This window comes from Bacteroidota bacterium (genome assembly GCA_016706255.1).
Taxonomy (GTDB): domain Bacteria; phylum Bacteroidota; class Bacteroidia; order Chitinophagales; family BACL12; genus UBA7236.
In genome coordinates, this window is the sequence record JADJJZ010000001.1 from 288358 (window position 1) to 346028 (window position 57671).

Below are 57671 nucleotides of genomic sequence, written 5' to 3' on the forward strand. Positions count from 1 at the left end.
AGAAGAAGTTGCACCGGACTTAATTTATGATGTTGACAAAAGAATTAGTGCTTTTAAGTATTTTGTATTGGCAAAAACATTGTCCCCAACTAATGCTTCATATTCAATAGAGCGCATTCAATTTGATACCCTTTACACTGATGACGGAATTCAACTAAATATCATTTGGGATACAATTAATCTTGTTTACAACTATACTGATTATGCATTTTTAGACACGCCTGAATTAAAAGTGTTCAATTCAACAAATGCCGGATATAGTGATTGGATGAAAGATGATACAATATTTGCCGGCATACCGCATAAATATGTTTATGATTGGTATCAATTTGATGAAGGAACAAGATGTTTGTCAAATCCGGAATTAATAAATATGCCTGAACAATTATATGGTGAAGGTTTAGGGGTTATGCATTATCTGGATTCAACCGACAATAGCAATTATTATAAATTAGATATGCAATATTTTAAATTAGGCCTGAATGAATGGGGAAATCCTTATGATTTTAGTGTGCTTGACAATAGCATATTCGGGGCCAAAACTTCTAATGAATTTAAAATATATCCTAACCCTACAAATAACTATATCAAATTACCTGAATATCTGGTTGATTTAAATAACTGTCAATTTTATATTTATAATCTGGAGGGTAAAACAATTAAAAGTGGCGAAAGTGATTACCTAATTGATGTAAGTAGCTTAACAAATGGCGTTTATTTTATACAGGTAATTACAACAAATGGAACATGGAATTCTACTTTTGTGAAGCAAAATTATTGAGCAACATTATTGATTTGATATAAAAGCCATTCTTCATTTTCATATACTATTTTCAAATTATTATTACTGTTGACAGTGCCTGTATCTAAATAAGTTGGGTAATTAGGATACGAATTTAAAAGCAGGTAGTTAACCTTGTTTTCCTTTATATTTTGCCACAACTTATTTCTGTTTATTACGTCAGGATAAACAATTGATTTTCTACCTGTAACTAAGCAAACTGCCCTAGGCTTGGACGCCATTATGACAACATTTTCACCGGTAGATTCTTTTATAAATTGCAATACACTATTACTTTCCTTACCGGTTAAACCATATTCATCTCCCTTAAAACTTTTATTTGTATAAAATGATACGAAGGATGAAAGAGCTAACAAAATATAAAAACCGGTAATAGCATTTTTAAGCCTTTCCGATTTAAAGATTGAAAACCCATAAACAATATAATACAAGTATAAAGGCAATAACGGAAGAAAAAACCTTAACCCCTGGTAGGAGGGCCAAAGTAATATTATAATCAAATTTCCTAAAAATAAAAATTCGGTGATGCCAATTTTTTTAAAAGTTTTTTTCAGGAAACCGATTAAAAAAAATGCCATTCCAATATAAAATGCAAGTGAATTTGTAAATATATTATGATAAGAGCCTATGAAAAAATCGCTAAATGAATTAAAGTACAATTGCACCGCATAACCAATCATTGATAGTACCTCATCAAAAGTTAATTCAGCATAAATATTTAAAACAATTCCAAAGTAGGATTCTCCCTGAACAAACAACTTCGACTGTATCCATGTGAACAATAAAAACAACGGTATCGTTATTAAAATGCGCAACCACTTTTGTGATCTTGTGAAAGCAGCAGTAAATAAAACTGCAGGTAACAAAACTATACCAATAGTTCTTATTGCATAAGTGAAATAAATCAAAAAGGCCAATATTACAAAGTGCACCCATTTGGTTGATTTCATGGCTTTCTCATACATAACTAATGCAGCCAGAGTGAACGTTGCACCCGGTATATCGGATAATATACTATCTCTTAATTGCCAGATAAATGGTGCGAATCCAAGCAATGCTATTATCCCAACAACATACCTCCCATCCACCTTATCTTTCAACCAAACATAAACAAGCCACAAAAAAATCAGGAAGAATAATAAGATGTAAATTTTATAGGCTAAAAAATTTAATCCGAAAAATGGTTGAACGATTGCTAATAACAACGGAAACCCCGGCGGATAACTTTGTGGGGCATAAGTTGGTGCCAAGTCGTTGTAAATGAAGCCTGTTTCTGCGTAAGGTTTACCGGTCGCAATATTTTCTGCATGCATTAAATACATGGCAAAGTCATCACCCCAGGCATGGGAGCTGTTCATGGTGATTAAACTAAAAATTGCAACTACAAAAAGCAGCAACAAAACCACACGGTTGAGATTCATGCTTGTTGATTAGAATTCAAACAAAAATAACAAAGAATCTCAAAAAAAATGGACAGAAGGGGTATTAATAACCCCTTCTATCCATACATATAATTATTCTGTTACAATTAACGGGGTAGTAACAATACCACTATTACCTTTTATATTGATTAAATAATAGCCCGGTAATAACCCCAAATTTGAAAATTTTAAAGTTTGAACCGATGTGCCATTTACATCAATTTCAGTTACAAAAATTATTTTTCCACCAATATCAGTGATAGTTAAATTATAGGTGTCGGGAATAGCAGACTGCAATGACAAAGTAAAGGCCCCTCTTGTAGGATTAGGAAAACAACTTAACTGACAGGCAGTGATTTCAATTTGTTCAACACCAACGGTATAGCCCGGTTTTAGCAAATAGGTAATATTAGTTGCATTAAAATAATCAGAAGGTGTTGTGCTAATGCCCATTAATAACAATTTATCAGACATTGGAACATATGCCATGGCAGGGAATAAATACTGAGTAGCAGGTAATACGAAATTATCTTCCGGAATGTAAACCATTTCTGTATTTATATTAATTGCAATTAATGCCAATGCTGTCGGGTCTGTTGAAGCTTTAGTTCCAACAATATAAATAAAATTACCGTCATCATTTATCGATAACATATTATAGATTCCACCACTTATGGGTTCCATTTCCGGATAGGCAAAACTGAATTTTTTTTCAAACAATTTTGTTTCCGGGTCGAAATACAATATTGCACATTCTAATGAGGGTTCAGATTTGTATGCCAATAAAGCATATTTACCATTTACCAATTTAGCATCTTCAATGGCAATATTATTTCCATAAACGGTCCAACCGGGTTCAGCAGGAATTAATTCAGAATTCATCACGGTAAAAGAATTAGTTATAGGATCAAAATACTCTGTTGTGGTAATTAAACCACCACCATAAGCAGGCCATCCTCCGGCAACAACAGCACCTCCATCATTTGTAGGTAAAATTAAAGCCTGCGCACGCGGAACATTTAAATTACCGGCTGTAACATAAACATTACCGGTGATATCATATAACTCAGTAGCTGCGGCAGCATAGTCATTGTACCAACCGCCTATAATTAAAACCCGACCATCGTTCAATTGCGCCGCAGCGGGTTGCATACGCGAATAATTCATGGTGCCTGCAGTAGTAAAAAGGTCAGTTTGAGGATTAAATATTTCATTTTCAGCATAAGCAGGAATACCCCAATCATAACCACCACCAACTAATAAATACCTTCCATCATTAAGCTTTGCAATTGCAGAAGCATCACGAGGTGTACTCATTCCAACTTCAGCAAAGGTGTTAGTTTCAGGATCATATAAATCAGTGTAATAACCCGAAACAAATCCATATTCTCTACCACCAAAAATTGCAATGCGACCATCATCCAATGTTGCAGTTAGCGGAACAATTCTGGTTCTGTTCATCAACGGCCCTGTTTCAACTAAGGCTCCACCTGTTTGTCCATAAATTTGTGGTATCAAACAAAATAACATCACAAAAAAAACACCTTTGCGTGTAATTCCTAATTCATTAAAATCTGTTTTCATAATAAAGAATTTATATTTCAAAAATAGCATACACTATTATCCGGGAATGGGACCGTTATCACTATTAAAAGAGATATAAATCAGGGTAGTAATTAGGTACTTACAACATGTATTTAATTACAATAAAAGGCATTCTAAAAAGTAAAGCAGTTATTTCCCTTTCACACGGTTTAACCCGGCTTTAGCAAGCCCATCAAGGGATGTTTGGTATTCTTTGTTGTCCATGTCGAGACAAATCTGATAATATTTTGCAGCGTTTTTATAATCCTTTTCAGTTTCATAAATAGTGCCTAAATAAAATGCAGAACCTGCAGCGTAGTAATAAGGTAAATCTGTTCCGAATTTTATGGTTGCGAGATAAAATCCTTTTGCTTTATCAGGCAAACCGGCCATGTCATAAATTCTCCCGGCACGATAAGTGAATTCTGCTTTATCCTTATCACTGGAAAAACTATCTGCGCTTTTGCCTTCGAGTTGTTTTAACGCATCTTTATAATATCCCCCATCAAATAGTAAACGCGATTTTAATAAGGTAACGTTCGGTATGGTTTTATTTTCGGCTTCATACAAGGCTTGTTTATCATCATCAATTAAATCATCGCCGCGTGATTTAACGTAATACATGTATTCCCAATATTTATCCTTATTTCCATTAATCAAAGCCATCCAGGCCATTTTCTGATAAGCTTCTTTAATATAATTTTTACCCTTATAACTATTGATAAATTTTTCGAAATGTGCACTTGCGCCGGTATCAAGTTTTCTTGCTTTCGCCAAACCGGTCATAAATTCAAGATATTGATAATTCATGTATTCTACTCCCGTTGGCCTGCCGTTTAACACTTCCAGTGCCAGGTCATTTCTGCCTGTGCGCATTGCCACACTTGCTTTGCAAAATACGTTGATGAGATTAGTTTTGGTGTCGAGGTCTTTTACAATATTCCAAGCAGTAGTTGCATCTCTCCCCAGATAAAGTGCTATAAATGCATAGTAGAGATATACTTCCTGCTTAAAAATAAATGTATTGGTTTTACTATATTCAATAATCGATTTTAATTCTTTTAATCCCTGGTCAATTGAACCATCCATGCCCAACATATTTACGCCCCATTTATATTGGTCGGGAATGGCGCCAACAATTGCATGCAACATGCCCAAACTCTTTTTATTGGCAATAAAATCAGGGAATTTTTTACTGTTTTCTTCCAATAATAAATATGCCTTACGCACATCTGTAAATGCAGATAAATATTCTTCAAACTTCAATTTGGAAAACGCCCATTGAATTAATACTTCGGCCTGACAATAGAGGTAATAAGGCGAGTTAACATCACCGTTATCCAATTTATCTAAACGTATAGCCTTGTTGGGTTCCAGCTTATCGAATTCCGCTTCGTTTTCGTTGATATAGGTGGTTAAAAAATCAATGTAATTTTCAACGTAATACGGAATGAGGTTTTTCGGATTTTCCTTTTTTTCTAATTCAAGTAATTGTTTGCCTTTCGCAAAACGAAGTTCCTGAATATTGGTATAGGCATCGATACAGCGCTGATTAAAATCATACTGTTGCGCTTTACCGGTAAATGGTAACAAAAATGCCATGAAGAATATAAAAAAATATTGCTTCATGGCATTTGAAAATTATGTTTAAAATTAAATTATGAATCCATTGCAGTTTCATCCACGAGGATGCGGCCGCAGTGTTCGCAAATAATAATTTTTTTAGCTTGTTTTATTTCCGCCTGACGCTGAGGTGGAACTACTGCGTAACAACCGCCACATGAGTTACGTGAAACGGCAACTACAGCTAAACCGTTGCGGTATGATGAACGGATACGATAATAAGCACCCATTAAACGTTCTTCAATTTCCTTTTCAGCTTTTTCTGCTTTTTTAGCAAAATCAGCTTCTTCTTTTTCCGTTTCTTCGATGATGCGTTCTAATTCTTCTTTTTTCTTTTTCAGGTCTTTTTTCTTGTTTTCAAAAACCTCTTTTGCATCTTCAATTGCTTTTGCTTTTGCATCTTTCAAAAAGCCGGCTTCTTTGATTTTTTTCTCACACAATTCGATATCCAGTTTATTCAACTCGATTTCTTTTGTTAAAGCATCAAATTCACGACTGTTTTTAACTGCATTTTGCTGCGTCTCATATTTTTTAATCTGAGTTTTAGCATTTGCAATAGTGGTTTTACGGCCTGAAATGTCGCTTTCAATCTCTTTCAACTCCGATTCGAGTTTGTGCATCCGCGTTTCAAGACCAACAATTTCATCTTCTAAATCGCTCACCTCCATAGGAAGTTCGCCCTTTAAAATGGTAATGTCGTCGATTTTGGAATGTATCTTCTGCAATTTCCAAAGCGCCTGTAAGCTTTCTTTTATTGATAATTCCTTCACTGCTGCCATAATTTATAGGTAGTTAATAGGATTAGTGTTAATTTTTGACAAATGAACCGCAAAGGTAGCAAATTTTTTCATCAATAAGTCGGAAATCAATTCAATTGTGTATTGCTCGCTCTCATAATGCCCGATATCTGCAATCACTAAACGGCTGTCGGCGTCAAAAAACTCGTGGTACTTGAAATCAGCCGAAACATACACATCAGCACCTGCTGCAATGGCATCTTTAAGCAAAAACGCCCCGGAACCGCCACACAGTGCGACTTTCCGAACCGGCTTACCCGATAACTTGGTATGTCGAACTGCCCCGCATTGCATAGTTTGCTTCAGTTTTTGCAGGAATTCCATCTCCTCCATAGGTGTTTCATAAACCCCAACCAAACCCGCTCCTACATCCTGAAATTTATTGTCTAAACTGTATATGTCGTAAGCTACCTCTTCATAAGGATGTACCTTTATTAAGGCGGCCAGTAGTTTAGACTGAAGGTAACTTGGGAATATTACCTCTATTCGCTCCTCATTTTCAAAATGGTCCTCCCCTATGGTGCCCACGTAGGGATTTGTAGTAGCATCACCCCTAAAAGTGCCTGTTCCTTCAACGCTGAAGCTGCAATGGTCATAATGACCAATATGTCCGCCACCGGCTTCAAACAGCGCAAAACGCACGTCACCGGCATTGGCAACAGGTGCAAAAGTGACCAGTTTTTTTAAAATGCCTTGTTTGGGAGATAGCACCCTGGTAGAAATAAGGCCTAGTTTTTCCGCAATTTTAGCATTTACACCATGACGAACATTGTCAAGGTTGGTATGGATGGCATAAATCGCGATATCATGTTTAATGGCTTTAATAATGGTCCTTTCGATGTAATTATTGCCATTCAGTCGTTTTAACCCGCCAAAAATGATGGGATGATGGGCAATTACCAGATTACAATTTAATGTTATCGCCTCATCTATAACCGACTCCAGCGAATCGAGACAAATCAGCGCACCAGTAACTTCAGTTTTGCGATTTCCGGTAAGCAGTCCGGCGTTGTCGTAACCTTCCTGTAATGACAGCGGGGCGATTGTTTCGAGATAACTTACTATATCCTGAATGGTCATACCTGCGAAATTAGGAAAATATGTTTCAGTAAGCCAAAAATCAGTTACTGGAAAATCTTATTTATGGCAATTGATTCCACCTTGTTCCGCTGTGATTTGTGCGTTGGTGTTTATTTGAGGACTAACGTATGGAATGCCGAGATTTAATCCGCGCAGAATTAATAACACGCCAATAACCACACTAAAAGCAGGGAGATATTTTCTGATTGCCAATTTTTTCTTCCAGCTTAAATAATTACCAAAAGCAGAAAATAAATAGAGCATAGGAAAAGTGCCAAGGCCAAATAACAACATATAAATACCACCGGTTACAATTGCACCTCCGGCTACTGCTCCTGCTAATGCAAGATAAACTAACCCACAAGGTAATAGTCCATTAAAGAATCCTAAAATTGCAACTGATTTAAATCCTGTTTGTGTTAATGCTTTTCCAATTTTATTTTTTACAAAATTGTTGTATCGCATTAACCAGGTAAATTTTGGCTGTGCAGATGACCATTGTTGAAAAAAAATAATGATTAAAACAATTAATCCGGAAACAATTGAAACAATTTGCTGCCATCCGGCAAATGCAAAACTCATTCCAATTGCTCCGAAAATTAATCCTAATAAAATATAGGCAAAAATGCGGGAAGCATTATATACCAGTCCATTCAAAAACGGATTTCCTTTATTTTGAAAATTAAATGATAACGCTAATGGTCCGCACATGCCAGCGCAGTGTAAACTACCGAATAAGCCGGTAACAAAAGCCGTTATCAATAATCCATTCACAAAAACAACTCTTTTTCTGTGTAATAATTTGTATTGTTATACACCCATTTTATTTTAACTGTATAAGCGCCTGTTGCAAACTGACTTTTGCTAAATGATTGCATGCCACTTGCATCTAATTTCAACGCTTGTCTGATATCATTTTCAGAATTGGATGCTTTATAAAAATACACCTCACCTGATGCAGCTCCTGCAAATTGTGCAGGAAATTGTAGAACCACTGCAGACTGCTGAGCACTTACTTCAATTGAATCGTTGTATTGTGCAGCATTGTTGGAGGCATCAATCTGATCCTGGAATTTTAATTCTTCAGCATAATAATCAGGTGTTACCAAATCGTAATCCTGCTGAAAACTTTTTACAACCATAAATATCATAACCCCAACAAATGCGAGATATACAAATAATATTTTTTTACCCCAGTTCATAGTTTTATTTTTTTGGTGATGGTCCTAAAAATGATGCTTTTACCGTGCGTATTCTTTTTTCATCATTATACACACCGATTTCAAGGTCGGTTTGCATACTTTTTATCTGGTCGCGTTTCATTACAATAAAGAAAGTACCTTCTGCAAGTGTTTCCTTTTGAACTGCAATTTCTTTCCCTATCATCTCCACACTGGCTTCTGCATTTTCCACTTTTAAATGTATCGGAAAACCTTCATGTGTTTTATTGGCAATTTTAATATTATACAGATTTGTAATATACACACTATCGCGTTTTTGATATAATTGTCCTGAAGCACGTGTAATTGTGGCTGTTACATCTTTTCTTGTTGCCAGCATAATAGTTAATACGGCAACCAAAATAAATAACACCAGCGAATATGCTTTCATTCTTGATGTAAATTTTAATTTTTCGCCGGTAACAATATTATTTTCGGAAGTATATCTAACCAATCCTCTTGGTTTTTCAATTTTATCCATAATACTATCACATGCATCAATACATGCTGTACAGTTTACACATTCCAACTGGGTTCCATTTCTGATATCAATACCGGTAGGGCAAACGCGTACACATAAACCACAGTCAATACAGTCGCCTAATTGTTGCGGTGCTTCATCATGTTTATGATGTCCGCGCGGTTCACCGCGTTTGTAATCGTATGCAACAATTACTGAAAACTTATCTAATAATACACCTTGTAATCGTCCGTAAGGGCATGCAAATGCACAAACTTGTTCACGTAAAAACGCAAATACGCCGTAAAACGCAACAGTAAATACCAGCATTATGGCAAAACCGCCAATATGTTCTTTTAATGAACCTGTTGCAATTTCGAACACCTGATCTACACCAATAATATAGGCGAGGAAAGTATTGCCGACTAAAAATGAAAACAGAAAGAAAATTATCTGTTTACTCGCTTTTTTTATAATTTTTTCGGTAGTCCAGGGCGATTTGGCTAATTTACGTTGTTGTTCTGCTGTTCCTTCAATCCAATATTCGATTTTTCGAAACACCATTTCCATAAATACCGTTTGCGGACAAACCCATCCGCAAAATAACCTTCCGTAAAGTACCGTAAAGAAAATAATAAACACCAGGAAGGTTAACATGCCCAGTGCAAATAAAAAGAAATCCTGTGGCCAGAATATTTGACCGAATAAAATAAATTTTCGGTCCGGAATATTGAACAGGAATAAAGGTTCACCATGAACCTGAATAAAAGGTAGTGTAAAAAATGCAATCAGATAGATATAACTGACAATAGAACGCCAATTATAAAATCTTCCTGAGGGTTTTGACGCGAATACCCATTTTCTATGTCCTTCCTCATCAGCAGTATAGATGATGTCGCGAAAGGATTTTTGCTCTTCCATAAATTTATTTTTGCCCGCAGCATATTTCAACGATTAAAATATACTGTCTCTGAATTTTTCTGCCTGAATTACAATTGCATTGCTGAAATTGTATATTAACTAAGCAGTTATCCCTGTTTAGGGACAACTGCTTAGCTGAGTTTATTTTATTACAGCCACTTTTAGTGTATCTGTTGCCAGTGTATCTAATGGTGTTGCTGTGGTATCTGTTGGAGCTGCACCACCTTCTACATAAAGGTCGCCCTGTTTTTCTTTAGGATTAGGCGGATTAGTTCCGTGTAATGATTTAATATAATTTGTTACTTCAAAAATTTGTTTTGCTGTTAATACGCCGTCCCATGCAGCCATTGCTTTTCCGGGAACACCATATTTTACAGTTTTAAACAAATCGTTTATTTTACCGCCATGAATCCAAAAATCATCTGTTAAATTAGGACCTGCATCTCCACCGCCATCTGTTCTGTGACAGGTTGCGCAGTAATTATTAAATGTTGATTTTCCATTTGACAATACTGCAACATCGGTTGATAAAACCACAGTGTTTTCATCATAACTGGCAGATGCACTTGACAGGTAAGCAGCTAATTCAATTTCAGCTTTTTTTACTGATGCGTCGTATTCCTCAATTTGATTCATACCACCACCAATATTATAATACCATAAATACACAATGGCAAAACCGATAGTGAAAAAGAAAATATATTGTAACCATGGTGGCATACTATTATCTAATTCATGTATTCCATCATAATCATGATCTTCAATTAATAATTCTTCTTCGCGTTCAATAGGCACTTTGTAGTTCCATTTATCCCACAATTTTGCAATCCATGTTTCATGTTTAACACCTGTTGCAACTTGTTCTGCTTTACTTAATTGCATGAGCATTAATGCCAGATAAGCAATTACACAAATTTCAATGGCAATTAAAATATATAATGGCAGAAAATCACTTTTCCAAAACGAACTGGCAGCAGATTCAGTAGCGGCAGCAGGTGTTCCCTGAGCCATTAAGTTACCTGTTGCTAATAATGTTATGGCAAGAATAACCAGCGATTTTAAATTACCGCTGTTCTTTTTCATGTCATTTATTTTTTTCTGACCGCCCCAAATTACTACTTCAGCTAATGCATATATTACATAAAATAATATAGCTGCCACTGCAATAAGAATCCAAAACGTGGTATCACTTAAATACCAGTTGCGGGGTGCCTGGGTTGTTGCCTGTGCCCAGATAGGTGAAGCCGAAAACAGCATTAATCCTGTAAGCAGCAATCCGGCATTGAGTTTTTTATTTTTCATCTCAATGGTTATTTAATTATTTAAATTATTAGGGTTACTATTATCCAAAGGAATATTTCTGATTTCATCAATAGATGATTTATCCATTTTCTGAACCCAATAAAATAATCCGATAAAAAAGACAAAGAATATGAACAGTGAGATAATTGGATAAATACTCACTCCATCAATGTCCGACAAATAATGCATGAAGTTCATAGTCTTTATTTTTTAACTTGATTTTGCAAATTGGTTTCTGTATTAATATCTACACCTAAACGCTGCAAGTAGGCTATCAGGGCGATAATTTCGGCAGTACTTGATGATTCAATTTCTTTTTCAGTTTGCAGATTCGCTGCAATTTGATCAGCTTGTTTCATCAAATCCTGATTGGCAATTTTATCATATCCTTCCGGATATGGAACACCCAATTTTTGCATTACTCTGATTTTAGCAGCAGTAGTACTGGTATCCAGCTCATTTTTATGTAACCATGGATATGGAGGCATAACACTTCCTGTGGAAACTTCACCAGGATTGAGCATATGCATATAATGCCATGAATCATTTTTCTTTAATGTTCCCACACCTTCACGTGCTAAATCCGGTCCGGTACGTTTTGAACCCCATTGGAATGGATGGTCATAAACAAATTCACCGGCTTTACTATATTCACCGTATCGTTTTACTTCACTTCTAAACGGACGTACCATTTGTGAGTGACACACATAACAACCTTCGCGCACATAAATATCACGACCTTGTAATTCGAGTGGTGTATATGGTTTAACACTGGCAATAGTTGGAATATTTGATTTAATTAAGAAAGTTGGTACCAATTCAATTACACCGCCGATAATTACCATCACTAAAGCAAGAATCATAAATTGAACAGGTCTTCTTTCGAGTGGACGATGCCAGAATTCACCTTTAGGTTTATTATAGGTTTTAGCCATTGCAGGAACTTCAACATCTTCATTTGCAAGGAATGAACCTTGTTTAGCAGTTTTAATTAAGTTCCATGCCATTACAAACACACCAATTAAATATAATGTACCACCTATTGAACGCAGTGCATACATACCTTTTAATTGTGTACTTGTTTCAAGGAAAGTATAAGATAAATTTCCTTCCGGAGTAAAATCTTTCCACATTAATGCCTGCGTAAATCCACTCCAATACATTGGCACAGCATAAACTAATATACCTAATGTACCAATCCAGAAATGGAAATTCGCTGCTGATTTTGAATAGATATTTGTTCTCCACATTTTTGGAATTAACCAATATAAAATACCAAATGTGAGGAAACCATTCCATCCTAATGCACCAATATGCACGTGAGCAACAATCCAGTCGGTAAAGTGACCAATTGCGTTTACGTTTTTGAGTGATAACATTGGGCCTTCAAAAGTTGACATACCGTAAGCTGTTACGGCAACAACCATGAATTTTAATACAACATCTTCACGTACTTTATCCCATGCACCACGCAAGGTTAACAAACCATTCACCATACCACCCCATGAAGGTGCAATCAACATAATTGAAAATACGGTTCCTAAAGTTTGTGCCCAATGTGGCAATGCAGTATATAATAAGTGGTGAGGTCCTGCCCAGATGTATAAAAATATTAATGTCCAAAAGTGTACGATAGATAATTTATAAGAATATACCGGACGGTTGGCAGCTTTAGGAAGAAAATAATACATCAATCCTAAATAAGGTGTGGTTAAGAAAAATGCCACCGCATTGTGTCCATACCACCACTGCACTAATGCATCCTGCACACCCGCATAAATCGGATAACTTTTTGTAAGTGAAATTGGAATTTCAAGTGAGTTAACAATATGCAACATAGCAACCGTTACCAGGGTAGCAATGTAGAACCAGATACCCACATAAATGTGGCGTTCTCTTCTTTTAATGATGGTACCCATCATGTTAATACCAAAGATTACCCAAACCAATGTAATTAATATGTCGATTGGCCATTCCAATTCAGCATACTCTTTACCGGTTGTGATACCCATTGATAATGAAAGTGCAGCAAGCACAATAATTAACTGCCAGGCCCAGAAATGCAGTTTACTTAAAAAATCGCTCAACATACGTGTTTTACACAAACGCTGCAGCGAATAATAAACGCCCATAAAAATACCATTACCCACAAATGCAAAAATCACGGCATTCGTGTGAATTGGTCTGTCCCGGCTAAATGTGAGTTGAGGAATTCCCATGTTGAGTTTTGGAAACACTAATTCAAGTGCAATCCACAAACCCACTGTCATTCCAATAATACCCCAAAAAACAGTGGCTACCGCGAACTGTTTTACAATTTTGTTGTCATAACTGACTTTTACGTAATCCATACGTTACTTTTTGGTTTTAGTAGATGTTGTTGCTTGAGATTTTACCTGTTGATCGTCGAATAACATTCTTACACCGGGTGTGTAATCATCTTCATACTGGCCTTTTTTTACTGACCAAATGAAGGCAACCAAAAATCCTCCGGCTACCAAAATGCTTGCTCCAATTAACAGAATTATTACGCTCATAATCAGGTGCTAAGTTGACTCAGTAACTATTGGATACAGATGACATACTTCACACCAAATGGTGATTTATGTCACCTTATTGTGCTTGTTGTGCCGCATCGAAAAAACATCTTATTGAAAACCGGGGTGGAGAAACCTAATGCAGGATTGCATTTTAGGATTAAAAACATAAAAAAATTCAAACTCCATGTTAGGGGTTCCTAGAATTTATTAATTACACAATTGTCACAAATTACTTTTTAAGCAACCTTTTTGCAGCAAGGGTAGTCATGCCTGTTGTAAAGCTTACAATTGTTATCGTGCTCAGTGGCATTAAAATAGCAGCAATTACCGGCGCCAGCATACCCTGCAAAGCAAAATATAAACCAACCAGATTGTAGATAATCGATAAAATGAAACTTCCTGTAATCACCCATTTACCTGCTTTCGCAAAAGCAAAAAGTTTAGGCAGTTTGGTGAGTTGATTTACATCCATAACCACATCGCTGGCAGGTGTAAAATTGCTGTTTTGGCTTACAGCTATTCCAACATCACTTTGTTGCAGTGCACCGGCATCGTTTAAGCCATCACCTAACATCATTACATGTAAATTTTGTGCCTGCAATTTTTTAATAAATGCCAATTTATCGTGTGGTGTTTGTTCAAAATATAAGTTGTTTGCGCCAAAATAATTTTCAAGATATTTTTTATCGCTATCATTATCACCACTTAGTAAATAAATTTGATAATGCTTTTTAGCATGCGCCAGCATATCATCAAAACCACTTCTGTAACGGTTTGCAAAATTGTAATTCCCTTTTATATTTCCATCAATCGAAATATATACATTACCATGCTGTGTAATTTCTGTATCCGGCAAATTGGTAAATGACCTTGATCCAATTAATATTTTATGTCCATTTACCAATGCTGAAACACCTTTACCTGCAACCTCAGTAAATTCATCTACCGTTGTTTGTGTATTTTTTCCTAAAACATTTGCAATTGCGCGACTGTAGGGGTGATTTGATTGCGCCGCAACCGCTGCTACCATTAGCTTTTCGTCCTTCGACAAAGGTAACCCAACATAACTTGCACCTGTTGTATTCGACTGTGTTAATGTTCCTGTTTTGTCGAATACGATGGCATCTATTTTATTAAATGCAGCAATTACATTTGCGTTTTTTAAATAAATGCCAAAATTGCCAAAATATCGAATTGCATTTCCATTTGTAAATGTTGCAGATAACAATAATGCGCACGGACAAGCAACTATCATTGGCGTAATAAATGCATCTGCCGCACGTTGTGTATCGCCCTGAATTAACCAGTATAATGATGCTATAGAAGAAATAATTAATACAATTAAAGCGAAATAACGCCCCAGTGTTTGCACAAAATCTTTTTTCTCATCTTCTTTATGATTCGTATTAATATTATTCCATAATTGTGTGAGATAACTTTGTGCAACAGGTTTAATTACGCGCAATTGAATTGCTGAACCAACCTGTTTTCCTCCTGCATAAATGAGTTCGCCAATTTTTTTATCCACCGGATCAGCTTCACCGGTTACGAAACTGTAATCGATATTTCCCTTTCCCATCACCAAAAGCGCATCGGCAGGAATTAATTCGTGATTACGTACTACAATAGTATCGCCTTCCTTTATTTCAGATAATGGAATTTGCTGCTCTTCACCTTTATCAAGTAAGGCAACCGATAACGGGAAATAAGATTTATAATCCCTGTCGAAGGATATTGTTTTATAGGTTAAATCCTGAAAATATCTTCCAACCAGCATGAAGAATACAATACCGGTCATTGAGTCAAAATATCCGGCACTATGTTCAACAAAAACCGCATATAAACTTCGTGTAAATGTGAAAATGATGGCCAATGCAATAGGTACATCGATATTCAGGAAATTATTTTTTAAACTTTTCCATGATGAAGTATAAAATTCACCTGCGCAATAAAAAAATACCGGTAAGGCAAGAATTAAAGATAAATAACGGAATAAAATCCGCAGCGCAACATCTTCCACTTCACCACCTGCAAGATATTCAGGAAATGCCATCATCATGATATTTCCAAATGCAAATCCGGCAATTCCGATTTTAATTAATCGAGATTTTTGTAATTTTTTTTCAGGTTGTTTTTCAATATCCTGCAAACTTAATAAAGGCTCATACCCAATAGAATCAAGCATTGCAGCCGTTTCACCCAACGAAATTGCCGATTCATCGAATACCAGTGTAATTTCTTTTTTCGGAAAATCGACACGTGATTGTAAGATTGCTTTATTCATTTGATGCATGTGTTCCAGCAGCCAAATACAGGAACTACAATGCATAGTAGGTAAATAAAATGTAACATGGGTTTGATTGCCATCTGCAAACCGAATAAATTTTTCTCTAACACTTTGTTTATCTAAAACGGCATATTTATTTAATGCAACTTTATTTTTTTGTGTTAAACCCGGATGCTCCTGCATGTCGTAATAAGAGCATAAATCGTTATCTCTTAATATTTCATACACTGTTTTACATCCAAAACAACAAAAGTATTTTTCTTCAATATGAAATTCATGGTCGCTGCAAGGTTCACCACAGTGGTAGCATGTAGTTTGGGCAGAAGTAGTGGTTGTATCAACCACCGGTGCGAATTTTGGCATAACTTGAAAATAACTCCAAAGCTATGCCGCTTGACACCTCATATAAAATGACTTAGGTCACCGTTTCCGGTTTTATTAATGAATCACATTTATGCGCTGATAATACAAGTTTGAATCGGAAGTACCGGTAATTACATAACCACCAGCAGGTAAATCTGAAAGTGATAAGCTGCCATTATTAGCAGTTACTTTTTCCGAGTAAACGGCTTTCCCGAACATGTCATATATATTAATGGTGTACGCTTCTTGTTGTTCACCAAAATTATATTGCACCAAACCGGTAGACACTGTTGGATATATATTGAATGCAGCAGGATTTAATTCAGCAATTCCGGTGATGTCGTTATCGTTAATCTGCACAACGATATCAGGTATTACATAATTATCATAAATCGTATCATCTGTAGTTACAGCGCATGTTATAACACCAATATGCGGACCTTCATGAAAAATGTCATCATAAATGATAAGCATTACTGTTTTTGCTATGATGGCACTATCACCTTTAAATTTCAAATTTAAATCTGCATTATGACCTTTCCCTAAATCAAGGTCATCATCAGGGTCAAGATTAATGGTAACCGTTGAGGTTGGTATACTTTCGAGCACTAAAGAAAAATACATGGTATCACTTTCTGTGCCTGCTAAAGCAGCGGTATCGGTAAAAGTAATTCCCGGTTCCAAATCATTATCGTGAATTAATATATCAAACGAAGGAATGGTAAATACACTATAATCATCATCGGCGGTGGTGATGGTAAAACTTACATTACCAAAATGTTCACCTTCAAATAATACATCATCGTAAGCTCTTACGTTAAGCACATGATTGGTGAGGGCTGATGAATTTGGCGGAAACGCAAGTGTAACGGGCTCTCCGGGGATTCCTGTTATACGCAATTGTGCATCAGGTGTAAGTGTAATAAATACACTATCCGTCGGCACAGAATTTAATGCAATAATCACAGGCACTTCACCCAAATCTTCATTTAACTCAAGCGGAAAAGGTTCTGTATAATTAAGACCCGGAGCACTGTCATTATCAGCAATCGGATAAATTACATCTTCAATAAATAGTGCAGCATAATCAGGATCATCGCTGCTAATAGTAAAATGAATTGTACCACTGTGTAAACCCTCATAAATTCCATCATCAAATGCACGAATTGCTGCACCATCAAATGATAATGCACCTGCATTTGGCGGAAAAACAATTTCCACTGCTTCACCCGGAACACCGGTTATGCGCAATTGATCATCAGGATCGATAGTTATAATAACTGTATCGGTGGGTATAGAATTTAATGCAAGCAACAAATCAACTCCGGGCACGCCTTCAGTTAAAAAAGTATCTATTGGAAAATTGGTGTTAATTCCGGGAGGTAAATCGTTGTCTAAAATGAGATATGACATTTCAGGAATTGATAAAACACCGTAATCTATATCATCAGAAATAATCACAAAATTTAATACGCCGTAGTGGTCACCTTCCACTTCAACATCATCTACCGGTTTAACTTTAAACTCCTTGGCAATTAATGCAGCAGGATAAGGTGTAAACATGAGTGTATCCGCTATTCCGGGGCCGCCACCAACATTTACTTCTTCATTAGGATAACAAATTACATAAACAGTATCGGTGGGAACAGAAGCCAGTGCAATATCAACAGGTGTAAATATTGCAGGATAATCTTCATCAAGTGTATCTATAACTGTTGTAACTACAAAAGCCGGAATTGTATCATCCAAAACTGCATAAGCATAACGAACAGGGGGCTGCGGAGTAGTTGGTTTCGAAAAAACAACAAACGGAAGCAGCAGGAGGAGTAAAAAGAAAATGAGGAGAAGCCAATCTACCCGTAGTTTTGGCCATGATTTCGTAAATTTCATATTTGGGAATAAAAGTACTTGTGTTTGCATCTTAAAACAACCGGTTTTGTACAAAGTTGGGCTTTTTTCATGTGAAACACCCTATCTGTTTAGTAAAGCAAAAAAATAAGGAATGATTCTTGTTGAAGTTTAGGTCTGATTGAAGGTTTTAATTTCTAATTTTGCAACAATAATTTCCAATTTCGGCATATGAAACAACTAATTTACGGATTGCTGGTGCTATTAATGATTTCCGGTTCTGAGGCTATTATGGCTCAAACTCAACCCATTGAAACAACTGAGCAGGATAATAGTGTAAAGGAAGATGACAACGGTAATTCAACTGCTAAACAAAAAGATTGGAAAGATCGTATTGTGGTAGGCGGAAATTTAGGGGCTCAATTTGGAAGCTCTACTTACATTGAAGTATCACCAATTGTTGGTTATAAGGTTACCGATAAATTTACGGCAGGTATTGGATTTTCTTACCAGTATTTCAGTGAAAACTACAACGACCCATATTTTGTGGACTATAAAGCATCGGTTTATGGACCCAGAGTGTTTTTACAGCACGACATTTTATTCGGATTTTTTGCACATGCCGAATATGAATATTCCTGGTATAAATTTAAATATGAAGATTTTTATGCAACTGAAATTACCGGAGAGGTTCCTGCATTATTTATCGGAGGTGGTTATAATTACTACATTACCGACAATGCAAAATTGCAAATAATGGCTTTGTATGATTTGCTGAATGGCCCCAATTCACTGTATTACAGCCCTTGGGTATTCAGAATTGGTTTCAGCACAGGATTTTAACCCTGTGCCTTACCTATCAAAAATTTCGTTTTATTAAATATCGAGATTTGCGTATTTCGCGTTTGCCTCAATAAACTCGCGGCGAGGCGGAACATCTTCACCCATCAACATTGAGAAAATATGGTCTGCTTCTGCAGCGCTGTCGATTGTAACCTGACGCAGCGTTCTTGTTGCAGGATTCATAGTAGTTTCCCAAAGCTGTTCAGCATTCATCTCTCCCAAACCTTTGTATCGTTGAACGTGTACTGAACTTTCGTTTCCACCTTTTGCAAATTCTGCTGTTGCGGCTTTACGATCATCTTCGTTCCAGCAATATTGTTGGTCTTTGCCTTTTTTAACGAGATATAGTGGCGGAGTTGCAATGTAGATGAAACCTTGTTGCACCAACTCATAACATTTTCTGAAGAAGAAAGTCAGAATAAGCGTTGTAATGTGGCTACCATCCACGTCGGCATCGGTCATGATGATAATTTTGTGATAACGGAGTTTTGCCGTATCTACAGTTTTATCTTCAGCCGGCATTACGCCTAAAGCGGTAAATATGTTTTTAATCTCTTCGTTGTCGAAAATTTTATAATCCAGTGCTTTTTCAACGTTCAGAATTTTACCTCTTAAAGGTAATATTGCCTGAAACGTTCTGTTACGGCCTTGTTTGGCAGTTCCACCGGCGCTATCCCCTTCCACAAGATACAACTCACATTTTTCAGCAGCTTTTTCGGTGCAGTCGGCCAGTTTACCCGGCAATCCGCCACCACCAAATGCGCTTTTACGTTGCACCATTTCGCGAGCCTTACGGGCTGCAATACGCGCCTGAGCAGCAAGAATTACCTTTCCGATAATTAAACGTGCCTGTTTAGGATTTTCTTCGAGGTAGTTATTTAAAACTTCACCGGAAATAGTATCCACAATACCCATCACCTCATTGTTACCCAATTTGGTTTTGGTTTGACCTTCGAACTGCGGTTCAGGAACTTTAACTGAAATAAGTGCCGTTAAACCTTCACGGAAGTCATCGCCTGAAATTTCCACTTTTGCCTTTTCAAACATGCCTTCGCGGTCGCCATACGATTTAAACGTTCTGGTTAAAGCTCTTCTGAAACCTGCAACGTGTGTTCCACCTTCAATCGTATTGATATTGTTTACATACGAGTGAATATTTTCGTTATAGGAATCGTTGTATTGTAAAGCGATTTCAACCTGCACATTATCGCGGGCACCTTCGGCGTAAATTGGTTCCGGAATAATTGAAGCACGGGTGCCGTCAAGATATTTCACGAATTCAATCAATCCGCCTTCACTGTGAAATGATTCGCCGGGGTGATTACCATTTTCATCAACCACACGTTCGTCAACGATATTGAGGGTTATACCGCGATTTAAGAATGCGAGTTCTCTCAACCTTGCAGCCAGTGTTTCGTATTTATATTCAGAAACGGTAAAAATGGTATCATCCGGTTTAAAGGTTACATAAGTACCGGTAATATTCGATTCCCCAATTTCTTTAACCGGGTATAATGGTTTACCCTCGCTGAATTCCTGTTTGTAAATTTTACCATTACGGTGCACTTCAGCTTCAAGGTGGGTAGACAATGCGTTAACGCAGGAAACACCCACGCCGTGCAAACCGCCGGAAACCTTATAAGTATCTTTATCGAATTTACCACCTGCGTGTAATACGGTCATTACCACTTCGAGTGCCGATCTGTTTTCTTTTTTATGTAATTCGGTAGGAATACCGCGACCATCATCTTTAACGCGTATGCTGTTACCCGGAAGAATGGCCACATCGATATTTCGGCAATATCCTGCCAATGCCTCATCAATAGAGTTATCAACTACTTCATATACCAGGTGATGTAAACCTTTAAAGCCGGTATCACCGATATACATCGCCGGGCGTTTTCTAACTGCTTCAAGACCTTCTAAAACCTGAATATTTTCAGCCGTGTAGGTCGACTGTTTTTTAATAACTTCTTGTTCTTTTTCCATAATTTTCTACCTCATTCAGAGCGTAATCCGGACCTTTGTTTTTGAGACCGGTTTTTTATTTATTTTTCGATGCACAAAATTACATCTTTATACGCTGAAAACATAAGATTTTCAGGTATTTCAGACAATTTTTATACACTCAATTTCAACATTATTTTAACAACTAAAGTTCGCTGTTAAAAATGCACTTAAAATGTTAAAAAATAAAAGGGTTTGCGAGATGTTGCTATTTCGCAACAAAGCACATAAACATATTAGTCCGGAGCAATCCGAACGCAGGAAAAATTCAGGAAGAAAAACGGATTAATGGTGACCCGTATTGCCGCCGCGTTTACTTTTTATGAATTCTATCACAAATAAACCACTAACAGCCAGAACGTAGCAGGTTAATACAATACCAATAATGAATGCTGAAGTCATGTTTTTCAGTTTTGCACAAAGGTAAAAAACGTAAAGTATTTTTTCGTACTCCCGGCACAATACTGCATAAAATGTGCATAATTAACGTTGGGGTTAAAATGGTATCATTTTTGACAACTATCTTCGTCACAAAAAAAATTGTCATACATATGAAAAAACTTTTGCTTATAGTAGCTCTTGCATGCGGGTTTTCGGCCCAGGCACAAAAATCGGCGGATCCTGTTGCGCCATTTTTCCCAATCGACGAAACCTCTAAACTGGTTACTTATACCGATGTAATTCAGGTTCCCGGTGTTGCTACCGACTCACTTTATAACGTAGCAATGGCCTGGATGAAAATATTTTATGTAAGTCCGAGTCAGGCTATTAAAAGTCAGAACAAAGAAGAAGGCATTATTGAGATAAAACACCAGTTTCAAATCACCAAAACTGAAAAAGGTCAGGAATTAAAGGCCGGCCAGATTAACTACTATCTAACCTTACAATTTCGCGATGGCCGCTTTAAATACACTATCACAAAAGTAAATCTGCAAGGCCCTTCTTACTTCGGTATTGAAACCTGGATAAACGATGAAAAATATGCTGAAGATGAAACTGTAATTAATTACTTAATTCAGATAGATGAATTTATGCAAAAGCTCATTACCTCGCTTGAAACCGAAGTAAAACCGGCAGCTCCGAAAAAAGAAGAAGACTGGTAAATAACATCTAAACCAAAGTATTTAAAGCCTCCGCAAATTGTGGGGGCTTTTTTATTGATTTTGAGTTTACAAGTCAACAAAGTAAAAAAACAATAAATAAATGATGACAAAAGTCACCATTCGTTTTGAGCATTATCATGGTTAACTTATTGAAATAAACTGACTTTTGAAGCAGAAAATTTAATAAAATGCTTGAGGAAGACCTTCATAGCGGAACAGGACATTATACCACGCCTATGAGTAATAATAAAACCAATGTTAAAAATATGAGAAAAGCAGAAATGCCTTCCCCTCTAATTCATAACATTTTAGTTCCCACCGACTTTTCGGAAAATGCCACTAAAGCCTTACAGTTGGCGGTTGGTATCGCGGAAAAAAATAATGCAGCAGTGCTTATTGTTCATGCCTGCCACATACCATTTACCGATGAGCACATGGCGCCGAATATGATTCAGGAATTAATGGATGCAACAAAATTGCGTGCTGAATTACAAATGGCTGATTATATCAAAGCCAATAAACAGAAATTTAATCAGGTCCCTGTTAATGCTCAGGTAGTAATTGGATTTGCTGCAGAAACAATTCTTGAAGTTGCGCATCACGCAAAAGTAGATATCATCATAATTGGCACCCAGGGTGTAAATGGTATTGAAGATCGTTTGTTTGGTACTGTTACCTGGAATATTATTAAACGTTCAGATATACCTGTAATTGCAATTCCGGAAACAAAATCCGATTTACAATTTAAAAATATTATGATTCCTTTTGAAGGCACAGTTTATGACACCGATATTATTAATTACCTGTTAAAATTTGCAGAAAAATATAATGCGGTTGTTCACGGTGTACATTTTATTCAGGATGCCTCTACTTACAACAAAGGCGTAATTGATAAATTGCAAAATAAATTCAGAAAGGAAATTGATTCAGAAAAATTACAACTCCATTTTCCTGCTGAAAAAAACATTACCGAAGGTATTAAAAAATTTGCAGCCCGCAATCAGGTGGACCTCATTAGTATGGTTACACATAACCATGGTTTATTTTCTACCGTATTTCATATGAGCGTTACCAGAAACATTGCATTGTATGCACAAATTCCATTATTAGCATACAATATGGACCGGGTTCAATTTGATACTGACAACCATTAACTTTTTATATTAAGATAAAAGGTTAATTTTAAGTGAATTATTTCAGGCTAAATAACGTAAAATGAGTATGCAAAACCGAATTCCGACGCCCGACTGCGAGCATTGTAAGAGCAGGGGGAAAAGTCTTTTCCATTTTTGTCATATCGATGAAACAGATTTTATCAACCAAAATAAAACCTGCGCACTCTATAAGAAAGGACAAACAATTTTTCACGAAAATGCTTATGCCTATGGACTCTATTGTCTGAACGCCGGCAAAGTGAAATTATATAAACAGGCACCGGATGGTAAAGAACAAATATTAAAAATAGTAACACCGGGTGATTTTATTGGTTATGGTGCAATGTTATCCTCAAATACTTATGCCGTTAGTGCAGAGGTAATTGAAGATGCTGTTATTTGTTTCGTTCCAAAGGAAACAGTTTTAAAGGTATTTAGAGAAAATAACCGTTTTAGTGAGGGCATGGTGCAGTTACTTACCACTACCATTGACCAAACAGTAGAAAAAATGGCTGATATTGCCTATAAACCGGTTCGTGGCCGTATTGCAGAGGCATTATTGTTGTTGAGCGAATCTTATAAAGACGAAAAAAATCCTGACGGCATTGTTAGTATTACACGAGAAGACCTCGCTTCTTATGTTGGTACGGTAAAAGAAACTGCTATTCGTGTTTTAAAAGATTTGAAAGATGAAGGTTTGATTTCTACAAACAATCACGCTATCACAATTTTAGACGCAAAAGGTTTAACCCGCGTTTGCGAATTATACGATTAGAATTTAACCATCCTAAATAAAAGCCCGACTTGTGTAAACAAGCCGGGCTTTATTATTTTATGAATCGGTTTTTAAAACCAACCTCTTTCATGATGTAAAAACGGCCAAGGAATGGAAATCAGGATGATAATTAAGGCAATGAGCATGTAAGTAAACTGTTTTTTTCCAGCTTCTGTGTCATTTAATGCCTTTTTTGCCTTAGCATACCCAATGTGAATTAAAACCAGCGCTACCAGCATACCTATAGCATGGTCGATGGCAATACTTCTAAACATTGAAATACCCATCTGGTCTTTTAGTTTACCAACTTTGAAATTAGTTTGGGATGCGATAAAAAAGAAATACAAAACTAAACCTCCCAATAGCTGAATGTCAGCTGCAATCATGGTAAACATCCCCATTTTTTTGGTTCCGCCCTCATAGGCTTTTTTGCCTTTTGCAGTTTGATTGCCGTAGTAGATGGCTAAAATCAATAAAATAAGGATTACATAACGCCACCCCGAGTGGGCAGCAATGAGCGCCTTCGATAGGCCCTCCGGCAAGTGAATAGTTGCCTCGTTTGATCCGAACAATAGTACGGACGTGTGTACAAAATCAATCATGTGTGTGCATTTTTGAAATTACGAAAAATTGTTAAAACAGCGAGGAGTAAAACAAAAAACCGGGAAAGTAGTCAGCCTTCCCGGTGTAAAAATATTAATTTCTAAGCAATTGCTTATAGGTCTGGATATTATCCATGAATTTCTGCTGCTGGGCAGGTGTTAAGGCTGCGAGTATATCGTCCTTAAAGTCCTGCTTGCTTTCGCGTAATCCATCTTTGTTTCCACCCTGTTTCATTTCTTTTTTTTCCGTAAAAAACTCACGGATGGCAGCTTCTACCTTCGTAACCTGGTCGGGAGCCAGATTGAGGTCAGCCGTTAACTTGTCGATAAATGCCTTCGCGCGACCGGCACCACCACCGTGGCCACCTTGTCCTTTATTGCCGCTAAATAGTTTTGAAAATAAGCTCATAACAGTTTGTTGTTTGTTCAATAAAGGTAAAGTTATAAAATTAAAATCTGCTTCTCACGGTTACATATACATTTCTACCCGGAGCGCTGATGCCTGAAGCAAACACACGGTAGTTCAAATCCAGAATGTTTTCGCAACCTGCTTGTATTTCGAACATATCGTTTACTTTATAACCGGCTTTCAGGTTTAAGGTATACCAAGAAGGCATACCGTCAACTGTCGCATATTGTTCATTATCTTCTCCCCCAACTATATTGTAATCTTCAATATGCTTCCAACCATTATATAAAGCATTCACTTCAGCATGAATTTTATCTTTTTTGAAGTTGAAAGATGTTTTACCATACATAGGCGGAACATGGTCTAATGGATAAGGTGTTGTATCTGTTTCAACTCTTCCGTAAGTGTAAGTGATATAGGATGATAAAGAGAACAGTTCATTTATTTTGACATCAATTCCTGCATTAAAACCATATAAGTAAGCTGATTCAGTATTCATTACCGTTAATACCTGACTCAGTTCGCCATCGTATAGAATAGAATCTTCACCATCAAAAGTAGAAGGCTGGGTTGAGAAATAATTATTTGCAATGGTATAAAAACCGGTTAATTCCAATTCAATTCTGTCGGCAAAAACTTTTACCAGATTCAAATCGATGTTGTAAGTATATTCCGGTTTAATATCAGGATTAGGAACAACAATTGCGCCGGCACCACTTTCAAATACTTTGGTTAAGTCATCAACGTTTGGTGTTCTGAAACCTGTTGAACCGCTTAATGCAATTTTAGTGCTTGAATTAGGCAGATAAATAAGCCCTATACTTCCTGTTAATGCACCATTGTTTTGTTCAATTTCATCAAATGGAAATGGGAAAAATGTTTTGTCTTCAAATTTTGCTGTAAGCATAGAATAATTATAGCGCAATCCATCGTTTAACACCCATTTTCCATTACTCATTTTAATGTTATGTGAAATATATGCAGCAAAATTGTTCATTTTAGAACCACCGTCAGGATATCTTGTGCTTAGTGGCGTGAATGTTCCATCTTCAATATTTTCAGTTTCTGCAACAGATTGCACATCATTTAAATAAGATTCCAAACCGTAACGAATATCACTGTGTTTAATCGTTTTGCTGAAATCGAAGTTAAATCCGATAACGTTTACATTTTCTGTGCGGTGATTGAGGGAAGTTTTTCCGTAGCGACGGTCGTGACGGCTTTCTTCAATTGCCTGGAAACTGGCAGTTAAATGTGCCATGTCAAACAATTTATTGGCACCGGCATATTTAAATTCATACGCAGCTAATAACCTGTTTTGCGGACCATAATACCACTGTGCATATTTCAAACTGTCGTCGTTTAACGGATCTGTCAGTCTGTCGTAACGCGGAATATCCGTTGATGTTGAATATTGTAAATTAATTAAATGCGAAATTTTTGCACTTTGCTGATATAATATTTTTTCCATCACATCATATTGTGTGTAACCGGAATTAATTTGTTTGCTGTCGTCATCATTGCGAATTAAAGTATCAATACCATTATTCGTTTCAACATAATATGGACGGAAACCAAATTTACCATAATCGCCATTAGCAACTGTTCCTGCTTTTAAATCACCGAAATTTGAATAGCTGAAAGCTGTAAATGAAGCAATTTTTGCGGAAGCAACATTAAAACTTAAATTACCCGAAGGTGAGCTTGCAGCTGTTGCATAACGTAAAAATGCAGAACCGCTGAAAGGCTTTTCACCATCGCTTAATAAATTAGGTGTGATGGTATGAAAATGAATTACACCACCTAATGCATCGCTACCATAAACGGTTGATGAAGGACCGTAAGCAATCTCCAGTTTTTCAATTAAACTTGGATCAAGCGTGATTACATTTTGAAGGTGACCGGCTCGATAAATGGCATTGTTCATACGAACGCCATCTATAACCAATAAAACACGGCTAGCTTCAAAGCCGCGAATAATCGGGCTACCACCACCCTGTTGACTTTTTTGCACCAATACTTTTCCTGATTGTTGCATTAAATCGGCAGTGGTGCCACTATTGGCAAATTGAATAGATTGAAGTTTAATAACGTCAATTTTTTGAGCGACGTCTTTTCGTTTATCGGGGAAACGACTTCCGGAAATTACAACCTCTTCCAGGTCATAATTTGTTTCAGTTTGTGCAAATAATGCACAGGAGTATAAAACACAAATTATTGTGAATATTTTTTTCATAATTAAATTTTTGAATGAATAATAAAATCTTAATCAAAATCTAATTATGCTTCAGGTGGTGGCTGGATGATTTTTTTTGAGGGGGAGAAATAATTATTTGTTTCAAAAGCAACAATTGAAGGCGCTTTTGAGAAAGTTATTGTGAGATTATTATTATCATGCAAACGAAAATCTTTAAGAATTAATTTAACAGATATATTATTAGCAGCATTTTTTTGTGGTTCGTTTTCTGCTTTTAATGCTGCGATATAATTGGCATCTAAATTTTCTTCTTTTTTATCCCAATAGGCCTTAATCAAATAATTTTGTTCTGTTTTTGTAATCTCCACGATATCAAATAACATGTCGTTATAAATAATTTCATGTTTTTCGATAAAAATAAGGTTTGGGTCATTAACTGCAATTATAAGATCTACTAATTCTTCGGCTTCAAAACCATCTTGTTCAATTTTTTCGTATACCAATTCAGCGTGTTGTTTGCTTAAAGCAGTAAAAAGCAAATAGCTGCCCGTTATATTAAACAGGAAGGCAATTAGCACAATTATTGAGATAGATTGTTTCAAAGTTCAAAACCAAAGGTACGAAATTACCTGCTATGGACTGATATTGTTAATTTTAACTTTTCAAAACCCCAAAAATGAAATCATGAAAAAAGTAATTATTTGCTTAGGCCTTTGGTTTGCGGCCTTTCAAACGCAGGCCCAGATAATTGGCGGAAATGGCGAAGGCTTTTCTTACAATTTTTTAAATTCTGACCTTGAACAATTAAAACTACTGGCAACTGTGCAGCCATTTGCCATTCGCTGGCCGGGTGGCGGAGATGCCAAAGTGGCTTTCCCCAATATCAATACCCCCGGGTTGGGCATGAATGCCGATTCCATTAAAAATCTCTATGATGCGTTTCGCGATGGTCAGGGACTGATTAAAGTGGAGGCCATGGAAAAAGACCTCAAAAAAGTGCCTGTCGACAATAACGCTTCCGAAAGTGAATTAATGTCGATTATTAGAACTGCTCATGCAATTCCCGGATTTCAGGTGAGTTATTCGCTGAATGTTTTGCAGGGAAATGTGGAAACCAATTTAACAGCAATTACAACCTTAATTGATTCAGGTGTAAATATTATTGCCGTGGTGGCGGGTAACGAAACTTTTGCGAGTTATAATTATGATTGGGAGCGTTATAAAAATGATTTTGAACCTATTTTAAAAGCGATACAACAAAAATATCCTGACATACCGCGGTTATTATGTGTTGGTCAGGCGATACATCGCAAAACACATATTCAGTGGAATGCTAAATTGTTTGATTATATTAAAAGTACCGGTGATTTTATTTCGGGGGTAGATGTACATTATTATCTATTTGATGAATTAAAAGATGCTAACGCAGCGCATCCCGGAGCAGTGGATATAAAGCGGGGTGAAGCGAATGCTAAATTAGATGCCGCTTTTGCGTTGTATATGCACGACTATCGCACAAAAGATGAGCTCACTGTTTTGGCTGCTTACTTGAAAGCGAATTTACCGGGCAAAATTTATCACTGCACCGAATTTGGAGATAAGGATGCTGAAAATTGGTCGAACACACTTGCGAATGGTGCGCATATATTTTCTACATTTTGTAACAACCGAAATAATTTTGACATTTTATTAATGCATAATTTATTAGGTAATTGGTTTTGGGGTGCGCGCCGACCAATACAAAAATGGGATGGTTTAAATATGGAAGATGGCAAAGCGAATCGTGTTCCTTGGTTTGCATTACAACTTGCAAATGAATTACCAACTGATGCAAAACCTTTGACAAAAGATATTCAATTAAAAGAACCGGGTGTATATTATTTTTATTTCGATTGTGTTGGTGATGCAGCAGAAAAATTTAATTCAAAAATATTTGACGGTAAAAATGTCACCTGCGAAATTCATTATGTAACCGGTGATTTTCCTTACAGCAGTTCCGGTGCAACCGGATTTTGGACCAAAACTTCCGAAAAGTTTTATGAAATAGATGGGATTGATATCGCTACCCAAAAAGGCTTTTTGGAAATTCCTGCGAATGCTTTTGGCTATGTGAGGATTAATGTACCAATGTACTAATGTACCGATGTACCAATGGAACAGCCGATTTTGAATAAGTATTCCATTCGGAGCTATCGTTGGGGCTAATTAAAATTAATGTGCTAATGTGCTGATATGCTAATTAACAGCCGATTTTGAGTAAAAATTTAATTCGGAGCTATCGTTGGTGCTAATTAAAATTGGCACGGACCGGATTTGCTAATGGATCAATAAATTAAACAGCTGATTTTGAGTGAGAATTTCATTCAACCGAAAAATCTCATTAGCTTATTTGCTAATTACACAGTTTCTACCATACCCCACATTTTAGGCTTTGGTTAAAATTTTGGAAATTATTGCGCTGCAATTGGAAATTCGCCGCTTAAAATGTAACTTTATTATATGAAAACCACACTTTCAAACATGAGCCAAAGTGCTAAACAAATTTTATTTCAGATAATAATAATTTGTTTTTCATTTTTTTCTTCCAACAAAATAATGGCGCAGGCCGACACCAAGGACCCTTCATTTGGAGTAATGGGTGTTGTGAAATATGATTTCGATGATGTTATTAGCATAAAAAAAATGTTAATTCAGCCTGATAATAAAATAATTGTAGCCGGTATAAAAGGTGAATTTCCTGAAATTGATTTTATTCTTGCACGTTTTCTTCAAAATGGTTCTATCGATAGTTCATTTGGTGAGGATGGAATAGTTTTGACCAGCTTTACTAATATTGATATATTGACTGATATTGCGTTATTTCCTGACGGAAGTATCATTGCATTAGGTTATATTGAAACAGACCCGACTATAGATGCTGCAATAGCAATGTATGACGAAAATGGTCAGTTAAAAAATAGTTTTGATAGTGACGGACTGCAGACATTGGACTTACTTTACAATGATAAACCAAGGGCTTTAATAATAAATGACGATAATACAGTAACAGTTATAGGTAACTCAGGATTGATTGGAGAGACTGTTTTTTTATATAAAATTAATGCTGATGGAACACCGGTTACAACTTTTGGAACTGATGGATTAGCTTTAACAGAAGACCTCGGATGGGACCCATTTATTATGGATGCTGCGTTGCAAGAGGATGGAAAAATTGTTTTAACAGGTGAAACTGATTTATCCGGTGCATTATTGGTTTTAAGATTTACAACTGCAGGCGTTCTGGACAACACGTTTAACGGTGATGGCATATTTACGTTACCCGGATTGGATGGAATTATTGGCAGATCAGTTTCAATAAGAGATGATGGGAAAATAGTTATTGTTGGTAATGAAGAAACATTATTATCAATCAGATTATTATCAGATGGAACGCCTGACAATACCTTTAGTGATGATGGGATTCAGATAATTGAAACAAGCCTTGATGATTTGCGTTTTACCGAGCATATTATTTTACCTGACAATAGTTTTGTTACTGTCGGAACAGCATATAGTAAATTTCAGCTCGTAGCTATAAATGAAAATGGCACTCCAAATACCAATTTCGATGATGATGGAATTTTGGATGAAACCAGTGAACCCCTATTAACTGAAGCTTATACGATACAACTTCAGGCGGATGGGAAAATTTTGGTCGGCGGTAATTTTGATTCGAGTTTATGTTTAATAAGATATGCTGCATGTTCAGCATATTTTGAATTAACACCTGATGCTGAACCGCATATTTGGACAGCCTTGAATTACAGTTTTGGAGCGCCTGATTTAACTTATTTATGGGATTGGAATGATGGGACATTTTCTGACGCCGCATACCCTTCACACACGTATGCAACAGAAGGATTTTATACCATTTGTTTAACAATTACTGATGCCAATGGATGTACAAGCACTTATTGCGATTCAAGTGTGTATTTATATAAAATGGATGAAGCGGCAACCATGATTACCGTAAATGTAAAATCACCGGTTATTGATGGTATACCAAACGTTATTGAAAATAGTGTAGCTGTTGTTCCCAATCCGTTTAATGATCATTTATCGCTAACCTGGAATAATCCAACATCGGAGGGATTAAATCTATATTTATATGATATGCAAGGCAGGATAATATTAACGCAAACAGTTTATGCGGCATTAAATAATATTCCTGTCAATAATTTATCTACCGGTATTTACTTTCTAAAAATTTCAGGAAAAGGGTTTGAACAAAATATAACGCTAGTTCATCAGGAGGATTAATGTGCTAATGTGCTAATGTGCTGATATGCTAATTAACAGCCGAATTTGAGTATAAATTTAATTCGGAGCTATCGTTGGGGCTAATCAATATTAGCCCGGACGGGAGTTGCTGATGGATCTATTTATTAACAGCCGAATTAATGTACCAATGTGTTAATGTACCGATGTACCAATGGAACAGCCGATTTTGAGAAAGTATTTCATTCGGAGTTATAGTTAGGATTAATCAATATTAAATCAGACGAATTTTCCTAATAAATGTAATAATTAAACAGCCGAAACCGCAAAGTTCACTGAGAAACAGCCCGCGGAGATGCGCGGAGGAATTTTTAGTTGAGATTTTAATGTTAGGTTTTAATGTGCATTTTATGCAAGAAAGTTGAGTTGGAGTAAAATTACTTTGTGTTACTCTGCGTGTATTTTCTCTGTGACCTCAGCAGTTAAAATAGCGAATTCGCTGATTAACTCAAAAATTCCAATCCATCGAAAAACCCCATCAGCTAATTTGCTAATCAACCAATTAGCTAATTAAAGCAGTGACCCCGGGCGGATTCGAACCGCCATCAAAAGAACCGGAATCTTCCATTCTATCCATTGAACTACGGAGCCAAGATTTTCAATTAATCACAAAAGTAATTAAATAATATCGGCTTTAAAATAAGGTCTGTCCTTTAAAAGGCTTACAGTAGTGGCCCCAACAGGAATCCCTACCTAATTTCATTACATTACATTAGTGAGGCAAGCCCGCCTGCCTTGCTGCGCAAGCAGTCGGGCAGGGAACTGTTATCTAGAGTTTAGGAAATCGTTTTAAAGTAGTCCCGAGCAGAATCCCTCCCTAATTTCATTTCATTACATTAGTGAGGCAAGCCCGCCTGCCTTGCTGTCCAAGCAGTCGGGCAGGGAACTGTTATCTAGAGTTTAGGAAATCGTTTTAAAGTAGTCCCGAGCAGAATCGAACTGCTATCTAGAGTTTAGGAAACTCCTATTCTATCCGTTGAACTACGGGACCAAAAAATTCAACTCAAAATTAAATCAAATTTTTCACCTTAAAAATCGTAGTAAGTGCTAAATAAATCGGTTTTGAGGGCGAGCATGAACATGGTTGTTGGAATTACATCACGTTCGTTTTTATAATTGCGGATAAATATTTGTCCTTCGATATTCAAATTAATAGATGGATTTAATAAATATCCTGCCCTTAAATCGGTGCTTTTTATGGTTGTTTTTAAGCCTTGTCCGATGTAATTTCCATAAGAATCTGGGAAGCCGGGAATTAAAAAATCGGATGTAAAAATATCACCCCCATTGTGTTCTGAATTATTGGCATCGAGGCCTTTTACGGCGGATTGTATTTTTGCTTCCAGATAAAATCTTTCGAAAAAACGATAATTCGCAATAAAAATAAATTCTCTGAAATTAGCACCTAATGGATGTGCAAGTGGCTGATTATAATGCGCATAATTTTGTACCGGTTCTTTACTTGCATAAGTATAAGGATTGGCCTGATTCATTTCAGCCTGAATCATTAAATGTTTTACTTTAAATGGTTCAAACAATTTAAAGCCGGCCTGAATACCAAATTTATTCCGGTAATAGCCATCACCCGCTCGCGCCGCGGCAACGTCTAAGTCGTCCATTATAAACTGACCATAAATAATCAATTTATCTAAAGGCGTAAATTTAATATTAGCACCAATTACAGCATTATCCGGTGAGCCTAATCCGAATTCAATTGGTCGGAAAAATATAATCGGATTAATATAATTTACATCAAACCCACGATAACGTGTTGTATCGTTTGCAGGCCAGATAATACCTTCGAACAAACCTACCTGTACCCACGGAAAAACATCCCAACTTAAATAATGAAAGGAGCCGAATTTACGTGTAACACCAACTACTGAATCAACAGTGCCATTATAGGCATCATCAAATTCAGTATATAAATTCATGTATTTAATTTTCCAAACGGAAGTTGTTATTTTGAAAAAAGGATAATACAATGCATTATCACTTAATAACATACTGCGATATCCATCTCCTAAAAAATTTTTATCATGACCTAATTGAAAATTAAAATGTTTTGAAGCGTTGTAAGAAACATAACCGGTTGAATTTGCAAAGTCGTAAGCACTGCCTTTAAAATTACGCACCTTTCCCTGACCCGGAACAACATTATATTCTTTAATAAATGCCGAAACATAATCAGGATAATCGCCTTGATTTTCGCGCAGCGTAATATTAAAACTCACATTTCTTTTTTCACCGATATCGCCACTTAATGAAATACCACGCGTATTTGTCCAAACACCTTCTCCCCCATTTTCAATATTTAATCCGCCGGCAAAATTCACCAAAGGGTCAATGCGCAAATGAAATTCGGTTTGCTGAACGCCGACAATTGTATCATAAGCAGTCCAGTTCCAGAGTTTGCTGAAAAAACCATCGCCGCTAACTTTTTGTAAATGAAATACACTATCATAGGTAACAATGGAATCCATATCACTAATCCTGTAAGGACGGATAGAAGTGTGAAAGCCGCTTCCCTGCTCATTTAAAGCCGGTTCGTACCAATTATAAATGTTTCTGTTGAGGGGTAAATAATTTTGTTGTGCCGATACTGCAAGCGAGAGGCAACAAAGTAGTGTGAGTAGTTTAAACCGCATTTTCATTTCCTTTAAGCATACTCCAAACTGTGAGAAACACGATTTTAACATCCAGCCAGAAGCTCCAGTTTTCAAGATACCAAAGGTCGTACTGAACCCGTTTTTCCATCATAACAGGATCGGTAGTATCACCTCTGTATCCATTTGCCTGAGCCGCACCTGTAATACCCGGTTTCACAAAATGGCGCACCATAAAGTTATTCACGATTTTTGAATATTCTTCAGTATGTTTCAACATATGTGGACGAGGACCTACCACACTCATATCACCAAGTAAAACATTGATGAATTGTGGCAGCTCATCTAAATTAGATTTGCGTAAAAAAGCACCCACTCTGGTAATCCTTGCATCTCCCACCGTTGCCTGTTTGGTATCGGCTTCGGCATTTACTTTCATGGAGCGGAATTTATAACACCAAAACTCTTCATTACCTTCTCCACTACGTTTTTGAATAAAAAATACAGGGCCCGGAGATGATAATTTTACTAAAAGTCCAATCAGCGGGAATAACCACCATCCGATTAAAATGAAAAACAACATGGAAAAAAAGATATCAAAAACGCGCTTTTGTAAACGGTTGTAGATATTATCCAGTGGTTCGGGGCGGATACTTAATATTGGCGTATTGCCGTAATATTCGATGTTAACTTTTTTAAATTGTTTGCTGATATAATTCGAAAATTCAGGGACAATGCGGAAACGAATTAATTTATCGTTACTGAATTCCATCAAATCATCAACATAGTTGGTCATATCTGAGGGCTGCAGCGCAAAATAAATTTCATCAATATTATTTTCTGTGCAATAGGCTTTTACTTCATGTAAGCTGCCCGTAACCTCTGCCATTGATGTTTCAGGATCGTCGAAGTAACCCATAAAACGATAACCAAATTCGTTGTGTTCCTGTATTTCTTTCACAAACTGGAGTGAAGCATTGGTGGTACCAACCACAATAATGCGACGGTAATTTCCTCCTCTTGCACGATAACGTTTAAGGTAGGTTTCAAAACCAATTCTCCAGGCTAAATCAAGCACCGTGAAGAAACTATAAGTAAATGCCAGTTGAGAACGTGAAAACTGGTATCCTTTGATCAAAAAGAGGTAGGTAAATGTTAGCAGAGCCTGAAAGGCCAACACTTTTACAAAACGGAAAACAAGGTGTTCGTAGCCGGTGCGGCGTTCGCGTTCGGTTTTGTAGTAGTTGAACACGCTGGTAACCAAAAACCATATCAGGTTGACAGCTATCAGCAACATGGCAAACTTCCTGTCGCTGGTAACCTTTGAGATACGGTCAAAACTGATGAGCATCGCCAGCAAAAACGATATGTTCAGCAGAAGAATATCTACCAAAAAGTAAACGAGTTCGAGAAACTGGGAATATCTTCTTACCATTGTTCTACAGGATCAACCGATTATCAGACGTTAACTATTGTTAATAGGTTGCGCTACAATCGACAAAAAAATGAGGTTTTTATTACAAAACCTGCGCAAAATTAGCCAATAAGATGTTAAGAAGATAACTGATATTAACAAAAATGATATATTCTTAAACCAGCGTTTCCGAAAACTTAATAAGTGAGGGTAACAATATATCTGCCGCTGGTTTAGGCTTATCGCCAATTAACACGGTAATCATGCCCAGATTTTTCCCGAATTCCATATCGCTGCCGGAGTCGCCGACAATGATGGACTTGGAAAAATCGATTTCGGGGAACAGGTTTTTCGCGTCGAAAGCCATACCGGGCTTAGGTTTGCGGTGGGTGGAGCCTTCGTCGGTGATGTCAGGGCAATAAAAAATGGCGTCAATGCGTCCGCCGGCTTGTTCAACCTCATCCATTAGTTGCATGTGGATTTCATGTAAATCGGTTTCCGACATCAAACCTCTGCCCACGCCGCGCTGATTGGTTACAATTACAATTCTTCCGAATTTTTGCGCACAAATGGCAAGTGCTTCTTTTACACCGGGTAAAAATTCAAATTGTTCCCAGTTTCGCACGTAGTCGTGGTCGATTTTACGGTTTAATACCCCATCTCTGTCGAGAAACAAAGTCCAGGTATGATCAACAGGTAATTGGATAGCTGCCATGCGTAATTATTTGCCGATAAAATCGTGTTGAGCGCGCGAAAAATCTTCGGGAATTCCAATGTCGATAAAATATCCTTCTGAAATTAATCCGTAAATTTTTCTGTTGACAATTTCTTTTTCCAGAATTTCTTTTTCGAAAGAAAATACTTCCGGTAAAGCAGGATGAAAAATCTGTTTATTTAAACAATATACTCCACCGTTAATGAGGCCTTCGTCCAGATATTTTTTTTCAAGAAATCCGGTTATTCTGCCCTCTGCGCCTAACTCAACTGTGCCATAACGGTCAAATTTTTCCATACGTTTTAATGCTACGGTTAATAAGGCATTATTCGATTGATGAAAAGCAGATAATTCCACTAAATCCACATCAAAAAATGTATCGCCATTAATTACAAATGCATTATCGGATTTTACATATTTACATGCATGTAAAATACCACCACCGGTTCCAAGTGGATTTTCTTCGATGGCGTAAGTAATTTTTAAGTTGTGATAAGTATCGCCGAAATGTGCAATAATTGTTTCGCGTAAATACCCGACAGCGAGCACTACGTGTTCCACTTTATGTGCAATTAAATAATCGAGAATGTATTGCAGAAAAGGTTTTCCGGCAACGGGCGCCATTGGTTTAGGTACTTCTGAAACAACTTTTTGCAAACGTGTTCCAAAACCACCTGCTAATACAATTGCTTCACGTATCATGGACGCTCAAATAATTCTGCTTCCACTAATTCGCAGATAATATGTCCGAGCATAATATGACTTTCCTGAATACGAGGTGTATCGTTTGATGGCACGTTAATGAGATAATCGCAATTATCTTTCATTTTTCCACCTGAAGCACCGGTCATTGCAACAATTACCATTCCGCGTTCGCGGGCAACATCAAATGCTTTCAATATATTTTCAGAATTTCCTGATGTAGAAATACCGATAATAAAATCACCTTTGCGGCCTTTTGCTTTTAATACGCGAGAAAAAATCTGGTCGTAACCATAATCGTTTCCAACTGCAGTTACGTACGATGAATTTACGTGTAATGCTTCTGCATCCAGTGGCGGACGATCGAAATAAAAACGACCTGAAAATTCAGCAGCTAAATGTTGTGCATCAGCAGCACTTCCGCCGTTTCCACAGAATAATACTTTTTTATCCTGACGAAAAGCTTCTGCAATTTTAGCTGCAATTTCTTCGCATTTAGCAATCATTTCAGGGTTATTTAAAATTTCATTTTTTACCCTGATACTTTCGGCAATTACGCCTTTAATTTGTTCTATTTTGCTTCCCATGATGTTAGTCCGTAGTTTGAAAATTCAATATTATGTACTTCACCACCAAATGTGTTGAGTACTTCAATTACTTTATATCTTGTATTACCCGGGCAGTAGAAGGTCATAAAACCTCCTCCACCTGCACCTGAAATTTTACCACCTGTTGCGCCTGCTTTCATGGCACTGGAATAAATATTATCAATAATATCGTTGGTAACGCCGCTGGCAGTTGCTTTTTTGTTTTTCCAGCCATAATCCAGAATATCACCAATACGACTCAGTTCGCCTTTTAAAATGGCTTCTTTCATCATATAGGCCTGTTCCTTTAAATTATGCATCGCCTCAATCGATTTATCCGATTTTTTGGTAACGTTGTCCGATTGTGCTTCAATAATGGTAGAAGATAAACGGCTGGTGCCGGTGTAATACATTACGATGTTAAACGATAATTCCTGTAAATATTCAGGGCGAATGCGCAATGGGTTTACAATAACTTTATCTTCTTTATAAAACTCCATAAAATTCCAACCGCCGAAGGTTGCAGCGTATTGGTCCTGCTTACCACCGGCCATTGCCAGGTCTTTGCGTTCAATGTCGTAAGCCAGGTGGGCGATATCATATTCACCCAATGGCAAACCCAGCCATTCGGTAAAAGCACCAACAATAGCTACAACTAAGGTTGATGAAGAACCCAAACCTGAGCCCGGAGGCGCATCAACGTAGGTGTTGAGTTCAAAAGATAAGGGTGCATTATGATTAAAATCTTTTACGATACGGTTGTAAACACCTTTTAAGAGGTCGAGTTTGCCGTCGATAGCCAGTTTACTTTCAGAATCGAGTTCGATACACTCATTGCGGTCGCGGGCGTTTAAAATAATTTTGTTATCGCGACGCGGCATAATGGTAGCATAGGCGTATTTGTTGATGGTAGCATTCAGGATGCAGCCACCGTAAATATCGCTGTACGGCCCCACATCTGTTCCGCCGCCTGCCAGGCCAATTCGCAAAGGTGCTTTACTTCTTATTATCATTAGTTAGTTAGGTTAAAGGGTTAACGCACACAAATCGGCTGCAAAGTTCCGTAAAAACTATGAAAAATCCATGATTTAGGGATTTTTAGATATGTGAACTTTTGGGTAGATAGCAGAAAGTGCCATTAGGTTGCTTTCAGGTTAACCTAAAACAAATGAACAAAAAGGCACCTATTTTATTAAAATGAACTTTATAAATCATATATGTAAACAAATGTAATTGCGTTGAATTACTGCTGCTACAAATACATTTTTGTCTATTTTTAAAAGATTTTTCGAAATGGTTATAAAAATTTATTTTGTTTGTATACTATCTGCTCTGTTGTTCCAAACCGGAATTGCACAGATAAATATTGATTCACTCACTAAAATAATCAGCACCTCAAATGATACTTTGGAGCTGATGAAAACTTATAGCGATTATGGTTACCAAATGTATCGATCAGATGCTGATACGGCGATTTATTTTGCAAACAAGGCTTTAACAATTGCTTTAAATAAAAATAACGATAAAGAAATAGGCTCCAATTACAATTTGCTGGGTTTAGCTTATCAAACAAAAGGGTTATATAATTTATCGCTGAGTTATTTTGATAATGCTGCAACGATACAAAAAAACGATAAACTTAATCTGGCAAAAACATTACATAATAAGGCTCTGGTTTATCGTTCGATGAACAACAATAATGAGGCATTAAAAAATGATTTGGCTGCAATGAAAATTGCTGAACAACAATCTGATTCCGTTATAATTGGTGTTGTATATCAAACCTTGTGTAATATTTACCGTGATTTGGGCGATTATGCATTGGCTGAAACTTATATACTAAAATCGATACGTATTTTTGAAACACCCCTAAAAACCGGACTCGACAACCGTTTATCGATGCTTGCCAATGCCTATTCCAATTACGGCAATATGTTACAGGCTGCAGGGCGACTGGATGAAGCGATAATTCAGCAGCGCAAGGCGATTAATATTCACAATACTTCCGGCGATCTTTTTAATCAGGGAATCGCGTATGAAAATTTAGGTAATATTTATTTACAGCTTGATCAATTTGATGATGCATTGGCTCAGTATGAAAAGGCAAAAGAAATTATGCAGCAGCTCAATTCAGCCACTGATGTGGGTTATGAATTGATGAATATAGCGGATGTGTATCTGGCAAGAGGTAATTATGCGACGGCAATTACCAATTTAGATTCTGCATTACAAATTTTTACGGCTAATAAAGCTGATTCTTATCGCAGGGATGTATATAGTAAAAAATACAAAATTTATGATGCACAGAACAATCCTGCAGCAGCACTTAAATTTTATAAATTATTTAATAACCTGAACGACAGTTTAAATTCCGAATCAAAAAAGAGTGAACTTTTGCGCTTGAAGGAAGAATTTGAGTCCACACAAAAAGAAAAGGAAATAGCCTTCTTAAAAACTGACAATGCATTAAAAGAAAAGGAGAAACAATTACAAATTGTATTCAGAAATATTGCCATTGCCATTATTTTATTTATTCTGCTGATAGGATTTTTATTAATTAACCGCTATCGTATAAAGCAACAGTTAAAACAACTGGAATTACGCAACAAAATTGCCAGCGATTTACATGATGATATTGGTTCTACGCTAAGCAGCATTAGTATGTATTGTGAAATTATTAAAACCCAATTACATGAAAAAAGTCCTGAATCTACGCTCCTTTTAGAAAAAATGCGGACCAATTCGGTTGAAATGATTGAAAACATGAGTGATATTGTGTGGGCGCTTAAACCCGCAAATGATGTATTCAATAAAATTGAAAACCGTATGTATAATTATGCAACCGAAGTAACCACCTTGCATAATATAAAATTAGTAATGAACCGGAATGCGGCCTTAGAAAATGTTAAAATACCCATGGAACAGAGAAGAGATTTATATTTAATTTTTAAGGAGGTGTTAAACAATAGCATTAAATATTCAAAATGTTCCACCATAATCATCAACTTTGGTATAGCACCTAAAATATTAAAAATGGAAATTATTGATGATGGTATTGGGTTCGACGCAGCTGCGCAGTTACAACTAAATGATAATACTACCAATTTAGGTGGCAACGGATTAAAAAATATTATGCTGCGTGCCAAACGAAATGCCGCGACGTTAAACTTTATTCCTGCAACTGAAAAAGGCACACATGTAATATTAGAAATGCCTATTGCTTAATAGTTAAACTTTTACAGCCCATCGCAATTTTGCCGATTTTGCTCGCGGGTTATCATTACATTCTTTCGCAGATGGTCGTATCGGTTCGTTGGCAATTTCGCTGAATATGCCGTCTCTGAATAATGCCTGAAACGCTTTTTTCACACGACGGTCTTCACCGGAATGGAAGGTTAAAATAGCCACTCTCCCTCCCGGTTTTAAAGCATCCGGAATTTTAGATAAAAATTTATCCAGCACACCAAATTCATCATTTACTTCAATACGTAAAGCCTGAAAACAGCGCTGACAGGTTTTTTTAATTTCTTCTTTAGATAATTTTTTGGGTAAGGTATCCAGTGAAGTACTAATACAATTTTTTAAATGCGTTGTTGTTAAAATAGTTCCGCCTTTTTTTATTGTTGAGATGATATTTTTTGCAATAATTTCTGCATTAGGTTCATCTGCATTGGAAATAAAAATAGCTGTTAATTCATCTACGGTACAATTTTTCAAAAATGCTGCAGCCGATTTTCCGGAATGTGGATTTAAACGCAAATCGAGCGGACCGTCAACTTTAAATGAGAAGCCGCGGTCGGGATTATCAATTTGCATGGATGACACACCTAAATCTGCCAAAATAAAATTAAATAAACCTGCTTCAGCAACAATTTGATCGATGCCTGCAAAATTCATTTTACGAATAGATATTTCCGATTCACCATAACCAAAACCAGCCAGCCGATCACGGGTGCGGGGCAATTCAAATGGGTCGACATCGGTAGCAAATAAATGGCCGCCGGGTGATAAACGTTTTAATAATTCGAGGCTATGGCCGCCATAACCCAATGTAGCATCCAAACCAATTTGTCCGGGTTCAATTTGTAGCACTTCCATTATTTCATCTACACAAATGGAACGATGCATACCTGCAGGTGTTTTTCCCTGAGCCAAAATTTTAGCAACATCTTCCGCATATTGCTCCGGATTATGCTCCTTATATTTTTCTTTAAAAGATTTCGGATGTGTACCATTATACCGAACCCTACGCACATGTTTTGGTTCCTGCTCGTCCATTATGCAAAAATGGGTGGGTTATGTTTTTTTAAGTTTACTTGAGTCTTTTTTATTAGTGGTTTAATTTATTCTCATGTGGTAGCTTTGAGTCTAGTGTGTTGTTTATTCGGTAATGGAAAAGATGAAGTTAAGTAGTTAAAAAATTAGGTTCAAGTGTTCTTTTCGTTAAGTCCGTTAATATTTGTCCAGATTTCTTAAGTTATAAGTGTGGTATGGATTGAAGCTTGGGGCAATGATAAAGTGATTTAAGCAAGTGATGAGTGTCGAGCAATTTTCGAGGGTTATTTGAAGAAGTACAGTCAGAACCGCAAGCGACTTAATGAGGTCAGGCTTGTGCTGTGCGCAGACCATTGTATTTCTTTTTAAATTTTTAATATTTGCTTTATAATTTTTAACTTTCGGTTTGGTGGGTGATGTTGTTTTGGGATAAGTTAAATGTGTTTTGCATTTTATTTTTTGGGTAGTTTGTGTTTGTTGTATTGAGGTATTTTTCAAAGTTTTTCAAGTGTCTTTTGTGTGTAAGTGATTAGGAGAATATTGTTAGAAATGTGTGGAATTATTGTGAGAGGAGGGTGGCTGAATGTGGGGGGGTGATCTTTGAATGTAGTTTTATAAATAACTTCACTTAACAGAATAAAAAATTGGGCCTTCAGCATAAAATAACTCAGGAGTCCTGTTCTCCGTCCTCGAACTGTAATTTCTTTTAGACCATATTAGGCTTCCTCTGAACGTGTAATGCCAAGAGCGACTCCCACGAAGGTCTCCACAAAGTTTCCTTCAAAATTTTTTAACTGGGCAATACTTCCACCAAGTCTTTTCCCATAATTATACAATTAATCAGCATTTTTTATTGACTTCCATCAGAGCTGTCGGCATATACTTATTCCACAGTTTCACTACAAAACATTTATCTGTTCCAGACAAGCACGTTATTGAAGTCATAGTGTAAGTGCTAAAATTACTTGGAAGTGATGAAATTTGCAATATAATCACCACTCCCCCTAAATTCTTGAGCCATTGAATTTCAGATACTTGAGCTACCAATGGGTATCCAGAATAGAAATAATATCAAAAATTTAGACCTTGTCATTCCCAATTCATTTAACCAATTTTAAATTTATAAAACTAATTATTAACTCCACCAGCATTATGCAAAAATAAGAAATGGCAACATGCTTTACAGGTTGCCATTTAAACAATAATTTATCGATTATTTATCAATGTTCAATCTTCAAATTTTCATCCAGCCACTCGTCGAGTTTTCCGTCTTCGTCGGCTTTGATGAGTTTTTCCATTTTTTTGTCTTTGGTGATTCCTTTTCCGCTTTTATATACGGCGATTAAATCGCGCAATGCGGCTTTGTGTTTTTCGCGCATATTATCCACCTTTCCATTTTCCAATACATAACGAGCGTTGGAAGCTATAAAAATGACAACTATGTCGGGATTTTTTGTATCGAAATCGAGAATTATTTCATTTAATTCAACGGTTACTGTCGGACTTCCGTTTATCCATTTTACAACGAAGGCTGTAACTTCTTTACGTTTTTTGTCCTGTTCGTTGAGGGGGGTATTTACCAGCCATTTAGCTGCGGCGATAATGTCAGCATCATATTTATCGTAATCGGCAGCTTCTTCGAATTTGTAATTGGCGGGAACATTAAAATCTTGTGCCAGTAAGGGAGCGGCGTTAAATGCGCATAAAAATAAGGTAATGAAAAGTGTTGTTTTCATGATGTTGTTTTATTTGTTTAAGTAAAAATAGGTAAAACAGCTTAAAAATGCAATATTATGGGTTAATGTGCTTTAGTTTTTTACGCCAAAACCGGTACACCATTATTGCGAGTATGAGTATACTACCGAGGTGCAACCACAAAGTTGTGCCAAAATTATAATCGTTATTTGCCTCCTTTAATCCTGGTTCCGGAGCTTGTAAACGCGACCAGACAATAAACATATCGGCTATGGGGAATTTTCCCAATGCAAATTGTTTTTTGTTGTTGAAAGAAATGGGAAAACCAAATGCTTCTGTACAAGCTGATAATTTGCGGGACTGATTTGTTGCACCAAATTTTGCAAAGGTGCCAATGCCAACAATAGTACCTGTAAAACTCATACCAAAAACAACAGGCCCGGAATCGATATCACCGGTTCCGCTTGTGCCGGCGGGATATTCACGTATAGCAGGCAAACCTAAAATAGTATGCTGAAATTGTTTTTGATAAATAACAAATTGTTGTTGTGCAAAAACAGGGTCAATTTCGGCTAAAAAAATTAATATCAAACTCATAGAAGAACCGCGGGCGCCTTCGAGTGTATTTCCGGTTCCGGAAGCAGATTGATGCGGGATTAATCCGGTTGCAGGATCTAAATGTGCTTTCACATTTACAATCCAATTTTGAATTAAAGTGTCATATAATGGTGTATATAATTTATTATATAATTGTAATGAAGCCATTGCTACACAAGCATCTGCAGGCCACGACATGTTTACATAGGAATCCGGAAAAGGTGTTGTTGCATTTGAAAAAGCAGCAGCAATTTCAGCACAATTTTTTTGAAACAAATGTATACTTATTGTATCTTTTACAATAAGTGTCTGAATCATTTTTCCCAGCAAATAATTTTCCCAACCGCGATAAAAAATACCATACTCAGGTTGCTGTTGTTTGTCGAAAATTGTTTTTGCAGAATCACTTTGCAATCTGGCGAGTGCATAATTGGCTTCCTGTTGTGCATGTAAAAACAATATTGAATCAGGGTCAGATTTTTTGGCGATTTCGGTCCAGGATAAACCGTACAATACATTTGCAAATACATAACCTTCAGGATAAATATATTGCATTTGTTCTGCTATGTGCTTTTCGTGCACTTGTGTTTCGAGAAAATTCAATTGTTTATGTGCAGATTCGAATAATTTTTCAGGATTATTTTGGCCGGGTGTACATAACAATTTAAAATTGATAACCAGGATTATCAAAATAAAAATTATGGTAAATAAGTATTTGAAAAAGGAAAAAATGAATTCATGGGTTCGTATGATTTATTCCATTTGGCAATTTAAAGGTAAAACATCTCCTTAAACAATAAAAGGTTGGTATCGCTAAAAAATACGACTTGAGGCCGAAGGGCAAAATGGAATTAATAAAAATCAAATTACGAACGTGATCTGCGGGAAGTTGAGTTAGTTCTTTTTGCTGAACTTTTGCGACTGTTAGCAGCACTGCTTGTTCTTTTACCTGAAGTAGAAGTGGTTCTTTTACCACCTCTGGAACCGGTGTTATTGCGTGAATCGCTGTTACCACCTGAATTTCGCATGGTTCTGCTACCGTTTTATCTTTGAGAACGTAGTTGCCAGCTGAGTCGCGACCATTTGAACTATTAAGTAGAACGGGCGCATATGCGGTTGAGAGACAGAGACGGGTCTGCGAGTGAACTGTTTGCAGCTATTATTGTGTATTTGTGCGGCGACCACGTGTTTTCGTGTGCGAGGCGTCGAGGAGGTGTGCTGTGTAACGCGAGGCGGTTTTGTTAAATTCTCCACCTTCGTAGCGATAATCATCGTCATCATAATCTTTCGTCGCGCGGGAATTTGATACGGTCATCAAACACCACGTGTATACGATACAAATACACATCAGACGACTGACGGCGACCTTGTCCGTTGCGACGGGAATCACTACTACTGTTTTCAGTATAATCGTAGTCTCACTTACACACAACAGTGACGTCACAACATAATGTTACACGATTGTCGTTATAACGATCACCTCGTTCACGAACGTTATCATCGTTTCGATTACCGTTTCGTCTTGGGCGTCTGTTTCTTTCTAAGTAAGCCATAATTAAAGTTTTAAGTTAGTAAATAATTATTTTTTAACCCTATGTTTTCAGGAGTATGTTTAAACGATTTAAAGGTAATTGGTTAAAAAAAAATGGCTGTTATATTATTTTTTCAAAATGTTACAACATTTACATTTGTGATAACAGCTGTTGGTTTTGTTGTTAATTTTGTTTTGTTGCGCATATATTTATTAAACAATTTTGTATAAATTTCCAACAATATTTTTAGTAAATGTAATATGATAAGTTGAGCAGAGCACCACAAGCACAGCAATGAGGGGAAAATAGGGGTATTGAAGTATTCTGTATGGTAATGAGTATTGGACCTGCTACGTCAGGAAAAGTGGACAGGTTTTTGTTTGGAAGCAGAAATGAACGTTATGTAGTTAAGATGAATAACAGAGAACTTTACGTGTGTTGCAATTAGGTGACATTGAAATTGTTGGTGGGGTTGTATGCAAAGTATTAGAAAAAGAAGCTGCTCATTTTAAATGAAATTATGAAGAAGAAAAACACAGATATTGGTTTAAATGTTGGAAGAAAATAATGAGGCACCAGAATAAAAGAATGAAAATCAATTAATTATATTTTCAAATACTGCAGTAATTAAGTCTGCACTGTTGGTTTTTTATCCGCAAATTGCGCAACCGGAATAGTATTTCAATTTTGCGCAGTTTGCGTTTTTTATTGCTTTTAAATGAAAACGGGATTGTATTTGCGTTAGGGATCCACCTACGTTGCACTTCGGCGGACGGGGTAGGTTGGAATTTCGATAATTATTGCGCTGTTTTACTGAAAAGGATATTTCTACTCGAATCGCGTTAGGGATAGTAGCGGAAACCCCACAGCCGAGGAACGAGGCGAGGAGTTGCAGCGGATAGCCCGGCCCTATAGTAGATTAATAATTTGCGTGGGCAAATTATTAATCACTATAGGGGAACGCCCAAAAAAAGTAAAATTTTCAATGGATTTGTGACAGGAGGGTTCTCCCCCTATTGCGGTATTTCAGTAAAGTTGAGTTGGTGGCAATTTTGGTTAGATAAAGTGAATACCTAAACCAACTGATATGCATCTGCCAAACATCGTTATGCGGCTTATTTTTGGGCTTTCGACAGTACTATTTTTTACTTGTTTTGAGAGTTATGGCGCAGTGCCCGATTCGAGTGCTGTGGTAGAAAATGGGGTAGCTGTGGACAGTGCCAAAAGTGGTGGCATTGGTGCGGGTTTAAATGGTGGTTTGCAATTAAGTAATTTACTCTATCATACTTCGCTGGATACGGGTTATCGCTCGCCGTTTTCGTATGTTTTATCGGGACAGTTTAATTTAACCTGGAAAAATATTTCGCTGCCATTCAGTTTTGTGTTAAGTGAACAGGAGCGCAGTTTCCGACAGCCGTTTAATCAGTTTGGTGCTAGTCCGCAATACAAATGGATAACCGTACACGCGGGATATCGCAACATTACATTTTCACCGTATACACTTGCGGGACATTCATTTTTGGGTGGTGGTGTAGAATTAAATCCGGGGAAATTCAGATTTGGCGCTGTTTACGGGCGATTTATAAAAGCGGTTCGTGCGGATAGTGTGTTGATTTTACCGGGTGAATCGGCTTACGACAGATATGCATTTTCGGTAAAAATGGGCGTTGGAAAACCAACAAATTATTTCGATTTAATTTATTTACGCGGCTGGGATGATCCGAATGCGATAATTAATCCGGAAGATACTTCGAGTGCACGACCCGCAACAAATAATGTAATTGGTTTTACCTTATATCAGAAATTATGGAAAAACTTTTTATTTAAAATGAATACTGCTGCAAGTGTATATACCAATGATATATATGCTGCAGGTGCAGAGGCTAACGACCCCGGTTTACAAAAATTAATTACCACTTTTGATGTAAATGGCACTACACAATTTCATTATGCCATTGATGGTTCGTTTGGATATAGTTCGCCGGTTTTCGGACTTGCAGTTGCCTATAAACGTATAGCGCCGGATTATAAATCGATGGGTATTTATTTTGTTACTAACGATGTTGAACAATACACTATAGTGCCGACATTAAATGTTTGGAAACGAAAAATACATTTGGGTGGAAGTGTTGGATTTGAGCACGATAATTTGGCATCAAACCGCGCTTATCAAACTAAACGCGTAATTGGTTCTGCCATTTTAAATTTTAATCCGAATCCGGTTTTTGGGGTTACGGGAAGTTTTTATAATTATAGTATCGGGCAGGTTGAAGGTATTAATCAGTTAAATGATACCATCCGCTTAGCCCAGGTAAATCGGGGCATTACAGTTACTCCGCGTGTAATGTTGGGCAAAAAACAATTGCGTCATCTTATTTTATTTACATACGATACCCGCAATTTAGATGATCAAAATATTTATACCGAATCGTATACTGAATATTTTACTACAACTGAATTACTGAATTATTCGCTTTCACATATTAGCGATGGCTGGAGTTTAAGTTTTAGTTTAAATAATAATGCTATTAAAAGTGAATTATTTAATACGGCATATAAAGGCGGGACTGTTGGTGGTTCAAAAAGTTTTTTTAATAATGCATTAAACGCAGGTATTAATACCGGATATAATATTGTTTCACAAAATGAAATTACCGGCAATACTTTAATGACTTACAGTGCAAATGTGAGTTATCGGTTTTTGAAAAATCATGTGGTGAGTTTATTTGGATTTTCGAATAATTATAAGAGTGCAATTGCCACTGCCCCATCGTACAACGATTATACTTTACGCATACAATACCAATATTTATTTTCTAAAAAGTCAATTTTATGAGAGCATCAACCATTTACCGATTTATAATATTACTTTTTGCGCTGCAGGGTGGCAATTTATTTGCACAGTCGCCGCTTATTGTAAATATGCAGGTATTACCACCTTACTCGCCGGTTATCGCGGATTATTTATCGTTTGATGCGACATCGGTAGTAACTATTACCAATACGAGTAATGTGAGTTACGATGTAAAACTGGCTGTGCATATTGAAGGCGACAACGGCATAGAAGCCTATACCAATCCGGGTTTTACGCCATCGTTACCAATTACGATTGCGCCATTTGCCACCAGAACAATTTACGGCAGTGAATTACAATCGTATAATGATGTTGGCTATACGGTAGTTGGTGCAGATGCGCAAAATATTATGCTAACTGGTGTAATTCCCGATGGATTTTATACTTTATGCGTACAGGCTTTGGATTATATTAGTAATGCACCGTTATCATCACCGGAACCTGCGGGATGTATTCCAATTTATATTCAATATTTAGATGCACCATATTTAATTTCTCCAATTTGCGGAGATTCTGTTGCACAAACATATCCGCAAACAGTAATATTTAGCTGGATAACACCTCCGGGTGCTCCACTTACTACACAATATCAATTTAAATTAATTGAAGTAATTCCAACAAACAGAAACCCGTATGATGCAATGGCTGCATCAACCACACCGGTATTTTATGAAACTACAACCAATTTACCATTATTGGTTTACGGGCCTGGGCAGCCACCATTGGAAACAGGACATGTTTATGCATGGCAGGTAACGGCATTTAATCCGACCACACCTGTTTATTTTCAAAATGAAGGTAAAAGTGAAGTGTGTGCATTTGAGTATAAAAAAACATTTGTCAATTATATTAGTGATACTACGTATAATATCAGTTGGAATCCTGATACCGTTCGTATAAATGGCAACTTGCAATATTATTATGCGAGTGAACCATCGGGAGAAGGCACCAATACAACAATAAATACAACATCATCGGTAGTAAATTATCCGATGGGGAATGAACCGGTGAGGCTGATTACCAAATACATGTTAAAATATAATGGTGGTGCTGATTCCATTTATTTGCCTTATAATACTGATGGATTTACGGCAACTGATATTGATAAAGTGCTTGCAACAACCACAACAAGTTCGAATGGTGATTTTTCATTTTATTTACTCACCAATAATTTTCCTGAAACGGGATTAGTACAAAGTGGTGTTACAGTAACCATTCCTGATGTTGATTTAATTGATCATTATTTTAATGATAACAGCAGCGGTGGCGGTGGTGATTATGATTTTGATTTTAATGATTTAGGTTATTTGGGTGGATTTGGAAGCGAACCTGATAATGGTTATACATTTGAAAACAGTAATACATTTGGTGGTTTAGGTTTTTATGACGAAAATGCTAATACACCAAAAGTTACTCCGGGGCTTGGAAATACTTATGATCCGGGTGATAATGTCAATTTGGTAAATTACAGCGGTGGTTCCGGTTCAAGCGATATTGCAGGAACATTTACGGGAGATTTATATAAAGTATTACAGGTATATGTGAGCAATCCATATTATTGTATGCCCGATAATAGTTTCAGAAATATTTCGGATACCACCACAACTTATGTTGGTGAAGTTCGTGCGCGTGTTCGTGATTATGTGCTGGAAGTAAATTTGAATTCCATTTATGGTGAAGGTGGAACAACAAATTATGTGAATACAAGTGGTGGAACTTCTATTCCACTAAACGACGATAAAAATATTGCTATTGATAAGCCAAATGATTATGTAATTGATAAAAATAATAATACCATTACCGACGTAAAAAGTGGAACAACTACAACTCCTGATAAAGGTGGAACTGATTATGCCATGGATTTAGGGGGAGGTTATGACTATGGATATTTTGAAGTGGATCCACAATATTATTATTATGCTGATGAAGATGAGGATAACGAATATAATTTTCAGTTAGATTATGATTTTGAGGTATATGAAGGATTTGATAATACACTTACCATTGCGGGAGGTTTATATCGCTACTCAATATACAGAGAAACAGACCCGGACAATTTACCGCGACATGAAGGACAGGATTTACCTGATGACCAGTTTGTTATTATGGAAGATGGTGGAACTGTTGTGGATTATGATTTACAGGTGTTAGGCGGACCAACAGATTACGGTGCCGGAAGAACACTTGTAGCACGTGTAGAATCAGCCAACGGACAAGCTGTTTTCAGCAAATTAATTAAAAGTTTGGATGAAGATGATTATTACATTCTTGTGATTGAACCAATTGATGAAATATATATTAATCCTGCAGTAGAAATAAAATTCCGCTATGATCATGAAAATTTTAATGATGTAGATAAAGCGATTTACAGCTCACAATATGAAACCAGTGAAGTTGAATTAAATGAGACTGAAAATTCGGTATTAACCAGTACTGCTGTTGTTACCGGAAAAATAAATTACAAATTTGATGATCCGGATGTTGCGGAAGTATTTCCTTTAAAAAATGTTGAAGTTACTTTACAACGATTACAATATGTTATTACGCCTGAAGGTGAAAAATATTATTCCAGAACCAGAACCGATTTAATTACGGTATCAACTGATGCGCAGGGTCAATATTTATTTAATTATACCGATACAGCAGCTTATGGTTTAATAGCTATGGAAGGGACAGTTTTTGGAGAAGAAAATTGCACTTATGATATTCCGGATGAAGAAAATCCTGATTTTCCCGGTATGGATGAAATGAATCCCGGTTTAGATCAAATGAATCCGGGTTTGGAGCAAATGAATCCCGGTGAAATTAATATAGACCTGAATAAGGAATTTCATTTTAAAAATGCTGAAGATGATATTTTTGAATTTAGTTTGCCTGCACCGTATGGTAAATCGGCCCCAAAACGAATCGGTTTAATTCCGGAGCCTGCAATGCCTGCACCGGATGGTGTTTCAGCGCCTTGTCCGTATACCGGAAAATTATATCAGGAACTCGCCATAAAAGTTGAAAGTAATTATTATACCAGTCCCGCGACACATTTTACCATACAGCCAGCACAATACAAAGAGGTAGCGGATTTAACCTGTTATGTAAAATCGTACGACTTAACATTAACCGTAAAAGCAGATCCGGATATTGCAGTACAATATAAAACACCAAACAGTGCTTTACGCGATATGATGGTGGTTTTAATTCGTGAAAATAAACCGGCAGATGTTCCTGAAATGGAAGGTATTGCGGGTGGTATTGACAATGCTGCAATTGCAAAATTTATTATCAACGCAGAAAAATTATTCAATTTTACAGGAACAGAATTACATGTAAATGTAGATAATACGGTTAGTGATGGCACTTATGAATTTGGCACAATGTATCCTGACCTGGAATTAGGTTATATGAATGGATATTATATTAATGAAAGTGATATAATTGGTTGCGGGTTTGTAGATGTTAATGGAAAAGTAACCTTTAAAAATCTGGTGAAAAATATAGGTAGTTTAGATGAATATACTTTACTCGCTATTCCTGATTATGAAAATTCAGATATTAATTATTTAATTCCGGTCCATGACTTTTACTCAAATTTTTCTAACGTTAGCAGTCACCCATATGGACCACTTACAATAAATACAACTGAATCAACTGTTAAGGAAGGATTTTATCCGAAAATGAAATTATCGTATACGCTGGATGCCATTCCGCAGAACCCGATTATTTTCGGAAAAGTTTTGCGCAGTGATAACGGTTATCCGTTGTTAGATGCAGATGTTCAATTACTGGATAATCCGGGTGCAACATTAGAAATGCAAACTAAAACTGCGAGTGATGGTACTTATTTCTTAACCCTTACCAAAGAGCAATATAATTCAAACAGTGTTTCCCTGTTTACGCGACAATTAAAATTCAGTAAATATGGTTATGATGATACTTATAGTGCATACCCACTGTATTTGAAAAAAGGAAAAATATTAAATCGTGTTGCTGATACCATTCAGCCTGCAGTTTTGGTTACAGGATATATTTATACTGAAGTATGGAATGAAGCAGAATCACTTTACGAAGCAGCACCGGCTTATGTTCAAATAGGCAATGGCCCTCAGGTACATACCGAATGTGAACCGAACGATTTTATATTGGATTTAGGTAAATTCAATGATTATGTTGAATCACAACCTGAATTAGATATTACAACATTAGTACCAAATTATGAAGAAATGTGGGAAGGTAATTATTGGGATCCAAGCATACAGGTTTTTCAAAATAATTATGATATTGAAGGTAATGTTTTAGGTTCTCCCGGAACAGAAACATTTGAAGGTGGTGGAGCCATGTTTAATCGCTCGCTTGATGTTAATACAGATGATGGTGGTTATGATATGGGCGCCGGAAATAAAGGTGTAACTACCGGCGGTTTAACAACAGGAAAAATTGGTGAAGTAGCACCGGATAAAGGTGTAACCGGCGGCACAACTACAATGGGTGGTGGTATGACTTTAGGTGGAACAGGAAATAATTGTGACCTGGCATTTTATACCACATTTGCATCACGCGGAACATGGCTTGCAGAAATTAATCCGGACAGTTCAAAATATATTACCAGAATAGAAAATGTTTACATACCGGATACCGGAAATGTATTGCGTGTAGATTTTACCGTTTACAAAAAATTACATCGTTGCCATTTTATTGTAAAAGATATTAATGGCGCGGCAGTGAATGCAGATATCGAAATTGTTGGTATTACTGATGTATTAAATACAGGAACTGATGGTATTCGTGATATTATATTTGAAAATGGCGGAAATACATTTACCGTTTTAATTAACGGTGCAACTGCAAGTGATGATTTTATTCAAAAAGAAATGGTTATTACCAATAGTGCAAGCGAATTTGCAGTTACTTATAATGTAGAATTGTTAAAAGGTGCTACTATTAGCGGTAAGGTTACCAATGGAACTCCTGCTGTTGCCAATGCACGTGTATTTATTGATGCTGCGGGCATGGAAAATCTTGAAACCTATACAGATGCCAATGGAAATTATACCTTGTATGGCGTGCCTAAAACAGGTGGATTCACCATGCGTGCCGTAAAAGAGGGAACAGGATTAATTGGTGATTCACATTGGGTGGTTACAGCAACTGCAACCAATATTACGAATATGAATTTTAACCTGACGAATTATACTTCGATGGATTTATCAAAATTAGTCGGGTTCAAAACTGAAATTGAATATTTATCCAGTTATGGTGGTGAAATAAAAATTAGTGGCTCACTGGTTGACGTTGCAGATAATACCAGATTTGGATTAGAGGATGATGTTGAGCTGCCATTTAATTATGTTAAAATAAAAGCAAGTACTACATTAAACGGCAGTGGTGTTCCTTATGCAGAGCCTGTGGATGCTACATTTACCATAACAAATAACTCAGCAATTCCTGTTGAAGTGTATGATTATTATGATGCAGAGGCAGGTATTACGGCTTCATCTTTAATTGTAGAAAAGGTAAATGCTACTTCCGGCAAAATAAAAAGTCCGGTTAAAATTTTAGAAACAACATTTGCTGATGCTGCATTTAATTTCAACGGATTTGGTGTTACCGGATTTTATTTGAAAAATAAAGCTACCGGTGGATTTGCCGATGATATTGTTATGACCGGTGTGCATGATAATATTGTGTTATTTACAACAGGCACAGCCACTTTGCCAACTACCGATTATTATGAAATCGAAATTCCTTCAGGAACCACTAAATTGTCGATAAATGTAGAAAATGTTGCTGCGTATATTAAATCATCAACCCGCAATCGTGTATATGCCGATTCGCTGGTTTTAGATACCTGGTTGGATCCGATAATTAGTCATACCTCCGGATTTGAAAATGAATTAAATATCGGCAGAATACATGTATTACCAACTTCAATTACCAATTTATCGGGCACAACACCATTTACTGTTGAAATGGAGCAGTGGGATTTAAATTGCACTTCGTGGAGTTTAGACAATACCGGTTTCCATCTTAAAACAGGAAATCTGGATGCTTCGGGTGTGGTTTTTGGATTTAATGAAATGAAAATTGAAAGTGGAGAATTGGTATTTGAAACAACAGGAACATTATCGAAATCGAGTGTTACTTTAATTGATTTATTGAACCTCGAAATTGAAAATGAGCCCGATTTTATTTACAATGGTGCAAACTGGCAGATTTACGTTGGTGGAAGTCCTGAAGACCCAGCAGCAAGCATTAGCAATTTACCGGGTTTACCATCATCAAATAATGATTTAACATTACAAATATTATTGTTTTACAGCAACGCTGATGCAGAATTTAAAATGAACAATAATACCTTTGATTTATATCAGGTAACAACATTTACTACCGATGAAGGCGCGCTTTATGTGCACAAGGATATTAATACCGGTGAAAGTTATTTAACCCTGCCGGGCATTATCGATTTGAACTTGCCGGGCATTTCGGTGCAGCCGACAGCATTTTTAATAAAAAATAATAATGGTGTTGTTGCAACCGAATTAGAAGAATTTGGATTTGGGTTAGAAGTAAATGGTGTAATTGCGAATTTTAATGCGGGTGATATTGAATTTAAAACAAATGGATTAATTGTAGCCGGTAACGTTAGTGAAAATCCGTATTTTTCACATGATGTAAAATTGTATCACCTTACCGACAGCACTGCAATAAATACCATTGCCAATCAGAAATTCCAATATACAACCGATGGTCAGAGTTTAACGAATTTATTCGGCCGTATGTATCCACAAACCAATAGCTGGACCAATTATCAATTCACCGGTGATATTACCGGAGCGGCTAAAACGTCCGGCAGATGGACATTTACGGTGTATGGAGAAATAACTGCTGAAAATCAGAAAGTGGATGTTGATGATTTGGAAATGGGCGCCGATGCAGATAATTCGATGAATTTCGATAATATGGGTATGTCGTTTGATTATCCGAACCGACGATTAGTAGGTAGTTTATCGATAGATGAAAGTATGCCGGGTGGTGGACGTATTAGCGGTCAGGCAAATATTGTTTTTGATGATGAAGGATGGTATTTTGCTTGTGGCGGATTAGTGAGTATGCCTGGTAATCCGTATGTATCGGAAGTAAGTCTTGCATTATTATTTGGCGATTATCCAATTGCAAATGAGCAGGCAATTAAAGATATATTTATTGAATATTCTTATAATGGCAGTTTACCGGAAGCATTTGCATCTGAAATATCCGGATTTTATTTTGATGGCAAAATAGAAATGCCAATTCCATATGTGCCAAATTTTGAAATAGATTTTGTAGTAGTGAGTGTTGAATTTGAAGCCACCATTACTGCAGGATTTCAATTAGGTATGAACTTTACCGATGCGTTAAATACCTATTATACCGGAGTGGAAGGTAATTTCCATATTCATGCGGGTGTTGGTGCATCGGTGGTATTTGGTTGTGCCGGCGTCGCATTGGATTATCAGTTAGGCATAGCATTAACCGGACAATATCAAAGTAATGGCGAGTGGTTTACACGTGGTGAATTTGAAGCATCGCTGGGAGCAACAGCTTATGCCGGGGTTGGATTAGCCTGCGACAGTCAGTGCGATGGCCTATGTGAAATGGAAGAATGGACCGGAGAAGTTGGTGTCAAATTAAGTGGTGAAGTGGGTTATGAAGATGGCGATCATTATGCTGAAATAGGTATTGATGAAGCTTATATTAAATAAAATATTTAAAACAAAAAAGATGAAAACGATACTTTTTGTAATTTTTACAATAAGCACATTTTGCCAACTCAGCGCGCAGCAGGAACCTATTGCTTTTGCCTCGTCGCATGGCATTTTTATAAAACTGGAAAACGATTATCCGGTAATCAATAAATCGCAATTACCGGTTTATGAAATTAAACGTCGTGTGGTTGGTGAAAAAAGTTTTAAAACCCTCGCCACCGTTACGGTTCCGGATACTTATGAAACATTTGTAAGCAATGTAAAAGCGGCTTGTAATGTAAATCCCGAACCACTGTTGTTTAAAGAGGTTCCGGCAGAAATGTTATGGAAAAAATTCAGTGCGGGCGGATTTGATTCCATAGAACCTTATCGCAATGCCATATTTTTACAATTAGCTTTAGGCATTAAATATTTTGATGCCACAGCAGAAAAAAATATTGCTTATGAATATGAAATTACCAAATCGGTAAAAGCGATAAAATATGAAAATACGGTAATATCAAATGCCATCTCCTACCCTGTTAAACCAATCGCCTACAAAGGAAAATTATCAAAAGAAAAAGAAAGTGTATTAGCTATTAATTTACAATATACATGCACCGGTGAAGCACCAGCATTAATTCGTGTGTATCGTGAAGAAAATACATCCGGTAATTTTGTTCCGGTTAGAGCGAAACGTATTAAAACTGTAGATAAAGACACAACGGCTTTTGCCATTTACGACACTGTTGTCCGCCCAAATATGGTTTACCGCTACTACGTATTGCCAATGGATTATTACGGCAACTACGGAAAAATAACTGATACCATTACGGCCATTGCAGCTTCTCGTCAGTATGCAGGAAATATAGAACGTATAGATGCAGTGAGTTTTTTAAATGAAGGCACAGCCATTCGTTGGGAGTTATCGGAGCCACAAAATTTTAATGCCGTTGCTATTTATCGAACAACAAATTTCGACAGCAGCTTAGTTAAAATAGGTATGGCTTCAGCGGCTGATACACAATTTATTGATACACAGGCCGAGCCGATGACCATGTATTTTTACGCTTTACAACCCATCACCCGCGCGGGTTCAACACTGCCGATGAGTGCGAAAGTTACAGGCATGTTTACCCCAAAATCGCAACCACTGGCGCCATATATTATGGATGCTATGGCAAATAAAAATAATATCACCCTCACCATTAAAAATAATGATACACAAACCAGAGGGTATCGCATTTACAGAAAATTAAACACCGACTCAGCCTACACACTAATTTCTGATTTAGTAAAATTGACTGCAAACACGACGCAGTTT

At 36.7% G+C, this 57671-nt stretch carries 40 protein-coding genes and 2 tRNA genes (2 of these 42 only partly in view); 11 read left to right on the plus strand and 31 right to left on the minus strand.

The window, feature by feature from the left end; all coding sequences use genetic code 11:
* On the plus strand, window positions 1-781 hold the 3' portion of the coding sequence (locus IPI65_01265) for a T9SS type A sorting domain-containing protein (GenBank protein MBK7440190.1). 728 nt of this gene lie to the left of the window's left edge; 781 of the gene's 1509 nt are visible here — the last part of the coding sequence; the start codon falls outside the window, past its left edge; it ends in the stop codon at window positions 779-781.
* Here the strand turns inward: IPI65_01265 and IPI65_01270 are convergent.
* The 14 genes from IPI65_01270 to IPI65_01335 all read right to left on the minus strand — a co-directional run bounded on the left by IPI65_01270 (window position 775) and on the right by IPI65_01335 (window position 18290).
* On the minus strand, window positions 775-2223 hold the full coding sequence (locus tag IPI65_01270; protein MBK7440191.1) for a hypothetical protein: 1449 nt from the start codon (window positions 2221-2223) through the stop codon (window positions 775-777). The genes IPI65_01265 and IPI65_01270 overlap by 7 nt on opposite strands.
* A 93-nt stretch (window positions 2224-2316) precedes the next feature.
* Complete coding sequence (locus IPI65_01275; protein ID MBK7440192.1) at window positions 2317-3807, minus strand: T9SS type A sorting domain-containing protein; 1491 nt, start codon at window positions 3805-3807, stop codon at window positions 2317-2319.
* 150 nt (window positions 3808-3957) lie between these two features.
* Entirely contained in the window at window positions 3958-5436 is a 1479-nt protein-coding gene (locus IPI65_01280; GenBank protein ID MBK7440193.1) for a hypothetical protein, read from the minus strand.
* 29 nt (window positions 5437-5465) lie between these two features.
* Window positions 5466-6209, minus strand: a complete 744-nt coding sequence (locus IPI65_01285; protein MBK7440194.1) for a hypothetical protein — start codon at window positions 6207-6209, stop codon at window positions 5466-5468.
* 3 nt (window positions 6210-6212) lie between these two features.
* The gene (locus IPI65_01290) at window positions 6213-7307 is read right to left on the minus strand and encodes a Nif3-like dinuclear metal center hexameric protein (GenBank protein MBK7440195.1); all 1095 of its coding nucleotides are present in this window, start codon (window positions 7305-7307) and stop codon (window positions 6213-6215) included.
* Window positions 7308-7364: 57 nt separating this feature from the next.
* Window positions 7365-8081 (minus strand): sulfite exporter TauE/SafE family protein, encoded by a 717-nt coding sequence (locus IPI65_01295; GenBank protein ID MBK7440196.1) that lies wholly within the window; start codon window positions 8079-8081, stop codon window positions 7365-7367.
* Window positions 8078-8509: a FixH family protein gene (locus tag IPI65_01300; protein ID MBK7440197.1), complete on the minus strand. Its 432-nt coding sequence runs from the start codon at window positions 8507-8509 to the stop codon at window positions 8078-8080. Before IPI65_01300 ends, IPI65_01295 begins: the two co-directional genes overlap by 4 nt.
* A gap of 4 nt (window positions 8510-8513) precedes the next feature.
* A complete protein-coding gene (ccoG, locus tag IPI65_01305; protein MBK7440198.1) occupies window positions 8514-9908 on the minus strand; it encodes a cytochrome c oxidase accessory protein CcoG in 1395 nt (464 codons plus the stop codon).
* A 141-nt stretch (window positions 9909-10049) separates the two neighbouring features.
* On the minus strand, window positions 10050-11210 hold the full coding sequence (locus tag IPI65_01310; GenBank protein MBK7440199.1) for a c-type cytochrome: 1161 nt from the start codon (window positions 11208-11210) through the stop codon (window positions 10050-10052).
* A gap of 12 nt (window positions 11211-11222) precedes the next feature.
* Window positions 11223-11408, minus strand: a complete 186-nt coding sequence (locus tag IPI65_01315; GenBank protein ID MBK7440200.1) for a CcoQ/FixQ family Cbb3-type cytochrome c oxidase assembly chaperone — start codon at window positions 11406-11408, stop codon at window positions 11223-11225.
* 5 nt (window positions 11409-11413) lie between these two features.
* Window positions 11414-13561 (minus strand): cytochrome-c oxidase, cbb3-type subunit I, encoded by a 2148-nt coding sequence (ccoN, locus tag IPI65_01320; protein ID MBK7440201.1) that lies wholly within the window; start codon window positions 13559-13561, stop codon window positions 11414-11416.
* A 3-nt stretch (window positions 13562-13564) separates the two neighbouring features.
* On the minus strand, window positions 13565-13747 hold the full coding sequence (ccoS, locus tag IPI65_01325; GenBank protein ID MBK7440202.1) for a cbb3-type cytochrome oxidase assembly protein CcoS: 183 nt from the start codon (window positions 13745-13747) through the stop codon (window positions 13565-13567).
* 232 nt (window positions 13748-13979) lie between these two features.
* The gene (locus IPI65_01330) at window positions 13980-16400 is read right to left on the minus strand and encodes a heavy metal translocating P-type ATPase metal-binding domain-containing protein (GenBank protein MBK7440203.1); all 2421 of its coding nucleotides are present in this window, start codon (window positions 16398-16400) and stop codon (window positions 13980-13982) included.
* A 75-nt stretch (window positions 16401-16475) separates the two neighbouring features.
* Window positions 16476-18290: a T9SS type A sorting domain-containing protein gene (locus IPI65_01335; protein ID MBK7440204.1), complete on the minus strand. Its 1815-nt coding sequence runs from the start codon at window positions 18288-18290 to the stop codon at window positions 16476-16478.
* 189 nt (window positions 18291-18479) lie between these two features.
* Between IPI65_01335 and IPI65_01340 the strand changes: the two genes are divergently transcribed.
* Complete coding sequence (locus tag IPI65_01340) at window positions 18480-19091, plus strand: hypothetical protein (GenBank protein ID MBK7440205.1); 612 nt, start codon at window positions 18480-18482, stop codon at window positions 19089-19091.
* A 33-nt stretch (window positions 19092-19124) separates the two neighbouring features.
* Here IPI65_01340 and gyrB read toward each other — a convergent pair whose 3' ends face one another.
* The gene (gyrB, locus tag IPI65_01345; GenBank protein MBK7440206.1) at window positions 19125-21080 is read right to left on the minus strand and encodes a DNA topoisomerase (ATP-hydrolyzing) subunit B; all 1956 of its coding nucleotides are present in this window, start codon (window positions 21078-21080) and stop codon (window positions 19125-19127) included.
* A gap of 569 nt (window positions 21081-21649) precedes the next feature.
* Between gyrB and IPI65_01350 the strand changes: the two genes are divergently transcribed.
* The 3 genes from IPI65_01350 to IPI65_01360 all read left to right on the plus strand — a co-directional run bounded on the left by IPI65_01350 (window position 21650) and on the right by IPI65_01360 (window position 24130).
* Window positions 21650-22201, plus strand: coding sequence for a DUF4468 domain-containing protein (locus IPI65_01350; GenBank protein ID MBK7440207.1), 552 nt, complete (start codon window positions 21650-21652; stop codon window positions 22199-22201).
* A 188-nt stretch (window positions 22202-22389) separates the two neighbouring features.
* Window positions 22390-23355 carry a universal stress protein gene (locus IPI65_01355; protein ID MBK7440208.1) on the plus strand — a complete coding sequence of 322 codons (966 nt, stop codon included), beginning with the start codon at window positions 22390-22392 and terminating at the stop codon, window positions 23353-23355.
* 67 nt (window positions 23356-23422) lie between these two features.
* A complete protein-coding gene (locus IPI65_01360) occupies window positions 23423-24130 on the plus strand; it encodes a Crp/Fnr family transcriptional regulator (GenBank protein MBK7440209.1) in 708 nt (235 codons plus the stop codon).
* Window positions 24131-24201: 71 nt separating this feature from the next.
* Here IPI65_01360 and IPI65_01365 read toward each other — a convergent pair whose 3' ends face one another.
* The 4 genes from IPI65_01365 to IPI65_01380 form a co-directional block, all read right to left on the minus strand.
* Window positions 24202-24732 (minus strand): cytochrome B, encoded by a 531-nt coding sequence (locus tag IPI65_01365; protein MBK7440210.1) that lies wholly within the window; start codon window positions 24730-24732, stop codon window positions 24202-24204.
* Window positions 24733-24826: 94 nt separating this feature from the next.
* Entirely contained in the window at window positions 24827-25162 is a 336-nt protein-coding gene (locus tag IPI65_01370; GenBank protein ID MBK7440211.1) for a hypothetical protein, read from the minus strand.
* A 19-nt stretch (window positions 25163-25181) separates the two neighbouring features.
* On the minus strand, window positions 25182-27377 hold the full coding sequence (locus IPI65_01375) for a TonB-dependent receptor (GenBank protein MBK7440212.1): 2196 nt from the start codon (window positions 27375-27377) through the stop codon (window positions 25182-25184).
* 44 nt (window positions 27378-27421) lie between these two features.
* Window positions 27422-27940, minus strand: a complete 519-nt coding sequence (locus tag IPI65_01380) for a hypothetical protein (GenBank protein ID MBK7440213.1) — start codon at window positions 27938-27940, stop codon at window positions 27422-27424.
* Between the two features lie 82 nt (window positions 27941-28022).
* Between IPI65_01380 and IPI65_01385 the strand changes: the two genes are divergently transcribed.
* Both IPI65_01385 and IPI65_01390 read left to right on the plus strand, forming a co-directional pair.
* Window positions 28023-29474, plus strand: coding sequence for a hypothetical protein (locus IPI65_01385; GenBank protein MBK7440214.1), 1452 nt, complete (start codon window positions 28023-28025; stop codon window positions 29472-29474).
* Between the two features lie 363 nt (window positions 29475-29837).
* Window positions 29838-31637: a T9SS type A sorting domain-containing protein gene (locus IPI65_01390; protein ID MBK7440215.1), complete on the plus strand. Its 1800-nt coding sequence runs from the start codon at window positions 29838-29840 to the stop codon at window positions 31635-31637.
* A gap of 537 nt (window positions 31638-32174) precedes the next feature.
* On the opposite strand, the gene IPI65_01395 is transcribed toward IPI65_01390, so the two are convergent.
* From IPI65_01395 to IPI65_01430, 8 genes are all read right to left on the minus strand, one after another.
* A tRNA-Arg gene (locus IPI65_01395) sits at window positions 32175-32246 on the minus strand.
* A 328-nt stretch (window positions 32247-32574) separates the two neighbouring features.
* A tRNA-Arg gene (locus tag IPI65_01400) sits at window positions 32575-32646 on the minus strand.
* A gap of 37 nt (window positions 32647-32683) precedes the next feature.
* A complete protein-coding gene (locus IPI65_01405; GenBank protein MBK7440216.1) occupies window positions 32684-34303 on the minus strand; it encodes a hypothetical protein in 1620 nt (539 codons plus the stop codon).
* Window positions 34293-35696 (minus strand): undecaprenyl-phosphate glucose phosphotransferase, encoded by a 1404-nt coding sequence (locus tag IPI65_01410; protein MBK7440217.1) that lies wholly within the window; start codon window positions 35694-35696, stop codon window positions 34293-34295. The genes IPI65_01405 and IPI65_01410 overlap by 11 nt, the downstream gene beginning before the upstream one ends.
* Before the next feature lie 154 nt (window positions 35697-35850).
* Entirely contained in the window at window positions 35851-36390 is a 540-nt protein-coding gene (locus tag IPI65_01415; GenBank protein ID MBK7440218.1) for an HAD family hydrolase, read from the minus strand.
* A gap of 6 nt (window positions 36391-36396) precedes the next feature.
* Window positions 36397-37092: a nucleotidyltransferase family protein gene (locus IPI65_01420; protein ID MBK7440219.1), complete on the minus strand. Its 696-nt coding sequence runs from the start codon at window positions 37090-37092 to the stop codon at window positions 36397-36399.
* On the minus strand, window positions 37089-37679 hold the full coding sequence (locus tag IPI65_01425; GenBank protein MBK7440220.1) for a D-sedoheptulose 7-phosphate isomerase: 591 nt from the start codon (window positions 37677-37679) through the stop codon (window positions 37089-37091). Before IPI65_01425 ends, IPI65_01420 begins: the two co-directional genes overlap by 4 nt.
* Window positions 37664-38692 carry a dehydrogenase gene (locus IPI65_01430; protein ID MBK7440221.1) on the minus strand — a complete coding sequence of 343 codons (1029 nt, stop codon included), beginning with the start codon at window positions 38690-38692 and terminating at the stop codon, window positions 37664-37666. The genes IPI65_01425 and IPI65_01430 overlap by 16 nt, the downstream gene beginning before the upstream one ends.
* A gap of 280 nt (window positions 38693-38972) precedes the next feature.
* On the opposite strand from IPI65_01430, the gene IPI65_01435 reads away from it, so the two are divergent.
* Window positions 38973-40904: a tetratricopeptide repeat protein gene (locus IPI65_01435; GenBank protein ID MBK7440222.1), complete on the plus strand. Its 1932-nt coding sequence runs from the start codon at window positions 38973-38975 to the stop codon at window positions 40902-40904.
* 3 nt (window positions 40905-40907) lie between these two features.
* On the opposite strand, the gene rsmH is transcribed toward IPI65_01435, so the two are convergent.
* The 4 genes from rsmH to IPI65_01455 all read right to left on the minus strand — a co-directional run bounded on the left by rsmH (window position 40908) and on the right by IPI65_01455 (window position 45274).
* On the minus strand, window positions 40908-41957 hold the full coding sequence (gene rsmH / locus IPI65_01440) for a 16S rRNA (cytosine(1402)-N(4))-methyltransferase RsmH (protein MBK7440223.1): 1050 nt from the start codon (window positions 41955-41957) through the stop codon (window positions 40908-40910).
* A 1217-nt stretch (window positions 41958-43174) separates the two neighbouring features.
* A complete protein-coding gene (locus IPI65_01445) occupies window positions 43175-43690 on the minus strand; it encodes a hypothetical protein (protein ID MBK7440224.1) in 516 nt (171 codons plus the stop codon).
* A 55-nt stretch (window positions 43691-43745) separates the two neighbouring features.
* The gene (locus IPI65_01450; GenBank protein MBK7440225.1) at window positions 43746-44936 is read right to left on the minus strand and encodes a hypothetical protein; all 1191 of its coding nucleotides are present in this window, start codon (window positions 44934-44936) and stop codon (window positions 43746-43748) included.
* A 176-nt stretch (window positions 44937-45112) separates the two neighbouring features.
* The gene (locus IPI65_01455; protein ID MBK7440226.1) at window positions 45113-45274 is read right to left on the minus strand and encodes a hypothetical protein; all 162 of its coding nucleotides are present in this window, start codon (window positions 45272-45274) and stop codon (window positions 45113-45115) included.
* Between the two features lie 1591 nt (window positions 45275-46865).
* On the opposite strand from IPI65_01455, the gene IPI65_01460 reads away from it, so the two are divergent.
* The 3 genes in view from IPI65_01460 to IPI65_01470 are tightly spaced (at most 19 nt apart) and all read left to right on the plus strand, a layout consistent with a single transcriptional unit that may run on beyond the window.
* Window positions 46866-48614, plus strand: a complete 1749-nt coding sequence (locus tag IPI65_01460) for a hypothetical protein (protein ID MBK7440227.1) — start codon at window positions 46866-46868, stop codon at window positions 48612-48614.
* The gene (locus IPI65_01465) at window positions 48611-56365 is read left to right on the plus strand and encodes a carboxypeptidase regulatory-like domain-containing protein (protein ID MBK7440228.1); all 7755 of its coding nucleotides are present in this window, start codon (window positions 48611-48613) and stop codon (window positions 56363-56365) included. Before IPI65_01460 ends, IPI65_01465 begins: the two co-directional genes overlap by 4 nt.
* A gap of 19 nt (window positions 56366-56384) precedes the next feature.
* A protein-coding gene (locus IPI65_01470; GenBank protein MBK7440229.1) for a hypothetical protein crosses the window boundary here: on the plus strand, window positions 56385-57671 show its 5' portion. It continues 678 nt past the right edge of the window; the window shows 1287 of its 1965 coding nt (coding positions 1-1287); it begins with the start codon at window positions 56385-56387; the stop codon falls past the right edge of the window.

Coding starts and splice junctions, on each gene's coding strand:
- IPI65_01430 (MBK7440221.1), bottom strand. CDS start 38,692: ATGATAATAAGAAGTAAAGCACCTTTGCGAATTGGCCTGGCAGGCGGC.
- IPI65_01410 (MBK7440217.1), bottom strand. CDS start 35,696: ATGGTAAGAAGATATTCCCAGTTTCTCGAACTCGTTTACTTTTTGGTA.
- IPI65_01335 (MBK7440204.1), bottom strand. CDS start 18,290: ATGAAATTTACGAAATCATGGCCAAAACTACGGGTAGATTGGCTTCTC.
- IPI65_01420 (MBK7440219.1), bottom strand. CDS start 37,092: ATGATACGTGAAGCAATTGTATTAGCAGGTGGTTTTGGAACACGTTTG.
- IPI65_01350 (MBK7440207.1), top strand. CDS start 21,650: ATGAAAAAACTTTTGCTTATAGTAGCTCTTGCATGCGGGTTTTCGGCC.
- IPI65_01360 (MBK7440209.1), top strand. CDS start 23,423: ATGCAAAACCGAATTCCGACGCCCGACTGCGAGCATTGTAAGAGCAGG.
- IPI65_01405 (MBK7440216.1), bottom strand. CDS start 34,303: ATGCGGTTTAAACTACTCACACTACTTTGTTGCCTCTCGCTTGCAGTA.
- gyrB (MBK7440206.1), bottom strand. CDS start 21,080: ATGGAAAAAGAACAAGAAGTTATTAAAAAACAGTCGACCTACACGGCT.
- IPI65_01285 (MBK7440194.1), bottom strand. CDS start 6,209: ATGGCAGCAGTGAAGGAATTATCAATAAAAGAAAGCTTACAGGCGCTT.
- IPI65_01385 (MBK7440214.1), top strand. CDS start 28,023: ATGAAAAAAGTAATTATTTGCTTAGGCCTTTGGTTTGCGGCCTTTCAA.
- IPI65_01445 (MBK7440224.1), bottom strand. CDS start 43,690: ATGAAAACAACACTTTTCATTACCTTATTTTTATGCGCATTTAACGCC.
- IPI65_01300 (MBK7440197.1), bottom strand. CDS start 8,509: ATGAACTGGGGTAAAAAAATATTATTTGTATATCTCGCATTTGTTGGG.
- ccoN (MBK7440201.1), bottom strand. CDS start 13,561: ATGGATTACGTAAAAGTCAGTTATGACAACAAAATTGTAAAACAGTTC.
- IPI65_01275 (MBK7440192.1), bottom strand. CDS start 3,807: ATGAAAACAGATTTTAATGAATTAGGAATTACACGCAAAGGTGTTTTT.
- IPI65_01435 (MBK7440222.1), top strand. CDS start 38,973: ATGGTTATAAAAATTTATTTTGTTTGTATACTATCTGCTCTGTTGTTC.
- IPI65_01310 (MBK7440199.1), bottom strand. CDS start 11,210: ATGAAAAATAAAAAACTCAATGCCGGATTGCTGCTTACAGGATTAATG.
- IPI65_01460 (MBK7440227.1), top strand. CDS start 46,866: ATGCATCTGCCAAACATCGTTATGCGGCTTATTTTTGGGCTTTCGACA.
- IPI65_01340 (MBK7440205.1), top strand. CDS start 18,480: ATGAAACAACTAATTTACGGATTGCTGGTGCTATTAATGATTTCCGGT.
- IPI65_01425 (MBK7440220.1), bottom strand. CDS start 37,679: ATGGGAAGCAAAATAGAACAAATTAAAGGCGTAATTGCCGAAAGTATC.
- IPI65_01355 (MBK7440208.1), top strand. CDS start 22,390: ATGCTTGAGGAAGACCTTCATAGCGGAACAGGACATTATACCACGCCT.
- IPI65_01290 (MBK7440195.1), bottom strand. CDS start 7,307: ATGACCATTCAGGATATAGTAAGTTATCTCGAAACAATCGCCCCGCTG.
- IPI65_01330 (MBK7440203.1), bottom strand. CDS start 16,400: ATGCCAAAATTCGCACCGGTGGTTGATACAACCACTACTTCTGCCCAA.
- IPI65_01280 (MBK7440193.1), bottom strand. CDS start 5,436: ATGAAGCAATATTTTTTTATATTCTTCATGGCATTTTTGTTACCATTT.
- IPI65_01390 (MBK7440215.1), top strand. CDS start 29,838: ATGAAAACCACACTTTCAAACATGAGCCAAAGTGCTAAACAAATTTTA.
- ccoG (MBK7440198.1), bottom strand. CDS start 9,908: ATGGAAGAGCAAAAATCCTTTCGCGACATCATCTATACTGCTGATGAG.
- IPI65_01455 (MBK7440226.1), bottom strand. CDS start 45,274: ATGCGAAATTCAGGTGGTAACAGCGATTCACGCAATAACACCGGTTCC.
- IPI65_01365 (MBK7440210.1), bottom strand. CDS start 24,732: ATGATTGATTTTGTACACACGTCCGTACTATTGTTCGGATCAAACGAG.
- IPI65_01415 (MBK7440218.1), bottom strand. CDS start 36,390: ATGGCAGCTATCCAATTACCTGTTGATCATACCTGGACTTTGTTTCTC.
- IPI65_01315 (MBK7440200.1), bottom strand. CDS start 11,408: ATGAACTTCATGCATTATTTGTCGGACATTGATGGAGTGAGTATTTAT.
- IPI65_01270 (MBK7440191.1), bottom strand. CDS start 2,223: ATGAATCTCAACCGTGTGGTTTTGTTGCTGCTTTTTGTAGTTGCAATT.
- IPI65_01465 (MBK7440228.1), top strand. CDS start 48,611: ATGAGAGCATCAACCATTTACCGATTTATAATATTACTTTTTGCGCTG.
- rsmH (MBK7440223.1), bottom strand. CDS start 41,957: ATGGACGAGCAGGAACCAAAACATGTGCGTAGGGTTCGGTATAATGGT.
- IPI65_01375 (MBK7440212.1), bottom strand. CDS start 27,377: ATGAAAAAAATATTCACAATAATTTGTGTTTTATACTCCTGTGCATTA.
- ccoS (MBK7440202.1), bottom strand. CDS start 13,747: ATGAGCGTAATAATTCTGTTAATTGGAGCAAGCATTTTGGTAGCCGGA.